57 protein-coding genes (1 of these 57 cut by a window edge) are annotated in these 55369 nt (G+C 72.4%); 34 read left to right on the forward strand and 23 right to left on the reverse strand.

Translation table 11 applies throughout. The features are described from left to right. Positions 1 to 139 precede the first annotated feature (139 nt). Positions 140 to 841, forward strand: a complete 702-nt coding sequence (locus tag KM933_RS20005; protein WP_221354076.1) for an SDR family oxidoreductase — start codon at positions 140 to 142, stop codon at positions 839 to 841. 33 nt (positions 842 to 874) lie between these two features. Beyond that, complete coding sequence (locus KM933_RS20010; protein WP_221354077.1) at positions 875 to 1447, forward strand: TetR/AcrR family transcriptional regulator; 573 nt, start codon at positions 875 to 877, stop codon at positions 1445 to 1447. Positions 1448 to 1543: 96 nt separating this feature from the next. Here the strand turns inward: KM933_RS20010 and KM933_RS20015 are convergent, their stop codons facing one another. Beyond that, positions 1544 to 1882 carry a helix-turn-helix domain-containing protein gene (locus tag KM933_RS20015; protein ID WP_221354078.1) on the reverse strand — a complete coding sequence of 113 codons (339 nt, stop codon included), beginning with the start codon at positions 1880 to 1882 and terminating at the stop codon, positions 1544 to 1546. Positions 1883 to 2405: 523 nt separating this feature from the next. Here KM933_RS20015 and KM933_RS39440 point away from each other — a divergent pair. Both KM933_RS39440 and KM933_RS20020 read left to right on the forward strand, forming a co-directional pair. Beyond that, complete coding sequence (locus KM933_RS39440) at positions 2406 to 2534, forward strand: LPFR motif small protein (RefSeq protein WP_308013467.1); 129 nt, start codon at positions 2406 to 2408, stop codon at positions 2532 to 2534. Between the two features lie 204 nt (positions 2535 to 2738). Beyond that, positions 2739 to 3188, forward strand: a complete 450-nt coding sequence (locus tag KM933_RS20020) for a spore-associated protein (protein WP_221354080.1) — start codon at positions 2739 to 2741, stop codon at positions 3186 to 3188. Positions 3189 to 3255: 67 nt separating this feature from the next. Here KM933_RS20020 and KM933_RS20025 read toward each other — a convergent pair whose 3' ends face one another. Beyond that, positions 3256 to 3732 (reverse strand): Lrp/AsnC family transcriptional regulator, encoded by a 477-nt coding sequence (locus tag KM933_RS20025; protein ID WP_221354082.1) that lies wholly within the window; start codon positions 3730 to 3732, stop codon positions 3256 to 3258. A 330-nt stretch (positions 3733 to 4062) separates the two neighbouring features. Here KM933_RS20025 and KM933_RS20030 point away from each other — a divergent pair, with 330 nt between their 5' ends. Beyond that, a complete protein-coding gene (locus tag KM933_RS20030; RefSeq protein ID WP_221354228.1) occupies positions 4063 to 5571 on the forward strand; it encodes an FUSC family protein in 1509 nt (502 codons plus the stop codon). A 171-nt stretch (positions 5572 to 5742) separates the two neighbouring features. Continuing rightward, positions 5743 to 6786: a lactonase family protein gene (locus tag KM933_RS20035; protein ID WP_221354084.1), complete on the forward strand. Its 1044-nt coding sequence runs from the start codon at positions 5743 to 5745 to the stop codon at positions 6784 to 6786. Between the two features lie 90 nt (positions 6787 to 6876). On the opposite strand, the gene KM933_RS20040 is transcribed toward KM933_RS20035, so the two are convergent. The 4 genes from KM933_RS20040 to KM933_RS20055 form a co-directional block, all read right to left on the reverse strand. Then, on the reverse strand, positions 6877 to 7800 hold the full coding sequence (locus tag KM933_RS20040; protein WP_221354086.1) for a sirohydrochlorin chelatase: 924 nt from the start codon (positions 7798 to 7800) through the stop codon (positions 6877 to 6879). Between the two features lie 161 nt (positions 7801 to 7961). After that, positions 7962 to 9011 (reverse strand): N-acetylglucosamine kinase, encoded by a 1050-nt coding sequence (locus KM933_RS20045; RefSeq protein ID WP_221354088.1) that lies wholly within the window; start codon positions 9009 to 9011, stop codon positions 7962 to 7964. Next, entirely contained in the window at positions 9008 to 9685 is a 678-nt protein-coding gene (locus tag KM933_RS20050; RefSeq protein ID WP_221354090.1) for a uracil-DNA glycosylase, read from the reverse strand. Before KM933_RS20050 ends, KM933_RS20045 begins: the two co-directional genes overlap by 4 nt. A 123-nt stretch (positions 9686 to 9808) precedes the next feature. Further along, the gene (locus KM933_RS20055) at positions 9809 to 10894 is read right to left on the reverse strand and encodes a WD40/YVTN/BNR-like repeat-containing protein (RefSeq protein ID WP_221354092.1); all 1086 of its coding nucleotides are present in this window, start codon (positions 10892 to 10894) and stop codon (positions 9809 to 9811) included. Between the two features lie 230 nt (positions 10895 to 11124). Here KM933_RS20055 and KM933_RS20060 point away from each other — a divergent pair, with 230 nt between their 5' ends. Continuing rightward, a complete protein-coding gene (locus KM933_RS20060) occupies positions 11125 to 11871 on the forward strand; it encodes an SDR family oxidoreductase (RefSeq protein ID WP_221354094.1) in 747 nt (248 codons plus the stop codon). Positions 11872 to 11924: 53 nt separating this feature from the next. Here the strand turns inward: KM933_RS20060 and KM933_RS20065 are convergent, their stop codons facing one another. Further along, positions 11925 to 13004: an NADH:flavin oxidoreductase/NADH oxidase gene (locus tag KM933_RS20065; protein ID WP_221354096.1), complete on the reverse strand. Its 1080-nt coding sequence runs from the start codon at positions 13002 to 13004 to the stop codon at positions 11925 to 11927. A gap of 151 nt (positions 13005 to 13155) precedes the next feature. Between KM933_RS20065 and KM933_RS20070 the strand changes: the two genes are divergently transcribed. Then, entirely contained in the window at positions 13156 to 13515 is a 360-nt protein-coding gene (locus KM933_RS20070; RefSeq protein WP_221354098.1) for an ArsR/SmtB family transcription factor, read from the forward strand. A 60-nt stretch (positions 13516 to 13575) separates the two neighbouring features. On the opposite strand, the gene KM933_RS20075 is transcribed toward KM933_RS20070, so the two are convergent. After that, positions 13576 to 14949 (reverse strand): FAD-dependent oxidoreductase, encoded by a 1374-nt coding sequence (locus tag KM933_RS20075; protein WP_221354099.1) that lies wholly within the window; start codon positions 14947 to 14949, stop codon positions 13576 to 13578. A gap of 198 nt (positions 14950 to 15147) precedes the next feature. Here KM933_RS20075 and KM933_RS20080 point away from each other — a divergent pair, with 198 nt between their 5' ends. Further along, positions 15148 to 15675 carry a DUF6214 family protein gene (locus KM933_RS20080; RefSeq protein ID WP_308013468.1) on the forward strand — a complete coding sequence of 176 codons (528 nt, stop codon included), beginning with the start codon at positions 15148 to 15150 and terminating at the stop codon, positions 15673 to 15675. Between the two features lie 147 nt (positions 15676 to 15822). On the opposite strand, the gene KM933_RS20085 is transcribed toward KM933_RS20080, so the two are convergent. Continuing rightward, positions 15823 to 16479, reverse strand: coding sequence for a DUF305 domain-containing protein (locus KM933_RS20085; protein ID WP_308013469.1), 657 nt, complete (start codon positions 16477 to 16479; stop codon positions 15823 to 15825). A 193-nt stretch (positions 16480 to 16672) separates the two neighbouring features. On the opposite strand from KM933_RS20085, the gene KM933_RS20090 reads away from it, so the two are divergent. Beyond that, positions 16673 to 18175: an LVIVD repeat-containing protein gene (locus KM933_RS20090; RefSeq protein WP_221354104.1), complete on the forward strand. Its 1503-nt coding sequence runs from the start codon at positions 16673 to 16675 to the stop codon at positions 18173 to 18175. On the opposite strand, the gene KM933_RS20095 is transcribed toward KM933_RS20090, so the two are convergent. Further along, positions 18163 to 18906: a TetR/AcrR family transcriptional regulator gene (locus tag KM933_RS20095; protein ID WP_221354106.1), complete on the reverse strand. Its 744-nt coding sequence runs from the start codon at positions 18904 to 18906 to the stop codon at positions 18163 to 18165. The genes KM933_RS20090 and KM933_RS20095 overlap by 13 nt on opposite strands. A 262-nt stretch (positions 18907 to 19168) precedes the next feature. On the opposite strand from KM933_RS20095, the gene KM933_RS20100 reads away from it, so the two are divergent. Continuing rightward, the gene (locus KM933_RS20100; protein WP_221354108.1) at positions 19169 to 19414 is read left to right on the forward strand and encodes a DUF2630 family protein; all 246 of its coding nucleotides are present in this window, start codon (positions 19169 to 19171) and stop codon (positions 19412 to 19414) included. Here KM933_RS20100 and KM933_RS20105 read toward each other — a convergent pair. From KM933_RS20105 to KM933_RS20125, 5 genes are all read right to left on the reverse strand, one after another. Next, positions 19402 to 20169, reverse strand: a complete 768-nt coding sequence (locus tag KM933_RS20105) for an HAD family hydrolase (RefSeq protein ID WP_221354110.1) — start codon at positions 20167 to 20169, stop codon at positions 19402 to 19404. The genes KM933_RS20100 and KM933_RS20105 overlap by 13 nt on opposite strands. A gap of 164 nt (positions 20170 to 20333) precedes the next feature. Further along, positions 20334 to 21641: a GDSL-type esterase/lipase family protein gene (locus tag KM933_RS20110; protein ID WP_221354112.1), complete on the reverse strand. Its 1308-nt coding sequence runs from the start codon at positions 21639 to 21641 to the stop codon at positions 20334 to 20336. A gap of 202 nt (positions 21642 to 21843) precedes the next feature. Continuing rightward, a complete protein-coding gene (locus tag KM933_RS20115; protein ID WP_221354114.1) occupies positions 21844 to 22527 on the reverse strand; it encodes a phosphatase PAP2 family protein in 684 nt (227 codons plus the stop codon). Between the two features lie 67 nt (positions 22528 to 22594). Next, on the reverse strand, positions 22595 to 23527 hold the full coding sequence (locus KM933_RS20120; RefSeq protein WP_221354116.1) for a M56 family metallopeptidase: 933 nt from the start codon (positions 23525 to 23527) through the stop codon (positions 22595 to 22597). A 148-nt stretch (positions 23528 to 23675) separates the two neighbouring features. Further along, entirely contained in the window at positions 23676 to 24227 is a 552-nt protein-coding gene (locus KM933_RS20125; protein ID WP_221354118.1) for a DUF5134 domain-containing protein, read from the reverse strand. A gap of 571 nt (positions 24228 to 24798) precedes the next feature. On the opposite strand from KM933_RS20125, the gene KM933_RS20130 reads away from it, so the two are divergent. The 3 genes from KM933_RS20130 (at position 24799) to KM933_RS20140 (ending at position 27386) form a co-directional block, all read left to right on the forward strand. Next, positions 24799 to 25596 carry an aldolase gene (locus KM933_RS20130; protein ID WP_221354120.1) on the forward strand — a complete coding sequence of 266 codons (798 nt, stop codon included), beginning with the start codon at positions 24799 to 24801 and terminating at the stop codon, positions 25594 to 25596. Further along, the gene (locus KM933_RS20135) at positions 25596 to 26525 is read left to right on the forward strand and encodes a dihydrodipicolinate synthase family protein (protein WP_221354122.1); all 930 of its coding nucleotides are present in this window, start codon (positions 25596 to 25598) and stop codon (positions 26523 to 26525) included. Before KM933_RS20130 ends, KM933_RS20135 begins: the two co-directional genes overlap by 1 nt. Positions 26526 to 26804: 279 nt before the next feature. Beyond that, the gene (locus KM933_RS20140; RefSeq protein ID WP_221354124.1) at positions 26805 to 27386 is read left to right on the forward strand and encodes a helix-turn-helix domain-containing protein; all 582 of its coding nucleotides are present in this window, start codon (positions 26805 to 26807) and stop codon (positions 27384 to 27386) included. Positions 27387 to 27411: 25 nt separating this feature from the next. Here the strand turns inward: KM933_RS20140 and KM933_RS20145 are convergent, their stop codons facing one another. Next, positions 27412 to 28008 carry a MarR family winged helix-turn-helix transcriptional regulator gene (locus tag KM933_RS20145; protein ID WP_221354126.1) on the reverse strand — a complete coding sequence of 199 codons (597 nt, stop codon included), beginning with the start codon at positions 28006 to 28008 and terminating at the stop codon, positions 27412 to 27414. 126 nt (positions 28009 to 28134) lie between these two features. On the opposite strand from KM933_RS20145, the gene KM933_RS20150 reads away from it, so the two are divergent. Continuing rightward, the gene (locus KM933_RS20150; protein WP_221354127.1) at positions 28135 to 28677 is read left to right on the forward strand and encodes a carboxymuconolactone decarboxylase family protein; all 543 of its coding nucleotides are present in this window, start codon (positions 28135 to 28137) and stop codon (positions 28675 to 28677) included. 532 nt (positions 28678 to 29209) lie between these two features. After that, the gene (gene mmsB, locus KM933_RS20155) at positions 29210 to 30175 is read left to right on the forward strand and encodes a 3-hydroxyisobutyrate dehydrogenase (RefSeq protein ID WP_221354129.1); all 966 of its coding nucleotides are present in this window, start codon (positions 29210 to 29212) and stop codon (positions 30173 to 30175) included. A 65-nt stretch (positions 30176 to 30240) separates the two neighbouring features. Here mmsB and KM933_RS20160 read toward each other — a convergent pair whose 3' ends face one another. Further along, entirely contained in the window at positions 30241 to 31308 is a 1068-nt protein-coding gene (locus KM933_RS20160; RefSeq protein ID WP_221354131.1) for a Ppx/GppA family phosphatase, read from the reverse strand. 115 nt (positions 31309 to 31423) lie between these two features. On the opposite strand from KM933_RS20160, the gene KM933_RS20165 reads away from it, so the two are divergent. Beyond that, the gene (locus KM933_RS20165; RefSeq protein ID WP_221354133.1) at positions 31424 to 31807 is read left to right on the forward strand and encodes a DUF6479 family protein; all 384 of its coding nucleotides are present in this window, start codon (positions 31424 to 31426) and stop codon (positions 31805 to 31807) included. Positions 31808 to 31857: 50 nt separating this feature from the next. Here KM933_RS20165 and KM933_RS20170 read toward each other — a convergent pair whose 3' ends face one another. Next, a complete protein-coding gene (locus tag KM933_RS20170) occupies positions 31858 to 32439 on the reverse strand; it encodes a cysteine hydrolase family protein (RefSeq protein WP_221354135.1) in 582 nt (193 codons plus the stop codon). A 160-nt stretch (positions 32440 to 32599) separates the two neighbouring features. On the opposite strand from KM933_RS20170, the gene KM933_RS20175 reads away from it, so the two are divergent. Beyond that, positions 32600 to 33565: an LLM class F420-dependent oxidoreductase gene (locus KM933_RS20175; RefSeq protein WP_221354137.1), complete on the forward strand. Its 966-nt coding sequence runs from the start codon at positions 32600 to 32602 to the stop codon at positions 33563 to 33565. A 72-nt stretch (positions 33566 to 33637) separates the two neighbouring features. Here the strand turns inward: KM933_RS20175 and KM933_RS20180 are convergent, their stop codons facing one another. Continuing rightward, positions 33638 to 34024, reverse strand: coding sequence for a VOC family protein (locus KM933_RS20180; protein WP_221354139.1), 387 nt, complete (start codon positions 34022 to 34024; stop codon positions 33638 to 33640). 71 nt (positions 34025 to 34095) lie between these two features. Between KM933_RS20180 and KM933_RS20185 the strand changes: the two genes are divergently transcribed. Beyond that, positions 34096 to 34635 carry a GNAT family N-acetyltransferase gene (locus tag KM933_RS20185; RefSeq protein ID WP_221354141.1) on the forward strand — a complete coding sequence of 180 codons (540 nt, stop codon included), beginning with the start codon at positions 34096 to 34098 and terminating at the stop codon, positions 34633 to 34635. 32 nt (positions 34636 to 34667) lie between these two features. On the opposite strand, the gene KM933_RS20190 is transcribed toward KM933_RS20185, so the two are convergent. Continuing rightward, the gene (locus KM933_RS20190) at positions 34668 to 35351 is read right to left on the reverse strand and encodes a glycerophosphodiester phosphodiesterase (RefSeq protein WP_221354142.1); all 684 of its coding nucleotides are present in this window, start codon (positions 35349 to 35351) and stop codon (positions 34668 to 34670) included. Positions 35352 to 35750: 399 nt separating this feature from the next. Here KM933_RS20190 and KM933_RS20195 point away from each other — a divergent pair, with 399 nt between their 5' ends. From KM933_RS20195 to KM933_RS20205, 3 genes are read left to right on the forward strand one after another with little or no spacing between them, the layout of a single operon-like run. Further along, positions 35751 to 37148: a DUF6421 family protein gene (locus tag KM933_RS20195; protein ID WP_221354144.1), complete on the forward strand. Its 1398-nt coding sequence runs from the start codon at positions 35751 to 35753 to the stop codon at positions 37146 to 37148. A gap of 38 nt (positions 37149 to 37186) precedes the next feature. Then, positions 37187 to 37951: an SDR family oxidoreductase gene (locus tag KM933_RS20200; RefSeq protein ID WP_221354146.1), complete on the forward strand. Its 765-nt coding sequence runs from the start codon at positions 37187 to 37189 to the stop codon at positions 37949 to 37951. Next, positions 37948 to 39018, forward strand: a complete 1071-nt coding sequence (locus KM933_RS20205; RefSeq protein WP_221354232.1) for a threonine aldolase family protein — start codon at positions 37948 to 37950, stop codon at positions 39016 to 39018. Before KM933_RS20200 ends, KM933_RS20205 begins: the two co-directional genes overlap by 4 nt. Positions 39019 to 39086: 68 nt before the next feature. Here KM933_RS20205 and KM933_RS20210 read toward each other — a convergent pair whose 3' ends face one another. After that, a complete protein-coding gene (locus KM933_RS20210) occupies positions 39087 to 39815 on the reverse strand; it encodes a lysophospholipid acyltransferase family protein (protein WP_221354148.1) in 729 nt (242 codons plus the stop codon). A gap of 332 nt (positions 39816 to 40147) precedes the next feature. On the opposite strand from KM933_RS20210, the gene KM933_RS20215 reads away from it, so the two are divergent. The 4 genes from KM933_RS20215 (at position 40148) to KM933_RS20230 (ending at position 43415) form a co-directional block, all read left to right on the forward strand. Next, on the forward strand, positions 40148 to 40525 hold the full coding sequence (locus KM933_RS20215; RefSeq protein WP_260333857.1) for a TlpA family protein disulfide reductase: 378 nt from the start codon (positions 40148 to 40150) through the stop codon (positions 40523 to 40525). A gap of 280 nt (positions 40526 to 40805) precedes the next feature. After that, a complete protein-coding gene (locus KM933_RS20220; RefSeq protein WP_221354150.1) occupies positions 40806 to 41315 on the forward strand; it encodes a flavin reductase family protein in 510 nt (169 codons plus the stop codon). A gap of 255 nt (positions 41316 to 41570) precedes the next feature. Then, positions 41571 to 42356, forward strand: coding sequence for an electron transfer flavoprotein subunit beta/FixA family protein (locus tag KM933_RS20225; RefSeq protein WP_221354152.1), 786 nt, complete (start codon positions 41571 to 41573; stop codon positions 42354 to 42356). Between the two features lie 96 nt (positions 42357 to 42452). Then, complete coding sequence (locus tag KM933_RS20230) at positions 42453 to 43415, forward strand: electron transfer flavoprotein subunit alpha/FixB family protein (protein ID WP_221354154.1); 963 nt, start codon at positions 42453 to 42455, stop codon at positions 43413 to 43415. A gap of 84 nt (positions 43416 to 43499) precedes the next feature. Here the strand turns inward: KM933_RS20230 and KM933_RS20235 are convergent, their stop codons facing one another. Further along, positions 43500 to 44402, reverse strand: coding sequence for an endonuclease/exonuclease/phosphatase family protein (locus KM933_RS20235; protein ID WP_221354156.1), 903 nt, complete (start codon positions 44400 to 44402; stop codon positions 43500 to 43502). Positions 44403 to 44748: 346 nt separating this feature from the next. On the opposite strand from KM933_RS20235, the gene KM933_RS20240 reads away from it, so the two are divergent. After that, positions 44749 to 46077 carry a DUF6986 family protein gene (locus KM933_RS20240; protein WP_221354158.1) on the forward strand — a complete coding sequence of 443 codons (1329 nt, stop codon included), beginning with the start codon at positions 44749 to 44751 and terminating at the stop codon, positions 46075 to 46077. A gap of 436 nt (positions 46078 to 46513) precedes the next feature. On the opposite strand, the gene KM933_RS20245 is transcribed toward KM933_RS20240, so the two are convergent. Next, positions 46514 to 47551 (reverse strand): LacI family DNA-binding transcriptional regulator, encoded by a 1038-nt coding sequence (locus KM933_RS20245; protein ID WP_221354160.1) that lies wholly within the window; start codon positions 47549 to 47551, stop codon positions 46514 to 46516. Positions 47552 to 47768: 217 nt separating this feature from the next. Between KM933_RS20245 and KM933_RS20250 the strand changes: the two genes are divergently transcribed. The 7 genes from KM933_RS20250 to KM933_RS40600 all read left to right on the forward strand — a co-directional run. Further along, entirely contained in the window at positions 47769 to 48728 is a 960-nt protein-coding gene (locus KM933_RS20250; protein WP_221354162.1) for an ROK family protein, read from the forward strand. A 206-nt stretch (positions 48729 to 48934) separates the two neighbouring features. Beyond that, positions 48935 to 49126: a hypothetical protein gene (locus KM933_RS20255; protein ID WP_221354164.1), complete on the forward strand. Its 192-nt coding sequence runs from the start codon at positions 48935 to 48937 to the stop codon at positions 49124 to 49126. Between the two features lie 285 nt (positions 49127 to 49411). Further along, positions 49412 to 49591 (forward strand): hypothetical protein, encoded by a 180-nt coding sequence (locus KM933_RS39445; protein ID WP_260333840.1) that lies wholly within the window; start codon positions 49412 to 49414, stop codon positions 49589 to 49591. A gap of 264 nt (positions 49592 to 49855) precedes the next feature. Then, a complete protein-coding gene (locus KM933_RS20265; protein WP_260333841.1) occupies positions 49856 to 50821 on the forward strand; it encodes a PaaX family transcriptional regulator in 966 nt (321 codons plus the stop codon). Positions 50822 to 51639: 818 nt separating this feature from the next. Beyond that, complete coding sequence (locus KM933_RS20270; protein ID WP_221354168.1) at positions 51640 to 52524, forward strand: alpha/beta hydrolase family protein; 885 nt, start codon at positions 51640 to 51642, stop codon at positions 52522 to 52524. 467 nt (positions 52525 to 52991) lie between these two features. Next, positions 52992 to 54848, forward strand: a complete 1857-nt coding sequence (locus tag KM933_RS20275) for a rhamnogalacturonan lyase (RefSeq protein ID WP_221354170.1) — start codon at positions 52992 to 52994, stop codon at positions 54846 to 54848. Positions 54849 to 55113: 265 nt separating this feature from the next. After that, positions 55114 to 55369 carry the start of a right-handed parallel beta-helix repeat-containing protein gene (locus KM933_RS40600; protein WP_430727342.1) on the forward strand. Its footprint extends 266 nt past the window's final position, so only the first 256 of its 522 coding nucleotides appear in the window; the start codon lies at positions 55114 to 55116; the stop codon falls past the right edge of the window.

Raw genomic sequence — 55369 nt, forward strand, 5'->3', positions numbered from 1 at the left:
GTGGTCCCGCCGTCACGGCGGGACCACTCCCGTTTTCCGTGGCGACCGGGCTTGCGCTGTAAAACCGATCGGTTTACTCTTCGGAAGAAGGGAAACCGATCGGTTTCCCCGTGCTGAACGGTTGAGTCCGGAGGGTGTCATGACCGCAATCGAGGGTGCCGTCGTCCTGGTCACCGGTGGTGCCAGGGGCATCGGCAAGGCGCTGGTGGAAGGGCTCCTCGACCGGGGGGCGGAGAAGGTGTACGCCACCGCCCGCGACCCGCGGACGGTCACGGACCCCCGGGCCGTACCGCTGGCCCTGGAGGTCACCGACCCCGCGTCCGTCGCGGCGGCAGCCCAACAGGCCGGGGACGTCACCGTTCTGATCAACAACGCGGGTGTCTCCATGCACACGTCGTTCCTGGAATCGCCGGTCGACGACGTGCGCAAGGACTTCGAGACCAACTTCTACGGGCCGCTGTTCACCGCCCGGGCGTTCGTCCCCGTGATCGAGCGCAACGGGGGCGGCCACATCCTGAACGTCCACTCGGTGCTGTCGTGGATCGGCCTGGCCGGCTCGTACAGCGCCTCCAAGGCCGCCCTCTGGTCCCAGACCAACTCCCTGCGGCTCGACCTCGCCCCGCGGGGGATCGGTGTCACCGGACTGCACGTCGGGTACGTCGACACGGACATGACCGCCGCGATCGACGCCCCCAAGTCCCTGCCCGCGGACGTGGCGGCCCAGGCGCTCGACGGCATCGAGAGCGGGGCCTTCGAGGTGCTCGCCGACGACCTGACCAGGCGGGTCAAGTCCGGTCTGGCGGCCGACATCCCGGTGCTGTACCCGCAGCTGGCCGCCTGATCGCCCCCTGTCCCGCGGAGGTAGTCTCGCTCCATGGCCACCAGCACGGACAAGACATCCACGAGGGACCGGCTGCTCGACGCGGCCACGGAGCTCTTCTACCGCGAGGGTGTCTCCATCGGTGTGGAGGCGCTGTGCCGGGCGGCAGGGGTGTCCAAGCGCTCGATGTACCAGCTCTTCGAGAGCAAGGACGACGTGCTGGCGGCGAGCCTGGAGCGGCGTGCGCCCGAGTACGGGCGACGGCTCGGTCTGGGCGACGAGAGCCCCCGGCCGCCCCGGGAGCGGATCCTGCACGTCTTCCGGCAGCTGGAGGAGGTGTCGGCGGAGGACGGCTACCGGGGCTGCCCGTTCCTGTCGGCGCTGGTCGAGCTCAAGGACCCCGGGCACCCGGCCAGCGTCGTCGCCCTGCGGGCCAAGGGCACGCTGCTGGAGGCATTCAGGGCGGAGGCCGAGCGCGGCGGCGCCCGCGACCCCGAACTCCTCGCCCGCCAGCTCGCCCTGGTCTTCGACGGTGCGAGCGCCCGGGCCGGCGCGAAGGCGGAGACCCTGCGGGGCCTGACCACGACGACGGCCGCGGCCCTGCTCGACGCGGCGGGCGTGAAGTGAGGCCGGGACACGGCGCCGGACCGGAAGCCGCCCGGCGCGGCCGGTCCGGGTGCGCCGGTGCGGGTGCAGGCGCCGGCGCCGGTGGGTGCGGACGGTTCAGACCGCTGTCGTGCGGCGGGGGTCGTGCGCGGTGTGCTGGTGGGCGGCGTTGATGCGCCGGGCCTCTTCGAGCTGGTCCTCGAGGATGACGATGCGGCAGGCGGCCTCGATGGGGGTGCCCTGGTCCACGAGTTCACGGGCGCGGGCCGCGACGCGCAACTGGTAACGGGAGTAGCGGCGGTGTCCGCCCTCGGAGCGCAGCGGAGTGATCAGTCGTGCTTCGCCGATGGCGCGCAGGAAGCCGGGGGTGGTGCCGAGCATCTCGGCGGCCCGGCCCATCGTGTAGGCGGGGTAATCGTCGTCGTCGAGACGGCCGAACGCGTCGTCTGCTGTCATCTCGCCTCTCTGTGGGGCACACGTCGAGGGGCCCTGGCGCCGTACGGCACCAAGGCCCCGAAGGAACTGCTGCACCATCCGCACGTCGAACGCCCGGGCGATCCGATGGTGCTCAACTCCTCCGTTCTTCCTCTTGATCCATCACTTGCCGAACTCCCCGGTACGCGCGCCCGCAGCCGACGCCTTTACCGGGGCACCGCTCATCGACCTCGCTGCTGAAATGCGCACTGCTTCATCCTGCGCACCACTTCCCGGCAGTTCGTCTCTGCCGGGCCTGCTCGATCTCGGTTACGGAAGAAACCATAACCACCCCGTACTCCAATGTCTACTCCCGCCAGCATAGATTTTCGCACCTTCGGCGATGGGTTAATCACTCTCGGACGAGACCGGGAGCAGGCGCCGCGGACAAGGGCGGGAAAGGGGTCGGTTTTTGTGGACGATCACCGGGCACACGCCCCAATGACCGGCCGTACAACGGCACATCAGATCCGGCGCCCGCGCCGGAGGCGAATGGAGGCCCACCGTGTTGAAGGCAATCGCAGACGTTCTTCGGTCCATCGGCGGAGCCATCGCGACTGTCGTCACCCTGCCGTTCCGGGCCGTGGCACGGCTGTTCGGCGGCGCGTCCAGCTCCGCCCGCGGCCAGCACTGACCGGCGGGCCGGCGCGTGGCCGCGCCGACACCCCGGCACCCCTGTACCGAAGCCCGGCTGGAACCCCCGTCCAGCCGGGCTTCCTGCTGCCCGGGCGGACCCCCACCCGGGCCGCTTTTCCTCCGGGCACCACACAACCGTTCCGCGGCCCCGCGTGTCACATGGAGCAGGAGCAACCGGCTCCGAGGACCACAAGGGGGAAACATGAGATTCAACCGTTCCGTCCTGACCGCCGCCGCGCTCGCCCCGCTGGCCTTAGGTGCCACGACCGCGCTGGCGGCGCCCGCCTCCGCCGCGCCCAACACCACGCCGCAGAAGGTCTGCGGGAGCGCCTACAAGACCGTGAACTCGGCGCCCGTCGGCTCCCTCGGCACCGTCTACCTGACGTACAACGCCGCCAACGCCGAGAACTGCGTCGTGACCATCCGCAGCACCCCGGGCACCGCGGTGGACATGGGCGCGGGGATCTACGTCCCCGACACGGGGGAGAGCGCTCAGGACAGCGGCCGGTACACGTCGTACGCGGGACCGGGGTACGTGTACGGCAAGGGTCACTGCATCGACTGGGGCGGCAACATCGGCAACGTTTACGTGCAGATGACGGGCTCCAACTGCGCGGCCCTCAAGGAACACCGGGTCACCCGGACCCGCTGATCCGCACTCCTCCCGGCCGTCCTGCTCCCCACGTGCCCCGCGGCCGTGGGGAGCGGTCGCGTCCCGGTCATGCCCGCGCCGTACGGCCGATCGACTCCACCAGCGGCAGCACCCGCTGCGGCACCCGCTCGCGCAACGCCACCTCCGTGCGCGTGCGGACCACCCCCGGCAGGCTGATCAGCTTCTGGATCACGTCCTCCAGGTGCCCGTTGTCCCGCGCCACGACCCGCGTCAGCAGATCCCCGCCGCCGGTGATCGAGAACGCCTCGATGATCTCCGGCACGGCGGCCAGCGCGTCCCCCACGTCGTCGAGATGCCCCTGGGTGACCTCGATGTGCACGAAGGCGAGCACCGGGTGGCCCAGCGCCGCGGGGGAGAGGGAGGGGCCCGTCCCGGTGATCACTCCGTCCCTCTCCAGCCGGTCGAGCCGCGCCTGCAGCGTGCCGCGGGCCACCCCCAGGACGCGGGCGTACTCCCGCACGCTGGTGCGCGGCTGCTCCAGCAGCAGCCGGAGGATCCGGGTGTCGAGCGCGTCCACGGTCATGGTCCGTTGGTCTCCCTGCGGTCTTCGATGATCGTTTCCGACTGTACCAATGGCCCAGCGGATCACGAGCCTGTTGAGCCGGTGCGTCCCTCCTGCTTAACGTGGGGGTACTGATGGCGTCGTGAAGCGCCGGACGGCAAGGAAGCCGTACCGGACCCGCGGCGCCATTCCCATGCGCCGCGTGTGCCGCGAGCGGGCCGGCCGCGCGCGTGTCCGGTCCTGGAGCCGCACGCACGGGCCGCGACGTGCGACCGGCACCGCGACGTGCGACCGGCACGGAACGGGGCGACACAGGAGACGGAACAGGGAGGGCTGCCCACGGTGAAGAAGATGTTCACGGCTCCGGACCCGGGCCTGCTGCGGCTGCGGATCTCGCTGCGGGCGGTCCTCGGCATCGGCCTCGCCGTGACCTTGTCGGAACTCGCCGGGCTCCCGCTGCCGGCCTCGATCGCCGGCGGCCTCACCGCGCTCCTCGCGCTGTTCACGGTCGGCGACCCGACCGTACGCGGCCAGGCCGTCACCACCGCCCTGCTGCCCGTCGTCGGCTTCCCGGCCCTCGCCCTCGCGAGCGTGCTGCACACGGCACCGGCCCTGCGCGACGCGGCCTGGCTGGCCGTGATCTTCTGCGGCGTGTACGCCCGCCGCTGGGGACCCCGCGGCCACGCGCTCGGCATCTTCGCGTTCATGACCTTCTTCGTCACCCAGTTCCTGCACGCGGTCCCGGACCGGCTCCCCCAGCTGTACGCCGCGATGACGCTGGCGCTCGCGGCGTCCTCGGCGGTGCGGTTCGGTGTGTGGTGCGTCGAGCGGCGCACCCCGGCACCGGTCACGCCCGCGGCACCGGCCGGCCGCGGCCTCTCCCGGCCGACCACCCGCCAGGCCTTCCAGGCGACGGCCGCCTGCGCGTTCGCCGTCGCCGCCGGCCCGGTCCTCTCGCACGAGCGGTGGTACTGGGCCGTCGGCACCGCCTGGTGGATCTTCGTCAACACCTCCTCGCGCGGCGAGACCCTCGTACGCGGCTGGCGGCGCGTGGTCGGCACGGTCGCCGGCATCGCGGTGGGACTGCTGGTCGCCGTGCCCCTGGACGGCGCCCCGGCACCCACGGCGGCGATCGTGGCCGTCTGCGTCTGGGGCATCTTCTACACCGCGCCGCTCTCCTACAGCTGGATGATGTTCTTCGTGACCGTGCTGGCGGGCCTGCTGTACGGCCTGCTCGGTGTGCTGGACCCGGCTCTGCTGGGCCTGCGCCTCACCGAGACCGCCGTCGGCGCCCTCGGTGCCGTGCTGGCGGTCGCACTGGTCCTGCCGGTCACCACGCACGCGGTCACCGACCGCTGGGTGGGCCAGGCCGTGCGTGCCGTGCACGGCTGCACCGCGGCGGCGGCCCGGCGCCTCGCCGGCGACCCCGAAGCCGACCCCGCGGCGCGGGCGGCCGAACTGGAGGTCCTGCTCGGCCGGGTCCGGTTCTCCCTCGCACCGCTCGTGCACCCGCTCAACCCGGTGCGGGCCCGCAAGGAGCGCGCCCGTCAGGTGCTCGCCCTCCTGGACGAGTGCGCCCGGGAGGCACGGGGACTCGCGGCCGTCGCCGCCGACCCGGACGCCTCGCACGACGTACGCCTCACCGCTGCCTGCGGACGCGTCGAAGCGGCCGTGGAGGTCCTGGTCGGCGCGGTCCCGGAGCGCGCCGTGACGGCCGCCGCGGACGTGCCCGGCCACCACGCCGGGACCGGGCAGGTCCCTCACTCCGCGGCCGAGCAGGCCCTGGCCCACCTCCACGGCCTGGAACGGGCGCTCGCCGCACTGGCCACCCCGCTGCGCGGCCCGCTCACGGGCACCTGAGGCATCCCGTACGCGCACGAGGCGTGCACCGTCCGGCGGCACACACCCGGACGCGCGGCGGGACGCGCGAGGGTTCCCGGTTGGTCTAGGCCATTCGCTGCTACCGTCGCCACCGAAGGCGTGCGGAAAACGCAGAGAAGACGCTGAGGCGCAGTACCGAGAGGGGACGCAGTGACGGACGGCGACGGACGGCGGCGACGGGCGTACATCGGCTCCTTCACGGCGGCGGGAGGACTGGGCGTGCTCACCGCCGCCGTGGACGGGCGGACCGGCGCCCTGACGCTGCTGAGCGCGGTGAACGGCGTCGCCGACCCCTCCTACCTGGCCCTGTCGCCCGGCGGGGACATGCTCTACGCGGTGAGCGAGACGGCGGAGGGCGCGCTCGCCGCCTACCGCGTGAAGGACGACGAACCCTCCCTGGCCGGCCCGCCGGTGCCGGTCGCCGGCAGCGGGCCCACCCATCTGAGCCTCTTCGACGGGCACGTCCTGACCGCCAACTACGGATCGGGCAGCGTCAGCGCCGTGCCCGTCCGCCACGACGGGAGCCTCGGCGCGGTCGCCGGTGTGCTGCGGCACGAGGGCTCCGGTCCGCACACCCCGCGCCAGCAGGACCCGCACGCCCACCACGTCCAGCCCGACCCGAGCCGCCGCTGGGCCGTGAGCGTCGACCTCGGCACCGACTCGGTGCGGGTGTGCTCGCTGCGCGACGGCACACTCGCGCTGCACCGGGAGGTCGCGCTGCGGCCCGGCTCGGGCCCCCGCCACCTGGCGTTCCACCCCGACGGCGAACGCGCGTACGTCCTCAACGAACTCTCGCCCACCGTCACCGCCTGCCGCTGGGACGCGGTCGGGGGCACGCTCAGACCGGTGGAGGAGACGCCCGTGCTGCCCGACCTGCCGGACGGCGACGCCTACCCGTCCGGCATCGTCGTGTCGCCCGACGGCCGCTTCGTGTGGACCGCCACACGCGGCCAGGACGTCCTCTCGGTGTTCGTGCCCGGCCCGGCCGACGCGGGCCTGCGGCTGGTCGCCACGGTGCCGTGCGGCGGCGTCTGGCCGCGGGCCCTGGCCCTCGACCCGACCGGCCGCTTCCTGTACGTGGCCAACGAGCGCTCCGGGAACGTCACCTGGTTCACGGTGGACCCCGGCACCGGCCTGCCGCAGCGCGGCGGGTCGGTCAGGGCGCCGGCGGCGTCCTGCGTGGTGCTCGACTAGCGGGGCCCGGCGGGGCCGGAACCCCGAAGGGCCCGGCTCCGGGAACGGGAGCGGGCCCTTCGGGGGTGGTGCGGGTGCGCGGACGCCTCGTCAGCGCACCGGCGCGCCCTGCGGCTGCTGCGGCGCGATGCCGAGGGCCGTCGTGTACTTGGCGAGCGCCAGCTTGCCGATCGCCGGGTACGAGCCCAGCGCCTCGGCGGCGGAACAGCCCGCCTCCTTCGCGGCCTCGTCGAGCAGACCCGGGTCGAGCTCGGGGCCGATCAGGTACGGGGCGAGCGCCAGCTGCTGGGAACCCGAGGTGCGCAGCTGCTCGGCGGTGGCCGCGATCGCGCCCTCCTCGTCCAGCGCCGCCGCCATCACGGGCACGGCGAGCCGCGCGGCGAGCAGCATGCCGGTGATCCCGGCCGCCTGCACGGCCTCGTCGCCGCCCACGGACGCCAGGATGATCCCGTCCGCGGCCGTCGCCACGGTGAACAGCCTGGCCCGGTCGGCGCGCGCCAGCCCCGCCTCGGACAGCCGCACGTGCAGCGCCTCCGCGAGCAGCGGGTGCGGGCCGAGCACATCGGTCAGCTCGGCCGCGACACGGCTGTCCATGACGGCCTGGCGGACACGGCGCAGCAGCGCGTGGTCCGGGCCGGCGAGCAGCGGCACGACCACGGCGACGGGGCCGTCGGGCTCCACCGCGTCCACACCGGCCGCGCGGGCCTGCTCGAAGCGCGCGACGCGCTCCTCGGAGGCGCGCGCGAGCACCGACTGGAGGGTGGGGAACTCCGTGTCGTCCCCGTCCAGGTACCCGATCCGGGCGTCGAGACCGGGCAGCTCGGAGCGCGCGATGCTCACGAGCTCCTCGGCGAGGCTGCGGGTGGCGGCGCTGGGCGTGCCCGGCACCGCGAGGACGAGCGCGGGCGCACCCTCGGGAGCCGCCAGCGGTTCCGGTCGGCGGTGCCGGCCGGGCTGGCGGGGTCGCGGCATTCGTACTGGCAGGCCGGACGCGGGCCCAGTGGGGGAGCTCATGGCGCCGAATGTTACTGGTTTCCTGGGCTTCCCTGTTCGGGGAGGGTGCAGGTGAGCGGTATCCGTCCGCTTTTGTCTGATGAGTTACGTACGGATTGATCTTCCTGGTTACCTGCCGATGTTTATCCGCTGATCACAACGGACGGTTCACGTCGGACGGTTCACAACGGACGGTCCCGCGATCGGACGCCGGGGGGTTCGGCATCCCGCACGACGTACAGCATGCTGTCGTCGGGCGGCAGCGTCAGACGGCCGTCGGCCAGCTCGACGGCGATATGCACGGCACCGTCGAGCGGGTCGCCCGCGGCCGGGACCTGCCGCGCGTACGGCAACCGGTCCGCGAGGGCGGCCCGCAGCGGTACGAGGAGGGGCTCGCCCATCCTCAACAGCCCACCGGTCAGGGCGAGCGGGACCTCCTCCGGGCACGCGCCGCCGGTCGCGCCGTCCGCCGGCGCGGGGCACACGGCGGCGGCCGTGTCGGCGATGTGCCGGGCCGCGGCGGCCAGGATGCCGGTCGCCACCGGGTCGCCGTCGTCGGCGCAGGCGGCCACCTCGGGTGCGAAGGAGGCCAGCACGGCCGGCCGGTCGGGCCGCGGATAGAGCCGTCCCGGCAGCGCGGAGGCGGATCCGAACACCGCGTCGACGCGTGCGAGGAGCGCGGCCGAGCCGTCGGGCCGCCCGTCGTGGCGGCGCAGCGCCGCGTCGAGGCCCGCCCGGCCGATCCACGCCCCGCTGCCGCTGTCGCCCAGCAGATGGCCCCAGCCGTCCGCCCGGCGCCACACGCGCAGGTCCGTGCCGATCGCGATCATCCCGGTGCCGGCCGCGACGACCGCGCCCGCCCGCTGCCCGAGCGCCCCGGTGTACGCCGTGACGGCGTCGGCGACCAGGGCCAGCCGCCGCACTCCCAGCTCACGGGCCAGCGCCGGGGGCAGCTCGGCGCGCAGGTCGTCGCCCAGGGTGGTGAGACCGGCGGCTCCGACGGTGACGGCCCGCAGCGTGCTCACCCCGGCGTCGGCCATCAACCGCCGCGCCGTCGGTACCAGTTGTGCCAGCAGGTGCCCGGCGTCGATGCCGCGCGGTCCGGTGCGCACCGGCTCCCCGGACACCGGCGGCGCCGTGGCCCGGCCCCCGTCGGCCACCAGGACGATCCGCAGCCCCGACCCGCCGGAGTCCACCCCCAGCACCCCCGGCCGGCCGCCGGGGCCGGTCACGGCAGCCGCCAGTCCACGGGGTCACTTCCCTGCCGGACCAGCAGCTCGTTGGCCCGGCTGAAGGGCCGCGAGCCGAAGAAGCCGCGGTCCGCCGACATGGGCGAAGGGTGCGCCGACTCCACCGAGGGCAGGTCGCCCAGCAGCGGCCGGGCATTGCGGGCGTCACGTCCCCACAGGATCGACACCAGCGGCTTCCCGCGCGCGGCCAGGGCCCGGATCGCCTGCTCGGTGACCTCTTCCCAGCCCTTGCCGCGGTGGGCGGCCGGCCGGCGCGGAGCCGTGGTGAGCGCCCTGTTGAGCAGCAGTACGCCCTGCCGGGTCCACGGGGTCAGATCCCCGTCGGACGGCGGGGGCAGACCGAGGTCGGTGCTCAGCTCCCGGTAGATGTTCAGGAGGCTGCCCGGCAGCGGCCGCACCTCGGGCGCGACCGAGAACGACAGCCCCACCGCGTGCCCCGGTGTCGGATAGGGGTCCTGGCCGACGATCAGGACTCGGACGTCGTCGAAGGGCTGCTGGAAGGCGCGGAGCACGTTCGGGCCCGCCGGGAGGTAGGTGCGTCCCGCGGCGATCTCCGCGCGCAGGAAGTCCCCCATCCCGGCGATCCGCCCGGCCACCGGTTCGAGGGCCCTGGCCCAGCCGGGTTCGACGATCTCATGCAAGGGTCGTGGTGCCACGGCGTCACCCTACTGCCGCGGAAGGGCTGTTGATCAACTCGACGCCGCCGTACGGCCCGCGGTGGTATGTGCCCCGTCCTCGGGGGGCGTTGACCCCGGGGCGGGCACGGCGGCCGGCGGCGCTCAACCGATCACCGCGGCCCGTACGCAGAGCACGTCCGGCAGATGGGACGCGAGCTGCTGCCAGCTGTCGCCGTCGTCGGCCGACGCGAACACCTCGCCGTTGCGGTTGCCGAAGTAGACGCCCGCCGGGTCGGCGCCGTCCGTGCACATGGCGTCGCGCAGCACCGTGCCGTAGTGGTCCTCCTGCGGCAGCCCCGCCGAGAGCGGCTCCCAGCTCCCGCCCGCGTCCGCCGTACGGAACACGCGGCACCGGCGGTCCGCCGGGACCCGGTCCGAGTCGGCGTTGATCGGGAACACATAGGCGGTGCCGCCGCGGCGGGGATGGGCGACGGCGGCGAAGCCGAACGTGGACGGCAGGCCCTCGCCGATGTCCGTCCAGTGCGTCCCCGCGTCGTCGCTGCGGTACACACCCCAGTGGTTCTGCAGATAGAGACGGTCCGGTGCCGCCGCGTCCCGCGCGACCTTGTGGACGCACTGGCCGAACTCGGGGTCCGGGTCGGGCAGGAAGACCGCCGAGATCCCGGAGTTGGACGGCTCCCAGCTCTCCCCGCCGTCGCGCGTGCGGAAGACGCCCGCCGTGGAGACCGCGACCGTCACCGCTCCCGGGTCGCGGGCGTCGGTCAGGATCGTGTGCAGGCCCTCACCGCCGCCGCCCGGTACCCACCGCGAGCGCGTGGGGTGCTCCCAGAGGGGACGGACCAGCTCGAAGGACTCGCCGCGGTCCGCCGAGCGGTACAGCGCCGCGGGCTCCGTGCCCGCGTACACCACGTCCGGCTCGGCCTCCGACGGGTGCAGCTGCCACACCCGCTCCAGTGAGGCACCCGTGTCCTGCGGGAACCTGACGGCGGGCCTGGCCGGCTCGGTCCAGGTGCGCCCCAGGTCGTCGGAGTGGAACACCGAGGGCCCCCAGTGGGCGCTGTCGCCGCCGACGAGCAGCCGCGGCACTTCGGTACGGGTGTCGATCGCGATCGAACAGACCGCCTGCGCGTTGAAGCAGGGGCTCTCGTCGAACTCCCAGGTCCCGCCGCGCCGCCGTGCGACGAACAGTCCCTTGCGCGTGCCCACCGTGAGCAGTACTTCGGTCATGCCGACCACCTCCGGACGTCGTTGTCTCAAGTGCCGGTCAGTCTGCACCCCGGCACTGACAGTCACCCTCGGACGGAATGTCGCCGCAGGTGAGGGCACGGGACGGAGAAGGCTGTCACAAGTACGGACCCTGTGCGGTCCACAGGGCGAGCGGATCCGATCCCCTCGCGCACGTCCCTCGTGCACGTCTCTCGCGCACAACCCTCGTACACAACCGGAAAGGTCGCCCCATGAAGATCGTAGTGATCGGTGGTACCGGACTCATCGGGTCGAAGCTGGTGGACAGGCTCCGGGCGGACGGCCACGAGGCCCTCCCGGCCTCCCCGGGCACGGGCGTCGACAGCGTCACGGGCAAGGGCCTCGACGACGCGCTGAAGGGCGCCTCCGTCGTCGTCGACGTCTCCAACTCGCCCTCCTTCGAGGACGGCGCGGTACTGGAGTTCTTCCGCACGTCCACGGGCAACCTCCTCACGGCCGGGGCCGCGGCGGGCGTGGGGCACCACGTCGCCCTGTCGGTCGTCGGCAGCGAGCGGCTGCCCGACTCGGGCTACCTGCGCGCCAAAGCCGTCCAGGAAGAGCTGATCAGGAAGTCCGGGATCCCGTATTCCATCGTGCGCGCCACGCAGTTCTTCGAGTTCGCGAAGGGCATCGCGGCCGGTGCCACCCGGGGCGGGACCGTGCGGCTGCCCTCCTCGCTCCTCCGGCCCCTCGCCTCCGACGACGTGGTGGAGGCGGTCGGCCGGGTCGCCGTGGCGGCCCCGCTGAACGCCGTCACCGAGGTGGCGGGCCCCGAGGAGCTGCGCCTCGACGAGTTCGTCCGCACGGGCCTGGCGGCGGAGAAGGACCCGCGGGAGGTGGTCACCGACGAGTCGGTCGGCTACTTCGGGGCGCACGTCCGGGGGCGCGAACTCCTCCCCGGTCCCGGCGCCCACCTGGCCGGAACCCGCTTCACCGAGTGGCTCGACCGCCGGAAGTAGAGCGCGCCCGCGGCGGACCCCACCGGAGCGGGGTCCGCCGCGGACGGGTCCCGTCAGACCGAGCGGTGGTACTGGTCCGGCACGTGCACGGCCGCCCCGAGCTCGCGGGCCGCGTGCCGGGCCCACGAGGGGTTGCGCAGCAGTTCCCGGCCGAGCAGCACGGCGTCCGCCTCACCGTTGGCGAGTATCTTCTCGGCCTGCCCGACATCGGTGATGAGGCCGACGGCGGCGACCGCCATGGACGTCTCGTCCTTGACCCGCGCGGCGAAGGGGACCTGGTAGCCGGGCCCGGTGGGGATGCGTACCCCGGCCGCGTTGCCGCCCGTGGACACGTCGAGCAGGTCGACGCCGTGGGCGGTCAGCCCGGCGGCGAAGCGGACCGTGTCGTCGGCGGTCCAGCCGTTCTCCTCCAGCCAGTCGGTGGCCGAGATGCGGAAGAAGAGCGGCTTGTCGTCGGGCCACACCTCGCGCACGGCGTCGACCACTTCGAGGGCGAAGCGCACACGGTTCTCGTACGAGCCGCCGTACGCGTCGGTGCGCCGGTTGGAGTGCGGGGAGAGGAACTCGCCGATCAGGTAACCGTGCGCGCCGTGGATCTCGGCGATCTCGAACCCGGCGTCCAGGGCCCGCCGCGCGGCGTCGGCGAACTGGCCGACGACCTCCCGGATCCCCTCCACCGTCAGCTCGGTCGGCACGGGGTGGTTCTCGTCGAAGGCGAGCGGGCTCGGTCCGAGCGGCTGCCAGCCGTGGGCGTCGGGCCCGACGGGCGCGCCGCCCTTCCAGGGACGCTCGGTCGAGGCCTTGCGGCCGGCGTGCGCGAGCTGGATGGCGGGGACCGTGCCCTGGGACGCCAGGAAGCGCGTGATCCGCCGGAACGCCTCGACCTGGGTGTCGTTCCAGATGCCCAGGTCGTACGGCGAGATCCGGCCCTCGGGGCTGACCGCGGTGGCCTCGACGATGATCAGGCCGGTGCCGCCGGCGGCACGCGCGGCGTAGTGCGCGAAGTGCCAGTCGTCGGGGGCGCCCGCCGAGGGCCCGTCCGGCGCGGCCGAGTACTGGCACATCGGCGGCATCCAGACCCGGTTCGGGACGGTCAGCTCGCGCAGGGTGTAGGGCTCGAAGAGCGCGCTCACGGCGGACTCCAATCGTGGGGCGGGGCCGGTTGACAACTCGTACGATAGACATCGTAGTACGGGAGATGTCAAACTACGAGAGTCCTCGTACAATCTCTCGTACGATGAGGGCCTCCGGAGGGACCTCCGGACCCGACGGACTGGAGTCGCCGTGACCACCGCCGCCCCGACCGGCAGCAGCCGCGACCTGCCGCACCCCCACCGCGGGGAGATCCGGCTGGAAGCCGTGCTGCACGCACTCTCCGACCCGCTGCGGCTGCAGGTGGTGCGTGAGCTCGCCGCCGACGGCGGCGAGCTCTCCTGCTCCCACTTCGACCTGCCCGTCACCAAGTCCACGACCACGCACCACTTCCGGGTGCTGCGCGAGGCCGGGGTGATCCGGCAGATCTACCGGGGCACCGCCAAGATGAACGGACTGCGGCGGGACGATCTCGACGACCTGTTCCCCGGCCTTCTCGACAGCGTGCTCGCGGCGGCGGCGCGGCAGGCCGCCCGGCTCGGGAACCGCTGACCGCCTTCGGCGGGAAGCGGGGGCGGAGGAAGCGGGGGAGCCGGGGGAGCCGAGGAGCCCTCAGGCGGTGCCCTGCCCCCTGGCCGCCCGCATCAGTGACTGCCAGTCGGGAAGTTTGACCACGCCCCTGCCGAGCGAGGCGCCCAGTTCCGCCTCCGCCCGTTCGATGGCCTGCCAGCCCGACCAGTCGACCGGGTGCAGTCCCTGGGCGCGCAGGGCGGCGAGCGGGTCCGGTGGCACCTCGCGCCGTGCGAGGGCGGGGGCGTCCGCCAGGAGCGAGGCCACCGTCTCCTTCGCGCAGGGGCGGTTGGTGCCGATGACGCCCGTGGGACCGCGCTTGATCCAGCCGGCCACGTACTCGCCGGACGCGACCGAGCCGTCCCGCAGGACACGGCCCGCGAGGTGCGGGACGGTGCCCCGGTCCGCGTCGAACGGCAGGCCCTCCAGGGGCACCCCCCGGTAGCCGACCGAGCGCAGCACCAGCTGGGCCTCGATGTCCTCGTACCGTCCCGTGCCCGTCACGCCCCCGCGGCCGTCGGGGAGCGTCCGCTCGAAGCGGACCGCGCCCACACGGTCCCCTCCCGCGTCCGGGAGCAGCTCGACCGGCCGCAGGAAGAAGCGGAGCCGGATCCGCCGGGAGCCCGCGGCCTGCGGCCGCTCGGCCCACCCGCGCAGCACCTCGACGTTGCGCCGCTGCACGCCGGGCAGGGCGGACGGATCCGCGTACGCGGGATCGAGCGCCAGCTCCGCCGGGTCCACGACGACCCCGGTGTCGGGCAGGCCGCCCAGTTCCCGCAGCTCCTTGGTGGTGAAGCGGGCCTGCGAGGGGCCGCGCCGCCCCACCATCCGGATCTCCCGCACCCGGCTGCCGGCCAGCGCGGCGAGGGCCGCCTGGGGAATGTCGGTCGGACTCAGTTCCGCGGCGCCGCGGGCCAGTATCCGGGTCACGTCCACCGCCACGTTCCCCACGCCGATGACGACCGCCGCCCGCGCGCCGGCCACGAAACCGCCCGTCGCGAAACCGTCGGGCACGGTGTCAGGGTGCGCGCTGTACCAGGACACGAAGTCGGTCGCCGACCAGCTGCCCGGCAGGTCCTCCCCGGGCACTCCGAGGTGCCGGTCGGTGGCGGCGCCCACGCAGTACACGACCGCGTGGTACAGCTCCCTCAGCCGGGCGGCCGGCAGCCCGTCCGGGCCGACCCGGACCCCGCCGAGGAACCGCACCCGCTCGTGCTCCAGGACCGTGCGCAGCGTGCCCTGCAACGACTTGATCTTCTTGTGGTCGGGTGCCACGCCGTAGCGCACCAGTCCGTACGGGCACGGCAGCCGGTCCAGGACGTCCACCCTGACTCCCGGCACCTGCTCCTGCTGGACGAGGCCCTGGGCGGCGTACACCCCACTCGGCCCCGAGCCGACGACGGCGACCTGCAGCACGGTACGACCCCTTCCCCGTGGCGAACGGCGAACGAGGAGTTCACTGGTGTCTCCCAGCATCGCACCGCACCGCGCGCCGGGGGAGGGGCGGGACGGTGTGCCGCGGGCGGAGCGGAGCGCTGCGCCGACGGTGTGCCGCGTGTGCCGCACGCGCGTGCCGGTTCACCACTGGTGTGATCGCGCGGTTACGTTGCGTCTGTGCTGGAAACATCCTTTCTTAATCTTTCCGATCGTGATGAGCCGGACGGGGCGGTGTCCGTACGGCGCGCCTGGGAAGTACGGGAGAACGACACCGCCACGACGTGGTGCGACGTCCGGCTGAGCTTCGGCGACGGCGCCGGGGTGGACCTGCTCGCGGCGGTGTGCGAGGGGTGCGTCTCCGTCGAGGACGTACGTGCCCGGCCCGCGCTCTCGCTCGACGACCTGGCGGTGCTCTCCGACTGGATCGAGGGGCCGCTGCTGGAGGCGTGCGGGGGTGCGGCCGCGGCGCCGGGCACCCAGGACGGCGCCGGGGGCTCCGAGAAGCGGCACGCGCGCCCGGCCCGGCCGCGCGGCGTCGAGAGCCGTCGCCTCGTCGCCGGGGAGTACCTGGCGGCCCAGCGGGCGGGCCGGGATCCGGTGCTCGCGGTGATGTCCGCGACGGGGCACGGGCGGCGCCGCGCGCTCAGGCTGATCGCGGGGGCGCGGGACGCGGGACTCCTCACGCCGCGCCACGTGCGCCGCTGACCCGCTCACCGCCGACCCGCTCGCCGGGGCCCACCGGTGCCCGCCGGGGCAGTTGCGTTTCGGGTGCGGGTGCGGGTGCGGGTGCGCGGGGCCGGCCGCGCGGTTCCCCGCGCCCCTTCGGGACGGGTCCCGGGGACGGGTCCTCCGTCACATCTCGCGCATCCGGCTGATCTCCGTCGTCTGCTGGGCTATCACGTCGTCGGCCATCTCGCCTATCTGGATGTTGTTGCCCTGCGACAGGACATCCGTGGCCATGGTGATCGCCCCGTTGTGGTGCGTGATCATCAGCTTCAGGAAGAGCTCGTCGAACGCCTTGCCCCTCGCCGCGCGCAACGTCTTCAGCTGCGGCCCGGTCGCCATGCCCGGCATCACGTCGTGGTGGTGCTTCCCGCTCTTCCCGCTCTGCCTGTCGCCGCCGTTGTTCTTGAGCCATGCCTCCATCGCCTCGATCTCCGGGCCCTGCGAGGCCGAGATCCGCTCGGCGAGCCGCTTGACCCGCGCCGAAGACGCCTGCTTCGGGGCGAGTTCGGTCATCTCGACGGCCTGGGTGTGGTGCTCGATCATCATCCGGGCGTAGTCGAAGTCGGCGGAGTTGGGCCTGTCGTCGTCGGAGCGCTGCTCCGCGGCCTCCTCGGCCGAGAGCGTCTCGGCGGCCTCGCCCGGTTTGCCCGGGGCGATCACCGAAGGGCCCGTGCCGGACGCGGACTTCGTGTCGTCGTCCGACCCCGTGCAGCCGCCGAGCGCGAGGGCGACGGCCGTCACGGACACCGTGACCAGACGGCGGGACGTACGGCGAGCGAGCACAGTGACCTCCTGTGGCACCTGAATTGGCAGACATCTTGTGAGTGTTGATGACCGTCCTAGCACGCTTCCGGACGCCATTGATCAAAAACATTCATTACGAATACGTTGCCGCCTGTTGATCTGTGCATGCTGAAGACGATACTGCGGAGGTACCTGAACCGTTCGACTTCGAACGGCGACAAGGGAGGACGCAGTGACCCTGTTGAACAACCACCGAACGCGGCGCAGACGTCTGGGCGTCGCCGCCACCGCGGCGGGCCTGCTGGCCGCACTGCTCACGGCAGGCCCCGCGGTCGCGACCCCCGACCCCGGGGACGCTCCGGTGACTCCGGAGAAGGTCTCCAAGAGCCAGGCGGCCGAGGCCCGGGCGGCGATAGCCGACGGCGAGATCCCCGGCCAGGACGAGGTCGTCCACTCGGACAACATCCGGCACCTCGCCAACATCCCCAAGGACGCCCTGCCGGGCACCAACTCGGACCTCGCCTTCCAGGGCAGGTACGCGTTCGCCGGCAACTACGACGGCTTCCGCATCTTCGACATCAGCAACCCGAAGGCCCCGAAGACGGTCTCCCAGGTGCTCTGCCCGGGTTCGCAGAACGACATCACCGTCTCCGGCGACCTGCTGTTCCTGTCGACGGACTCCTCGCGCAGCGACAACTCCTGCAGCAGCACCACGCAGCCCGCGACGGAGAAGTCCTCGTGGGAGGGCATGAAGATCTTCGACATCAGCGACAAGCGGAACCCGAAGTACGTCGCGGCCGTCGAGACCGCCTGCGGCTCGCACACGCACACGCTGGTGCCGGAGCGCAAGAACGTCTACGTGTACGTCTCCTCGTACTCGCCGAGCGCCACGTTCCCCGACTGCCAGCCGCCGCACGACGGCATCTCCATCATCAAGGTGCCGCGCAAGGCCCCGCAGAAGGCGGCGGTCGTCGGCTTCCCCGTCCTCTTCCCCGGTGAGGGCGCGGACGGTGGCGGCAACCCGGGCGGGCCCACCAACCCGGGCGTCTCCAAGACCACCGGCTGCCACGACATCACCGTGCTGCCCTCCAAGGACCTCGCGGCGGGCGCCTGCATGGGCGACGGCATCCTGTTCTCCATCAAGGACCCGGAGAACCCGAAGATCATCGACCAGGTCCAGGACAACGTGAACTTCGCGTTCTGGCACTCGGCGACCTTCAACCAGAAGGCGGACAAGGTCGTCTTCACGGACGAACTGGGCGGCGGCGGCGCGGCCACCTGCAACGAGGCCGTGGGCCCGAACCGCGGCGCGGACGGCATCTACGACATCGTCGGCAAGGGCGACAAGCGCAAGCTCGTCTTCAAGAGCTACTTCAAGATCCCGCGCCACCAGGCCGACACCGAGAACTGCGTGGCCCACAACGGCTCGCTGATCCCGGTCAAGGGCAAGGACATCATGGTCCAGGCCTGGTACCAGGGCGGCATCTCGGTCTGGGACTTCACCAACTCCTCCAAGCCGAAGGAGATCGCCTACTTCGAGCGCGGCCCGCTGAGCACCACGACGCTGGCCACCGGCGGCTCGTGGTCCGCGTACTACTACAACGGCCACATCTACTCGAACGACATCGCCAAGGGCTTCGACGTCCTGCGGATCGACGACCGCCGTACGGACCCGGCCAAGTGGAACCGGCAGAGCGAGCTGAACGTCCAGACGCAGCCGGACTACTTCGACTGACCGGCCGCGTCCGGCTCCTGGGTCCGGCCGTCATCGCGGCCGTGACCACCGGTCCGCCCGCGGGTGCGCTCCGCCTCGCGGCTCCCGGGGGCGAAGAACCGTGAGAGGTCTTCGCGGTACGCCCCGCCGGGCGCTTCGGCGCCCGGCGGGGCACCCCGCTCCCACTCCAGCCCGTAGCGCCGGAACAGCTCGGCCCGCAGCACCGGCACCGGCATCGGGACCCCGGGCACCAGGGCCGCGAACACGGCGCCCATCAGCAGGGCCCGCAGCATGGGGTAGTCGGCGGCGGTGTCCCGCGAGCCGTAGCGGACCACCGTGTCGCTGAGCAGCTCCGCCAGCCGGCGCTGTTCCGGGCACTGCTTGAAACCCTCGCCCTGCAGGATGCCCGCCATGTGCTGGCGCATCAGCACGGGGTGCTCCCGCGCGAGGCCCAGGACCGCGTCGATGGCCCGCGCCATCCGCTCCCGGCCGTCCTCGGTACGCGGCTCGCGCTCCAGCGCCTCCTCCAGCGTGCGGTGCATCAGCCGGTGCACGGCGGACTGGACGAGCAGACGCTTGCCGGGGAAGTAGTACGAGACGAGACCCCGGGCCGAGCCCGCGCGGTCCGCGATGTCGCCCAGCGTCGTGGCCTCGTACCCCCGCTCGCTGACCAGCTCCAACGCCGCCTGCAGAAGCCTCTCGCGGGAACGCCGCCGCAACTCTTCATTGACCGATGCGCTGCGAGGGGACATCCTGTGTACTCCTGCGTTGACTGGCTGCCAGCCAACTATACTCAGCGCATCCGGACCGGTCCCTCCGGGGACCTCGTCCGGGCTGCCGTCCGTCCGGGGCGACGCGGGGGATCGTCCCGGACGGACGGGCAGGGCACGGCACGGCCCTCCTGCCGCCGCTCCCGCCGCTTCCGTTGCGGGCACTTCCGCTGTCGCCGAGCCGCCGTCCGCTCCTTACAGTGGGCTGGACAGCGGGGGGCGGTTCCCAGGAAGGCGTACGCGCATGGACCAAGAGCAGATCCTGGCCAGGATCACGGCGATGGTGGACGACGAACGCAAGCTCCGGGACGCCCTCGCCTCCGGACAGATCGACAGCGCGACCGAACAGCAACGGCTCGGGCAGCTGGAACGCGATCTCGACCAGTGCTGGGACCTCCTGCGCCAGCGGCGCGCGAAGTCCGAGTTCGGCGAGAACCCGGACGACGCACGGGTGCGGCCGTCCTCGCAGGTGGAGAACTACCGGAACTGACGGGACAGGAGCCGTCGGCGGCCGGGCGAGCGGGGCTCGGGCCGTACGGGGGACGAGGCCGGGCGGGGGACCAGATCCAGCACGGGCCGCAGCCCGTTCGGCCGCTCGACGACCGGCAGATGGTCGACGAAGTGCACCCTGCACCCCACAGCCGCCGCCCCGCCGTCGGCCCGCCGGTCGTCCCCGACCATCAGCGTGTCGCGCGGATCGGCCCCGAGGGCGGCGCACGCGGTCACGAAGAGCCGGGCGTCCGGTTTCTGCACACCGTGCTCGTACGACAGGACGTAGGCGTCGATGTACGCGTCGAGGCCGTGCGCCCGGAACACGGGGCGCAGGTCCCAGCCGATGTTGCTGACCACCCCGACGGCGACCCCGCGCTCGCACAGCGTGTGCAGTACCTGGGCCGCGTCGGTGTACGGGCGCCAGGCGGCCGGAGTCCTGTGCCGGTCGTACAACGCGTCGTACAGCTGCGGAAGGGGCAGCTCCACCTGGCGGCAGAGACCGGTGTACGCGGCCCGGTGCAGTTCGGCGCTCTGGTCGCGGACCTCCCACAACGAGGTCAGCTCGTCGGGCAGCGGCCTCGACCGGGGCGCCCCGCCGGGCAGGGCGCCCACCGCCTCCAGTTCCTTCGCCGTGCGGATCAGCTCCTCGTCGGGCAGCCGTACGTCGGCCTCCGCCAGAACGGCACGCAGCCACGATCTGGTGGACTCGATACGGAAGAGGGTCCCGGAGAAGTCGAACAACACGGCAGCCATGGGGGGTCCTTACCCAAGCCGCGTACTCATCAGTCACTTCCGTGTCGTCACCCGCCGAACAGGCCGGATACCGCCTCCGTCACCCCGCCCGGGACGCCGCCGGCAGGTGTCTCAGCGCGGGAGGGACCGGCCGGGGACGCCGTGATGACGCACGGAGAGCAGGTTCAGCGGCGCGCGGCCGACGCGAGGAGCATCGGCAGCGACACGAAGTCGCCGAGTGCGCGCTGTCCGGCGATGTTGACGTGCACCCCGTCGCCGGTGTCGTAGGCCGGATCGATGCTGTTGGGCTTCAGCGGGTCCTTGAGCACCTGGTCGAAGTCCATCACGCCGTCACAGGTGTGGTCGCAGCTGTTCCGCTTCTTGACGAAGGTGCCGACGGCGTGGCGGTCGAGGTTGTTCCGGTCGGAGTAGCCGGGACGTGGGGTGACGGGCGTGACGTAGACCTCGACCCCGGCGGCGCGCAGGCGCTGGAACACCTCGCGGTAGCTGTGCAGGATCCGGTCGGCGTCACAGCCGTTGGCGAGGTCGTTCGTGCCGTAGTAGTACAGGACCCCGGTCACCCCGTGCAGGGCGAGCACGTCGCGCTCCAGGCGGGCCGCCGCGTCGAGGCCCTGGACCCCGGCGGGAGTGCGCGGGCAGGCGTCGGAGCTGGTCGTGCCGCCGATGCCCGCGTTGGCGACCGCCAACTGGCGGGTGCGCGGGAGTTCGGCCGTGATGCGGCGGGCGAGGTGGTCCGTCCACCGCTGGTCGGTGCCGTCCGGCGTGCACCCGGGGCCGCAGTCGGTGCTGCCGGTCCCGTCGACGACCGAGCTGCCGAACGCGACGATCGTGCCCTTGAGCGCCGGGTTGCGGACGTCGACGGCGCTGACCAGGTACGTGGAGCCGGTCGTCTGCGTGTAGGCGGAGCCGCTCGCCTCGCCCGTGTGGTCGCCCGAGCCGGGCGGGGTCAGGTAGTTGGTGCGGAACGCGCTGCTGTGTCTTCCCGGCGTGACCGTGCCGGACACGGACAGGGAGACCGCGACGTCGTCCTGCGCACGGGTCCTCAGCGACGTGGCGTCGCTCCACACCTCCCCGCCGGGCGGCACGACGACCCCGCGCCGGCCGTCGAAGGTGACGGTACGGACGGCACCGCTGACCGACGCGTCCCCCGCGCCGCTCCGGCCGACGGTGGCGGCGCCGACGGTCAACGGGTCCTTGCCGAAGGTGTTCTGGATCCGGACCCGCAGTGCGCCCCCGCCCTGGCTGAGCCGCGCGATCATGCGAACGGACTGGTCGCGCAGGGGGGCCGGGGCGAGTTCCTGCTGGGACTGCGCCCAGGACGTGAACCACGCGCGCCCGGACGGTCCGGTCGAGGACCGGTCGCCCGGGGCAGACGCCGCGGTGGCGGAGACCGCCGACCCGGACACCGCGAGCGTCAGGGCCAGGGCCGCCGCGGCGTGCCGCAGCGAGGGGGTACGGAGGAAACGGTGCATGGAGGTCCCTTCGGCGTGGTGCGGCCCCGGCGCGGGGGTACGGCCGCCGGAACCGCGGAGCTCGGTCCCGTAGGGCCTGCCCATGGGACTCCTGCGTCAGACGTGTCCGCCGGTGCCGATCGGGACTCCCGGGACGGACACGGCCGCCGGTTCGGACCGGCCGGACGGGTCCCCGGGCGGCGGCCGCCCGCCCGCCGCCCCGTCAGCGCGGCTCGCCGGCGCCCCGGAACCGGGCGTACGCGGCCATCGCGAGCGCCACCGACAACGCGCCCAGGAGCCAGCCGCCGAGCACGTCCGACGACCAGTGCACGCCCAGCCAGATCCGGGTGAGTCCCACGCCGACGACGGAGACGACGGACACGGTCAGCGCGGTACGCCACAGGAGGCGTCCGGCACCGTACAGGCGCAGGACCCACAGCAGCAGGCCGCACACCACCGTCGCCGTCATGGCGTGCCCGGAGGGGAAGGCGGCGAAGTGGGCGGAGTCCACGGGGTCGGGCCAGACCGGGCGCTCACGGCCGACGGCGGCCTTGAGTCCCTGCTGGAGCAACGTGCCGAGGAGGCAGGTGGCCGCCAGCCACAGGGCGAGCCACCACGCGCCGTGGTGCAGGCCGAGCCAGAGGACGGCGACGGCGACGAGGGCGCGCATCGTCCACGGGTCCCACACCCAGTCGGTGAGGATGCGGAACGCCTGGGTCAGATCCGGATCGTCGACCGCCCAGCGGTGCGTGGTGCGGGCGATGTCGCCGTCGAGGGCCATGAGCGGGTCCCAGGAGAGGGCGACCAGGACGAGCAGCAGCGCGGTGGGCAGGGCGAGGGCGGCGGCGACGCGCAGGGCGATCCCGGGGCCTGTCGCGTGGGGCGGCGAGTCGACGGGAGAGTGCATGGACAGATCCTCGCCGACCGGGGGGTCCGGAGGCGAACCCGGGGTTCCCCCGCGGGTGGTCCCCCGTTCACCCGAGCGCCCGCAGACCGGGCCCGAAGGCCACCAGGACCGGGACCACCGGCACCAGCGCGGCGACCGCGGTGAGCTTCAGCCGGCGGACGGGCGGGAGGCGGTCCGGGGGAGTGAGCAACCGGTCGACCCGCTGGGGGACATGGGCCCGGGGGGTGGGGCAGGGGCCGAACACACCGCTGTCCTCGTTGAGTTCCACCAGGGCGAGGGCGGTCGTCAGCCGGCCGAACCGGCGCGAGGCCATGTCGTCGGCGGCGAGTTCGACCAGCCGGTGCATCTCGTCGCGGAACGCCGCGAACACCGGGACCCGGGGGAAAGCGGTGGCCAGCGCGGCCGAGGAGTGCAGCAGCCAGTCGTGCCGGGCCCGCGCGTGCCCCTGCTCATGGGCGAGCACCGCGTCCAGCTGCTGTCCCTTGAGGCGGCGCAACGCGGCCGTGGTGACGACGAGCCGGGGTGTGGCACCGGGCAGCCACCGGGCGTCGGGGCGGTCGCCCTCGATGACGACCAGCCGCTCGCCGTCCGGCTTCTCGCCGGGCAGCAGCGGGGCGCGCAGCAGGAGTTCGCCGCGCCGGCGACGGCGCTCGGCCCTGGCCCCGGCGACCTCCCGGGCCAGCACGGTCGCGGTCCACACGCCACCGAGCGCGAGCGCCACGGCCGTCGCCGCGGCCCAGGGGCCTCCGGTGAACGCGTACGCCTCCACCACGGAGTGCGGGGCGGGGGCGAAGACATGACCGCGTACCGCCTGCCAGGCGGCGGCCGCGCTGAGCGCCATCGACAGCACGCAGCAGAGGAGCACGGCCACCACCACGCACTGCCACGCCCACAGGGCGACCACCGGTTCGCGGTCCTGCCAGTCCGTCCGGGCGAGCAGCCGCGGAGCGAGGACGGCGGCCAGGGCGCCGAGCAGCAGCAGTGCCGCGGGGACCATCATGGAGGCAGCCTATGAGCGGGGCGCGCCGCGGGATACGGCTCGCGCCCCCAAGTGACGCAGACCACGGTTTCGTACAGCCGGACAGGGCGGGCGGGGTGGACGGGGCCGCGTCCGGGGCGAGTACGGCCGGCCCGCGGCGCAGCGCACCTCAGAACGCGAGAAGCATCGCGAGCATGGCGATGCCCATGGAGAGTCTGCAGGCCCGGGCCAGCTCCAGCCGGTCGCCCCACCGGGCCGTACGCATCCCTCCGGCGGGCCCGGTGCCCCCCGGGGGCGCGGCGACCGCGACCGGGACGAGCCGGGCTCCGGCCCACAGCACGTACGCCGTGAAGTACGCGAGCAGCACCCCGGTGAGGGCGGGCACCCCCGAGTGCGCTCCGCTCGCCATCGCCGCGGCCATGTAGACCATGGCGAGCGCGCCCACCAGGTGGTGCAGGTGGCAGGCACCGCTCCGCGCCGCCCACAGGGCGTGCAGCGCGGCGGCCCCGAACACCGCCGCGTAGGCGGCCCACGCCCAGCGCGGCGGCGCCAGCACCGCCGCGGGCACCGCCATCGCGGCCATGCCGAATCCCATCAGCGCCTCGCCGCCCGCGGTGCGGCGCTGCTCCTCGATCCCGCTGCGCATCCGCAACAGGCAGTACGCCCCGGTCGCCGCGCACAGCGCGACGAGCGGCCAGCCGGCCGGTCCCGGTCCGTGCACCGCGCACCTCCCCGTTCGACGGTGTCGGACAGTCAGGTCGGGAAGATGCCCCGGTCGGCCGGAGCGCAAGCGAGCGCAAGGGAGTACGCGGGGGAGCGTGCGGCCATTCGCGTACTCCCTTTTCAAGTGCGGTGAGGACCGGTCGGGCGGGACGACGCGACACCCCGGCGGCGGCTCGGCGAGACGGTGTGCGCCCCCTCCCGCCGGCGGGCGGCACCCCCGGGCGCGGGCCGTCCCGGAGCGCGCGGCCAGGAACTGCGCACGGCTCGGCGCGGACCGCTCGAGGCGCTTGCCCGGCGGAGGGACGCCCGCTCCGGTCCGGTCGGGCCGGTCGCCCGACGTGGACGCTGCCGCCGCCCTCCGGGCAGAGCAGGACACCGCGGTGCGGGACGCCCGGACGTGCCGCCGCGGCCGCCCGTGCGCCGGCCGCGCGGCGGGCGTCCACCCTTGCGCAAGGACACAAGGTGTCCTATGGTCAACCTTGTTTCCTCCACGTGCCGTCCGGGTGCTGTCCCGGACGGCACCCGGACGCGAGGCCCGCGACGGACGGGCCTCGGAACTGGAGCAGAGAATGGCAAGCACCTTGCGGGAGTCGAAGGACGTCCTCGTCGACCACGCCAAGCGGCAGATGGACGACCACTTCGGCGACTCGGAGCTGACCACGCGCCAGAAGCTGGCCCTGACGTGCCGCATCGCCTTCGACGGCGGACACGACTCAGGTCTGGCCGGGCAGATCAGCGCCCGCGGACAGAACCCCGGCACCTACTACACCCAGCGGCTGGGACTCGGCTTCGACGAGATCACCGAGGGCAACCTGCTGCTGGTCGACGAGGACCTGCGGGTCCTGGAAGGGGAGGGGATGCCGAACCCCGCGAACCGCTTCCACAGCTGGATCTACCGCGTCAGGGAGGACGTCGGCTGCATCGCCCACACCCACTCCCTGCACACCGCGGCCCTCGCGATGCTGGAGATCCCCCTCCAGGTCTCCCAGATGGACACCACTCCCCTGTACGACGACTGCGCCTTCCTCAAGGAGTGGCCGGGCATCCCCGTGGGCAACGAGGAGGGCGAGATCATCGCCGGCGCCCTCGGCGACAAACGGGCCGTCATCCTGGCCCACCACGGCCAGCTCGTGACCGGAGCCACCGTGGAAGAGGCGTGCAACCTGGCGCTGCTGATCGAGCGCGCCGCACGCCTCCAGCTCCTCGCCATGTCGGCGGGGACCATCCGGCCCCTCGACCCGGAGCTCGCCCGTGAGGCCCACGACTGGACCTCCACCGACCGCCGCAGCAAGGCGAACTTCGCCTACTACGCACGCAGGGCGCTGCGCAACCACCCCGACTGCCTCTCGGGCCGGGTGGAACTCTGATGGTGAACCCGCCCCTGAGAGGCATCGTCTCCTACCCCGTCACTCCCTTCGACACGGCCACCGGCGGAGTCGACCTCGCCGCCCTGGCCCGGCTCACCGAAGACCTGGTGGCCGCGGGCAGCCACGCCGTCGCCCCGCTGGGCAGCACCGGTGAGGCCGCGTACCTGCGCGAGGTGGAATGGGACGCCGTCTGCGAGACCACGGTGCAGACCGTCGCGAAGAGGGTTCCCACCCTGGTGGGTGTCTCGCACTGGAGCACGGAGGGCGCGGTGCGCCGGGCCCGGGTGGCCGCGCGCAACGGGGCCACCGCGATCATGGTGCTCCCGCAGGTGTACTGGAAGCTGACGGACACGGAACTGGAGCGGCACTACGCCGCGGTGGCGGCCGCCACCGACCTTCCGATGATGCTCTACAACAACCCCGGCACCAGCGGTGTCGACCTGCTGCCGAAGACCGTGGCCGCGCTCGCGCGCAGAATACCGAACCTCACCATGGTCAAGGAGAGCTCCGGCGACGTCGCCCGCTTCCGCGCCATCCGTGAACTGTCCGACGGGGCGCTGTCCGTCTACAACGGGAACAATCCGGTCGCGCTGGAAGCCTTCCGCTCCGGCGCCGTCGGCTGGTGCACCGCCTCGCCCTGTCTGGTGCCGCAGTGGGCCCTGGCGCTGTACGACGCGGCGACCGGCGGGGACGACGAACGGGCCGACGCCGTCCTCGCGGAGCTGCTGCCGTTCCTGCGGTTCATCGTCGGCGAGGGCCTGCCGAGGGCCGTCAAGGCGGGCCTGCGGCTCCAGGGCCGTGGGGCCGGTGACCCGCGCATGCCGTTGCTGCCCCTGCCGGACCGGGAGACAGGGCGGCTCCGGGAGATGCTGGGGCACCTGGCGCGGCACCCGCTCGTGGACGGTACGGCGGCGGACTCCACCCCCTGAGACCCGCCCTTCGCGCACTCCGTTCGCGAGGAACCCGGACCAGGGACCGGCAGTCGCCACCCATGAGCCCATGAGCCCATGAGCCCATGAGCCCATGAGCCCATGAGCCCATGAGCCCATGAGCGGTCATGGTCCCTCCCGTGGGTGGCTCCGCCCCGCCGCGGCGTCCTGAAGCACCCCCTGGGAAACGTGGTTTATGATAGGAAACCGTGTTTCCCGCGCGGAAGCGGCCCCGCCGGCCGGGGTCCGGCCGCAGGGCTGCTGAGGGGAGAGCCGGCAGTGATCAACCGTGTACGGCAGCTGCGCAAGGAACGGCTCATGACGCTGGAGGCGCTGGCCGAGCGTTCCGGTGTCACCAAGAGCTACCTCTCGAAGGTCGAGCGCGGTCGCAGTGTCCCCTCGATCGCCGTCTGCGCCTCACTGGCCAAAGCTCTGCACGTCCCGCTGGACAGTCTCTTCGCCGATGCCCAGGAACTCGACGACGTGACGGTCACCCGGGCGGGGGAGCGGCAGGAGCTGACCTCCAGTGAGGAACCCGGTACCCGTTACGAGGGGATAGCGCTCCAGGCCGGCACCAAGAGCATGGCCCCCTTCATGCTCCACCCCCCGCACGACGCCGACCACGTGCCGTTCCGTGACCACCCCGGCGAAGAATTCGTCTTCGTCCACGAGGGGCGGGTCGAACTCGTCCTGCCCTCGCACGCCATCACCCTCGAACCGGGGGACTCCGCCTACTTCAAGGGCACCACACCCCACAAGGTCCGCTCGCTCGGCACCCGGCGGGCGGCCCTCCTCCTCCTCGTGACCGGCGATCCCGCCGGTCCGGACGCCCCCCAGGTGCCGCACTCCCGCCTGCCCTGACCCCGGTCCCGCCCCGGACGCGGGTTCAGGGGGCCAGGTGGTCGGGGCACTCCAGGCGCAGTTCGGCATCGCCGAAGGCGTTGTCGACGAACGCGCAGTGGTGCGGTTTGTCGCTGTCCGGGTGGACCCGGGGGCGGAAGTGGGAGCACGTCAGGCACATACGGGTGACCGGGACGGCCCGCTGGTCCTGCAGTGACCTGATCATGCTGCTCATGCCGCGCAGCATGGCCGCGAGGTCTTCCTGTCCGAGGGCCGACATGGCTTCGGTGAACTCCGCGGGCAGCCGGGCGAGACGCTCGGCCTCCGCCCCGCCGGCCTGTGTGAGGGTCAGTGACACGGCGCGCGCGTCGGACACGTCGCGCCGCCGCTCGACGAGCCCTTTGGCGGTGAGGGTCTTCACCGCGTCGCTGATCGTCGGAGGGGTCGACGCGAGCGAGACGGCCAGCTCGCTGAGCCGGCGGGGCCGGGGATCCCCGGCCAGCAGCACGATGATGTCCGCCTGCAGCGGGGAGAGGCGGTGGGGCCCCGTGTTGCGGTAGCTGCTGATGCGCAGCGCCTGCCCGAGGCGCGTGATGCCCACCATCAGCTGCTCGTGGGGCGGTGTGCCCGGCACGTCTTTCATGACACTCCCCGATGACGAGTTCGTACTTGCCATAGTAGGCACTGCCAAGTTATGTTGGCAGTGCCAAACAACATTGGCACTGCCAAGCAATATTGGTGCGAAGAACCTTCCAGAGAGGACCCGTCCATGTCCCGCCTTTCCGCCGTCGACCCGGCGACCGCTGAGCCCACGGCCAAGTCACTGCTGAACAAGGTCGAGCGCGCGCTCGGCACGACACCGAACATGATGCGTGCCATGGCCGTGTCGCCCGCCGTCCTCGACGCCTACCTCTCCCAGAGCGGCGCCCTCTCCAAGGGCGCCCTGCCCGCGGCCGTCCGTGAGCAGATCGCCCTCGTCGCCGCGGTGGAGAACTCCTGCGAGTACTGCTACGCCGCCCACCACGTCCTCGGCGAGCGCGCCGGCGTGAGCGGCGACGACCTCAAGACCGCCGGACAGGGCCAGGCGGCCGACCACAAGACGCAGGCCGCCCTGAAGTTCGCCAAGGCCGTCATCGAGACCCGCGGCTTCGTCTCCGACCAGGACCTCGAAGAGGTCCGTGCCGCAGGTCACGGCGACGGCGAGATCGGCGAGATCGTCGCCAACGTCGCGCTGAACGTCTTCACCAACTACTTCAACTCCGTGGCCCGCACGGACGTCGACTTCCCCGTCGTCGCCCTGCCCGGCAAGTAGCCCCGGGCGGTCCCGGCGGCCCGTGGCCCGTCCCGGGGGTGCGTACCCCACCGTGCCCCCGGGACGGCCCGTCGGCCGGCACACGGCTGCGGAGCGTGCCGCGGGGACACCCTCCCCGTGCCTGCCGCCCACCACGGCCGCACCGGCACGGTGCGGACCCCGACCCGCCGCACGCCGCACGCCGGACGCCGGACGACGGACGACGGACGAACGAGAGGACCAGATGCCGGAATTACCGCAACGCGCGGCCCGCGATGTCATCAACGACGGCTACCGGGCCGACGCGCTGCGCCGGGAGACAGCCGCCGGCCTCACGGACGCCTCCCGGCTGAACGAAGGACTCGGCACCGTCGTCGTGGCCCGCCGCGCGGACCCCTCGCAGCTGCCACGCGTCGTCCAGTGCGGTCCTGGTCGGCCTGCTGACGGCGGCCGGTTACGACTGCCGGGTGGAGAGCGTGCCGGCGCTGCGCGGCACCGGATACCGCAACGTGTACGCGATCCGGCGGGACGACCCCGTGGAACCGTCCGACGGATGACCTCCCGTGTGCGGCCGTCAGCCACGAGACAAGGAGAAGGCATGTCCGACACATGGGTGGCCTTCATGGGCCTCGGCACCATGGGCCGTCCGATGGCGGAGCGGCTCGTCGCCGCGGGGTACCGCCTGGCGGTGTACGACCCGCTGCCCGAGGCGCTGGACGCCCTCGCGGCCGTGGGCGCGCAGGCCGCCCCGTCCGCCCGGAAGGCGGTGACCGGCGCCCGGGTGGTGATCACGATGCTGCCGGACGGTCCGCACGTCCGGGAGGCCCTCACCGGCCCCGAAGGCGTTCTGCAGGAGATGTCCCCCGGCAGCACCCTGATCGACATGAGCACCATCGACCCGCCGACCAGCAAGGAGCTGGCCGGTCTGGCCCGGCGGCACGGTGTGCGCATGCTGGACGCCCCGGTGAGCGGTTCCAGCGCCGGAGCCGTGGACGGCACCCTCACGGTGATGGTGGGCGGCGACGCCGGTGTCCTGGCCGAACTCCGGCCGCTGCTCTCGGTGCTGGGACGGAACGTCGTGCACTGCGGCGACCACGGCGCGGGAGTGTCCGTGAAGCTGGCCAACCAGATCGTCGCGGGTACCTCGATGGTGGCCGTCGCCGAGAGCTACGCGCTGGCCCAGAGCCTCGGCATCGACCCCAGGCTGCTCTTCGACGTCGTGTCGGCGAGCTCCGGCGACTGCTGGGCGCTGCGCACCCGGCCGCCGGTACCGGGGGTCCTGGGGACCAGCCCCGCGGACGACGGCTTCCGTCCCGGCTTCAGGGGCGCGCTGATGCGCAAGGACCTCGACCTCGCACTCGCCACGGCCGAGGCGCACGCGGTGAACCTGCCGGTCACCTCCCGGGCCCGGGAGCTGTACGCGCAGCTGACCGGGAAAGGGCTGGACGACCGGGACTTCTCGGCGGTCTTCACCCTGCTCGCCGGGGAAGGGCCCGGGACACGGCCGCCGCGCCGCTGACCACATCGATCACGGGCATCGGGACCGTACCCGGGGCCGGGCCCCGGTGGGACGAACAGCCCCCGTCAGCCCGGGTGCTGCACCGAGGCCGCGGTGGCGGCCACGGGCGTCTCCTCGCTCCCGCGCAGAGGGCGGAGCATCAGCGGCGTCGCGCCCTCCGCGGTCTCCGTGACGTCCGCGGTCTGCCGGCCGTACACGTCCCACCAGTCGGAGCTGCCGTCCTCGATGCAGCGCAGCAGCACCCCTTCGCGCAGCGCCCAGGGGCAGATGGTCACCTCGTCGATGCCCATCAGCTTCATCGTCGTGTGCGCGACGACCGCTCCGGCCAGCGACTGGCCGGAGCGCGCGAGGGAGATCCCCGGCAGGAGGGCACGTTCGGCGGCCGGCAGCACCGCGAGCTGCTGCACGGCCCTGCCGAGGTCGGAACGGGTCATGCTGCGGGGCGTGAAGGGCCCGAAGCGGCCGGGGGGCGCCCCGCAGAGCCGGCCCAGCTGCTGGAACGTCCGGGAGGTGACGACCGCAGTCCGGGGGGCCTCCCACCGGATGCGGGCCGCGACGTCGCGCAGCTGGTGGCGTACGTGCCGACGCAGCAGTTTGGTCCGGTGCGGCGACGGCGGGTCCTGGCCGCGGAAGAACTCGCGGGTCAGCCGGTTGGCGCCCAGCGGCAGTGAGATCGCGAAGTCGGGCAGCCGGCTCCGGCCGAAGGCCACCTCCAGCGTGCCGCCCCCGATGTCGAGCAGGGCCAGTGGCCCCGCGCGCCAGCCCATCCAGCGACGGGCGGCCAGGAAGGTCAGTTCGGCCTCCACCTCGCCGGGCAGCACGTGCAGGGGCACTCCGGCCTCCGCGGCGACCCGTCCGAGGACCTCCTGGCGGTTCGGCGCGTCCCGCACGATCGCGGTGGCGAAGGCGAAGGGCCGGGGCACCCCCCAGCGCCGCCCTTCGGCGCGGACGTCCCGCACCGCCTCCACCAGGCGGTCCACCTGCTCGGACGGCAGCCGGCCGCCCGGTTCCACATGGGCGGAGAGCCGCAGGGGACGCTTGGCGGTGTGCACGGGAAGCGGAACCGCCCCGTCCGTCTCCGCGATCACGAGTCGCACCGTGTTCGAGCCGACGTCGAGGACACCCATTCGCATCCCCTCCCCGTACCCTCCGCCGCCCCCGGCACACCACCCGAATGGGTTTGGCGGTACATGTGTGGGAAACCCTTTGTGGCCCGTTTGCGCCATTCTGCGGGGGTACTCATATGTCATGGAGAGCTTCGGCAGGGCCGTAGTGATCCCGCACGAAGTCGTGGCCGGCCCGGAACCCTTCGTCGTGGGACCCCTCGTGGTGGGACTTCTGGTCGCGGCGGTACTGGTCACGGCGGTGTGGTGGGGCATCCGCGTGCGCGGCCGGGAGCCCTGCCCGCCGCGACCCGAGGAGCAGCCCCGGCTCCCCGAGACCGGCGCGGTCCGCGAGATCAGGGAGGCGCGCGAACCGGACGAGATGCCGCACGACGGCAGCGTCCTCACCACGCACGAGCTGCGGTCGCCGGGCAACATGTCCACACGGCGCGCCAGGGACCAGAAGCGGCGCCGGTGGAACCAGAACAGCGGTGGCGGGTTCGACAGCGGCGGCCTGGGCCACCACTGAGGCGCCGGGGCCGGCCGCGGGCCCCGGCGCGGTGCGTGCGAATCCGAGGATCAGAGACGTGCCGTCTCGGCCGTGCGGATCTGCGCCGACATGTTCCGCTCCATCATCCGCAGCGCCGCGTCCGCGAGGTCGTCGTGGATGTGGGCGACCGCGTCCGAGGGGATCGTCACCTCCAGGTGCCGGATGTGGGCGTCGAGCGCGGAGTACAGCACGCACTGCTCGGTCAGCTGGCCGCACAGCACGACGTGGCCGACACCGAGCTGGCTCAGCAGATAGTGCAGCGGTGTCTCGAAGAAGATCGAGTGACGTGCCTTCACGACGAACAGCGACCTGTCGTCGGGGCGTATCGGTTCGACGAGATCCGCGTGGGGCCCCGCGAGCGCGGTCTCCAGCATCTCCCCGTGGTGCGAACGCCACTCGCCGAAGTTGTCGTTGACGTAGATCACCGGCACGTCCCGTTCGCGGGCCCGCTCCAGCAGGCGTACGACCGCGGGCACCGCCTTGCGCGCCGCCGGGAGCAGGTGCTCGGCGTCCTCGTGGTCGTACGTGCTGATCATGTCGATGACGATGAGCGCGGTCCTCTCCGCCCCGTCCGTCGTTTCGGTCCGGTCGGTCCGGTCGGTCCGGTTCATCTGCCCTGTCTGATGCGTCTGGGATTCAGGCTTGTCCATGGTTTCCGTGATTCCGCTCGGTGGGGGTGGAAGCGGGTGACTGGATCGTCTGTGTACGGGCACTCGGGTGCCGCTCGCGGGAAGGACGTTTCGGGTACCCCCGACAGGCTATGAGGAACATATGGTGCAAATCGGCTATACGATGATGACCGAGCAGGCCGGACCGCGTGAACTCGTACAGCACGTGGTGGCCGCCGAGAAGGCCGGGTTCGACTTCTCGGTCACCTCCGACCACTACTTCCCCTGGCTCGCGGAGCAGGGACACGCGCCCTACGCGTGGAGCGTCCTGGGCGCCGCCGCGCAGGCCACCTCCACGATCCCCCTCATGACGTACGTGACCTGTCCGACGACCCGTTACCACCCCGCGGTCGTCGCCCAGAAGGCCGCCACCCTGCAGTTGCTCGCGGAGGGCCGCTTCCGGCTCGGGCTCGGTTCCGGCGAGAACCTCAACGAGCACGTGGTGGGCGCCGGCTGGCCCGCGGCGCACGTACGCCTGGAGATGCTGGAAGAGGCTGTCGAGATCATCCGCGCGCTCTTGGAGGGCGGGAACGTCAACCACCACGGCACGCACTTCGACGTGGAGAACGCCCGGCTCTTCGACCTGCCGGACGAGCCGCCGGCCATCGGTGTCGCCGTCTCCGGCGAGCGCTCCTGCGCGCTGGCCGGCCGCCTCGCCGACCTGGTGATCGCCACCGAGCCGAAGGCCGAGCTGATCGACTCCTTCGACCGGCACGGCGGCAACGGCAAGCCCCGGGTGGGCCAGCTGCCCATCTGCTTCGACACCGACAAGGACGCCGCGGTGGCCCGGGCGCACGAGCAGTTCCGCTGGTCGCTCGGCGGCTGGCCGGTCAACTCCGAGCTCCCCGGCCCGGCGAGCTTCGACACGGCCACGCAGTACGTCCGTCCCGAGGACGTCGCCGAGGGCATCCCGTGCGGCGACGACGTCGACGCCGTCGTCGAGGCCGTCCGCCCCTACGCCGACGCGGGCTTCACCGAGGTCGCCCTGGTCCAGATCGGCGGCGACCAGCAGTACCCCTTCCTGGACTGGGCCGAGAAGGAGCTGCTGCCCGCGCTCAGGGAGCTCTGAACCCGGGGACCGGCCGGGGGCGGACGGCGGCTCCCGGCGGCCGCCCCGACCGGCGGCCGCCCCCGGGACCGCTCACGGCCGGTACCGCAGCGGATGGTCCGACGGCACCTCCACCACCGCGATCCGCGTCCCGTCCGGATCCGCGAGCCACATCTCGACGAGTCCCCACGGCTCCTTCACCGGCGGTCGGAGCACCTCGACCCCCGCGGCCACGAGCTCCTCGTACGCCGCTGTCACGTCGGCCACCTGGAGCCACAGCCGGACGGCGGGGGAGGGCGGTTCCCCGCCGCGGCCCGAGACCTCCAGGAAACCGCCGCCCAGGAAGTAGACGGTGCCCCGCTCGGGGCCCGTACCGAACTCGCGGTAGACGGGCAGCCCCAGCTTCCCGCCGTAGAACTCGCGGGAACGCTCGGGGTCGGCGGGGCGGAGCAAGGTCCGGCTGCTCAATACATGCACCATGTCTCCCGAGCCTAGGGGGAGCGTTACGCTCTCCGGTGCCCGAGCCGCGCCCGAGATCGGAGAACCGCCCCATGCGCACCGCCCGCGACGGACTGACCTTCCGTGACGCCGTCGACGCAGACGTGGACGCCCTCGTCGCCCTGGTCGAGTCGGCGTACCGGGGAGATTCGAGCCGGGCCGGCTGGACCACCGAGGCGGACATCCTGGAAGGGCAGCGGACGGACCCGGAAGGCGTCCGCGCGGTCGTCAAGGCGCCCGACAGCCGGCTGCTGACGGTCGAGCGCGAGGGCACGCCGATCGCCTGCTGCCAGGTCGAACACCGCGGTACGTACGCCTACTTCGGCATGTTCGCGGTCAGTCCGGCCCTCCAGGGGGCGGGCCTCGGCAAGGTGATCATCGCCGAGGCCGAGCGACTGGCCCGTGAGACGTGGGGGGTCACGGAGATGCACATGACCGTGATCTCCGTGCGCGAGGACCTCATCGCCTGGTACGAGCGGCGCGGCTACCGCCGTACGGGAGAGACGACCCCCTTCCCGTACGGCGACGAGCGGTTCGGCATCCCGCTCCGCGAGGACCTGCGGTTCGAGCTCCTGGTGAAGCCGCTCGCATAATCGTTACGCCGTGTCGTCACACCGCCGTGTCGTCACGCCGTGAAGCGGCCGGTGCGTTTGATCTCGGGGTAGTCGGTGGTCGCGCCGTCCAGCTCCAGCGCGCGCACCAGCCGCAGCTGGTCCTGGGTGTTCACGACCCAGCCGATGATCCGCAGGTCCGCCTTGCGCGCCCGCTCGACGATCTCCAGGGTCAGCCGCCGGATGTTGAGCACGAGACAGGCGGCACCGGCCGAGGTCGCCCGCTCCACGACGTCGGTGCCGTAGCGGCTCGCCACCAGTGCCGTGCGGACGCCGGGCACGAGCCGCGCGATCTCGGCGATCGCCCCGTCGTGGAAGGACAGGACCTCGACCCGGCCGACCAGGTCGCGCCGGTTCATGACCTCGGCCAGTGCCCGGGCCGCGGCCACGTCCTTGATCTCGGCCTGGAGCGGGGCCGTGACGGCGTCCAGGACCTCCTCGAACACCGGGACGCGCTCGCCGCGTCCCGCGTCCAGCGTGCGCAGCTCGGCCAGGGTCTTCTCGGCGATCGGCCCCGACCCGTCGGTCGTACGGTCCACGTCGGCGTCGTGCATGACGACGAGCGCGCCGTCCTTGCTCAGGTGCAGGTCCAGCTCGATCAGGTCGAGACCCGCCTGCTGGGCGGCGATGAAGGAACGAAGGGTGTTCTCGGGTTCGACACCCATGATCCCGCGGTGACCGATGGTGAGGAAGTTCAAGGGGTGACTCCGCTTCCGTCGACGGCGGCTCGGCTGCCGCGCTGCGGTCCCGTGCCCACGCGGCCAGGCCGCAGCCTAGTGGTCCCGCCGGACGGCGCACCCGCTCCGGTGGCGGGGAAGCGCCCCTGCCCGCCCCGCCCGTGAGCCCCGGCGCGCCCTTTTCGCCTCACTCCCGCGTGGGCGAGTCCTCAGCGGGTTGACAGGACCCCGGAGCCGAGCCGGCCGAACCTCGGAAGCTCCCCGGCGGGCAAGTGAAGTATTCGCCCTCCGGATGTTTCACAGGAAAAACAACTGCGAAGTTGCTGGCGGGCAGGATAATCTCTCGCAGCTCCACTTGTGGCGAAGACTCTCGGACACATACGGTGTCCATACGCGAGGTTCTCCCGTGGAGGATGGGTCATGACGGAAATTCTTGTGCAAGTGGGCGCGGAGGAGCGGATTCCTCCCCGGAGCAGGGTAGTGAGCCACCCGGCCTGGCCCGTGCTCAAGGATGCCGTGGAGCGGATCCGGCCATGGCAGTCCAAGGACGGGTCGATCGACTTCGAGGCCGAGACCGCCCCCGACCCCTCCGACGTGGACCTGGCCGTGCGCCACGTCATGGACGCCGTCCAGGAGCTGTCGCCGCTCCTCCCGCACGACGCGGAGTACCACGCGGCGCTCGTCGAGGACCTCCGGCGCTGGGCCGACGGCGGCTTCCGGGTGCCCGACTTCCTCGACTCGCTGCTGGCCTTCCGGCCCGCGGCGCACCGCGAGGACGGCCTCGAACACCTCGTCCTCTTCCCGATGTACACGCAGAACGGCAACCCGGACCGCAACTTCGAGGCGGTCGTGCTGCGCATGGTCTGGCCCGACTGGCTGGCCGAGCTGGAGCGCACCCGCTACGACAACCCGCTCTTCTGCGGCATCACCTTCGTGGACTTCACGGCCGGTTACGACACCAACTCGGCCGTCCTCTTCCCGGAGACCATCGCCGTGCGCGAGGCCCCGGAGCGGTTCAGCTGGGGCGGCATCTTCTGCGACCGCGAGGCCGCACGCTTCCGCAGGGTCACCGAGGCCGCCGTCGACACGCTCGGCCTCGAACTGCCCGACGACATCCGGGAGATGGTCGGCGACCAGGCACGCTGCGAGCAGGCGTTCGTCCTGTGGGACATGGTCCACGACCGCACCCACAGCCACGGCGACCTGCCCTTCGACCCCTTCATGATCAAGCAGCGCCAGCCGTTCTGGATGTACGGCCTGGAGGAGCTGCGCTGCGACCTCACCGCCTTCAAGGAGGCCGTGCGCCTGGAGGCCGACGGCGTCCCGCAGGGCCGTGACGTCCAGTACGCGGTGCTGTTCGACCGCATGTTCCGCTTCCCGGTGACCGGCGACCGCGTCCGCAACTACGACGGCCTCGGCGGCCAGCTGCTCTTCGCCTACCTGCACAAGCACGACGTCGTCCGCTGGACCGACAACAGGCTGTCCATCGACTGGCAGCGCGCCCCGCAGGTCACCAACCAGCTGTGCGCCGAGATCGAGAAGCTGTACCGCGACGGCATCGACCGCCCGAAACTGGTCCACTGGTTCGCCGCCTACGACCTGGTGTCCCGCTACCTCGCGCCGCACCCCGGCTCCCGCTGGGCCAAGGGCCCCGACGCCCTCGACCTGACGCTGCCGCCGCGGAAACTGGTGGACGACGTGCTTCCGGACGAGTTTCCCCTGAGCATGTTCTATGAGGCGCTTGCCAAGAAGCTGAAGAACGTGATCGCCTCGACCCGGGGCATCACGGCGGCGAGCGCCGAGCGGGTGGCCGCGTGAGCGACCGCGTCCGGAACACTGCTCAGGAGGCGAGGACCATGGGGAACGGGAACGGCGGGGCACTGGGCGGAGCGGTGATCGCGGTGGCCGGCGCGGGCGGGCCCGTGGGCAGGGCGACCCTGCTGCGGCTGGCCGAGGCGGGCGCCGTGGTGGTCGGCTCCGACAACGATCCGGAGCGGCTGGCCGAGGCGGTGGACGCGGCCCGCTACGCCCACGGCGGCGCCACCGTCGTCGGTGACACGGTGGACCTGCTCGACCGGGAGTCGGCCAGGGAGTGGGCCGGCCGCGTCGAGAAGGACTTCGGGCGCGTCGACGGCCTGGTCCACCTCGTCGGCGGCTGGCGCGGCAGCGAGACCTTCACCAAGACCAGTCTCGACGACTGGGACCTCCTGGAGATGCTGCTCATCCGCACCGTGCAGCACACCTCCCTCGCCTTCCACGAGGCACTGCAGCGCAGCGACCGCGGCCGGTACGTCCTGATCAGCGCCGCGGGCGCGACCAGGCCCACCGCGGGCAACGCCGCGTACGCGGCCGCCAAGGCCGCCGCCGAGGCGTGGACGCTGGCCATGGCCGACTACTTCCGCAAGGCGGGGAAGTCGGAGGGGGCCGAAGGCCCGACGTCCGCGGCCGCCATTCTCGTCGTGAAGGCACTGGTGCACGACGCGATGCGCGCCGAGCGCCCGAACGCGAAGTTCGCGGGCTTCACGGACGTCAAGGACCTGGCCGAGGCCATCGTCGGCGTCTGGGAGCAGCCCGCCCCCGAAGTGAACGGAAAGCGTCTGTGGCTGACCGAGAAGCCCTGAACCCGCCGAGGACGGACGCCCGGCGGCGCCATGACCCGCGGGTGCGCGGTTTCGCCAGCGACAACTACGCGGGTGCCCACCCCGAGGTGCTCGCCGCCCTGGCGCTGGCCAACGGCGGGCACCAGATCGCGTACGGCGAGGACGACTACACCGGACACCTCCAGCAGGTGATGCGCGGGCACTTCGGTGCGGGCGCCGAGGCGTTCCCCGTCTTCAACGGCACGGGTGCCAACGTCGTGGCCCTGCAGGCGCTCACCGACCGCTGGGGCGCGGTGATCTGCGCGGAGAGCGCGCACATCCACGTCGACGAGGGCGGCGCCCCCGAGCGCATGGGCGGACTCAAACTGCTCACCGTGCCCACGCCCGACGGAAAGCTGACGCCCGAGCTGATCGACCGGCAGGCGTACGGCTGGGACGACGAGCACCGGGCGATGCCCCAGGTCGTGTCGATCACCCAGAACACCGAACTGGGCACGGTCTACACGCCCGACGAGGTCCGCGCGATCTGCGACCACGCCCACGGGCACGGTATGAAGGTGCACCTCGACGGCGCCCGGATGGCCAACGCGGCCGCCTCCCTGGACGTACCGATGCGGGCGTTCACCAACGCGGCCGGCGTGGACGTCCTGTCCTTCGGCGGCACGAAGAACGGTGCGCTGTTCGGCGAGGCCGTCGTCGTCCTGAACAGGGACGCCGTCAGCCACCTGAAGCACCTGCGCAAGCTGTCGATGCAGCTCGCCTCGAAGATGCGCTTCGTCTCGGTGCAGCTGGAGGCCCTGCTCGCCAAGGACCTGTGGCTGCGCAACGCCCGCCACGCCAACGAGATGGCCCAGCGCCTCGCCGAGGGCGTGCGCGCGGTGCACGGCGTCGAGATCCTGCACCCGGTGCAGGCCAACGCGGTCTTCGCCCGGCTGCCCCGCGACGTGAGCGAGCGCCTGCAGAAGCGGTACCGCTTCTACTTCTGGGACGAGGCCGCGGGGGACGTCCGCTGGATGTGCTCCTTCGACACGACCGAGGACGACGTCGACGGCTTCGTGGCGGCGCTCAAGGAGGAGATGGCCCACTGACGGCCCGGATCGCGGGCGGGCACGGTTCCTTCCACGCGCCCGGCCCGGGCCGCCCCGTCCGGTGCGGCTCAGCGGGCCTCGGCGGCCTTCACCTCTTCGGGGGTGGGGGCCGTCCCGCCGAGGTGTGCCGGCATCCACCAGGTGTCGTCCGGGCCCTTGGGGTGTACGGGGTAGGCGCGCTGCGCGGCTTCCAGGAGCTCCTGCACGCGCTCGCGCACCTGCCGGGTGACCGCGCCCGCGTACTTGTCGGGGGAGGCGTCGATCGTCTCGCCGACGCGGATGGTGATCGGGGTGTGGCTGCGTCTGAAGTTCTTCGCGTGGCCCTTGGTCCACAGCCGCTGCGTACCCCACAGGGCCATCGGGATCAGCGGGACGCCCGCCTCCTGGGCCATGCGCGCGGCGCCCGACTTGAAGCTCTTCAGCGTGAACGACTGGGAGATCGTGGCCTCGGGGAAGACCCCGACGATCTCGCCGGAGCGCAGCGACTCCAGTGCGTGCGCGTACGCCGTCTCGCCCTGCTTGCGGTCCACGGGGATGTGCTTCATGTTGCGCATCAGGGGACCGGAGACCTTGTGCCGGAACACCGACTCCTTCGCCATGAAGCGGACCAGGCGCTTCTGGGGCAGGGCGGCGAGACCGTCGAAGATGAAGTCGAGATAGCTGATGTGGTTGCTCACCAGCACGGCACCGCCCGTGCGCGGGATGTTCTCCGAACCCTTCAGGTCGATCTTCAGGTCCCAGGCCTTGAACAACGTCCGGGCGAGACCGATGACGGGACGGTAGACAAGCTCAGCCATGAACGGCGTGGACCCTTCTCTGTTCTGCCTGGGGAGGGGCTCCCCGCGGGGAACTTACGCTGCCGTAGGTTTACGGCGTTGCGCAGATCGTGCCCGAAGAACGGACGAGTGACCAGCCCTGGCGCCATGGATCGGCGAGATCCTCGTCACGTCATCCATTGATCCACCTCGGCGTTTTACGTCTTTTTTGCTCCACACGAGCCCCGCCCGCCGTACGGGCGGGTGCGTCCCGTGACCGGCGCAGTACCCGGGCACCGGGGTGGAGGACACGGCCGGGCACTGCCGATGCCCGACCGGTACGGCCGCCGGGAATCTTTGCGGGCCCGTGGACGCTGGAGCAGGGGAGGACCGGTGTCGGAGCGGGGAGGGTCGCGGTGCGCGGGCGGGACGGCGGAAGACGGCTGGATGCGGCCGAACTGGGGGCGGACCTCGGTGAGCGGGCCACCCTCGTCCAGTTCTCCAGTGCCTTCTGCGCACCCTGCAGGGCCACCCGCAGGGTGCTCCGCGAGGTGGCCGGGATGGTCCCGGGCGTACGGCACGTCGAGATCGACGCCGAGGACCGGCTCGCCCTCGTGCGCGAGCTCGGCATCCTGAAGACCCCGACCGTCCTCGTCCTCGACGCCGGGGGACACGTCGTGCGCCGCGCGACCGGGCAGCCGCGCAGGGCGGACGTGATCGCCGCGCTCGGCGAAGCGGTCGGCACCCCCTGACCGACGAGACCGGAGGCCACGGTGACGCTTCTCCCAGATGCCGGGACGCACTTGACTGCATCAACCACCCGTCGTCAGCCTGGCCGTATGTCCATGGAACTCCTCTTCCCCGGGCTCTCCGGGTTCTTCGGGCTCTCCGGGCCCTTTGCGCCCCCGGTGCCCGCCGGGCGTGACCGCACGCGTGCCTCCGCGGTCGTCCGCGGCGCGGGCGGCGGGCGCTGTCCGGGGTGCTGAACAGCTCAGGCCCCCCGCTCCCGGACGCGCGCAGAAGGACGATTCCATGACGGCCACACCCGATCTCCGTACCGCCCGGCCCGCCTCCGCCGAACTGCTCCGCTCCGTCTTCCGGCGGCACGCGGCCGGTGTCGCCGTGATCACCGCACGGGACGACGAGGGTCCCGTCGGCTTCACCGCCACCTCGCTCGCCTCCGTGTCCGCCGAGCCTCCGATGATCTCCTTCGGGATCGGTACCGGTGCCTCCAGCTGGCCCGCGGTCTCGCGGACGGACCACGTCGGCGTCCATGTGCTCGGCGAGCACCAGCAGGACCTGGCCGCCACCTTCGCCCGCAGCGGCGCCGACCGCTTCGGCAGGCCCACCGCCTGGCGGGAGGGTCCCGAGGGGGTGCCCGTGCTGGGCGGTGTCCTCGCCTGGCTGGTGTGCCGGATCGTGGCCCGTGTCCCCGCGGGCGACCACCGCGTCGTGCTGGCCGAGGTGGTCCTCGGGGACCCCGCCGGGGCCGGCCGTCCCCTCCTCTACCACCAGGGACGGTTCAGCGGTCTGCGGGAGTGATCCCGCCGGGCGGCCCGTGTGCCGGCGCGGCCGTCCCACCCGCGGGCGGGACAGGTTCCGATTACGCTGCGTTGCGAAGGTCACAGTTCAAAGCGCTTGCTTAGAGGGAATGACCTGCGGGAGCGTAGGAGTGCGTACTGGCGAGTAATATTTCGTCCGGAGCGTGGGCAGCCCCCACCGGGAACAGCCGCTTCAGGCGCCTATGCTGCCCGTAAGCAGGCAGCCCAGAAAAGACGATGCAGTAGGAGAGCCGGCGTGAGCTTGAGGATCGTTGTCACCGTGAAGTACGTGCCCGACGCCACCGGCGACCGGCACTTCGCCGAGGACCTGACCGTCGACCGCGACGACGTGGACGGCCTGCTGTCGGAGCTCGACGAGTACGCGGTCGAGCAGGCCCTGCAGATCGCCGACGAGGCGGACGACGCGGAGATCACCGTGCTGACCGTCGGCCCCGAGGACGCCAAGGACGCCCTGCGCAAGGCGCTGTCCATGGGCGCCGACAAGGCGATCCACGTCGAGGACGACGACCTCCACGGCACCGACGCCATCGGCACCTCGCTCGTGCTGGCCAAGGCGATCGAGAAGGCCGGCTACGACCTGGTCGTCTCCGGCATGGCCTCCACCGACGGCACCATGGGCATCGTGCCCGCGCTGCTGGCCGAACGTCTGGGCGTCCCGCAGGTCACGCTGCTCTCCGAGGTCTCCGTCGAGGACGGGGTCGTGAAGGGCCGCCGTGACGGCGACAGCGCCTCCGAGCAGCTGGAGGCGTCCCTGCCGGCGGTCGTGTCGGTCACCGACCAGTCGGGCGAGGCCCGCTACCCGTCCTTCAAGGGCATCATGGCGGCCAAGAAGAAGCCGGTGGAGTCCTGGGACCTGTCCGACCTAGGTCTGGAGGCGGACGAGGTCGGCCTGGAGGGTTCCTGGACCAAGGTCGACTCCGCCACCGAGCGCCCCGCGCGCACCGCAGGCACGATCGTCAAGGACGAGGGCGAGGGCGGCAAGCAGCTCGCCGCCTTCCTCGCGGAGCGCAAGTTCGTCTGACGCGGCCTCGCGGGCCGGAAGCTCCTCCGGGACGCGCACCCGCCGCAGGCTCCCCGACCGCCCATCGTCTTCCGCAAGCAGGAGAGAAGAAGTCCCATGGCTGAAGTTCTCGTCTACGTCGACCACGTGGACGGCGCCGTCCGCAAGCCCACCCTGGAGCTGCTGACGCTCGCCCGCCGCATCGGTGACCCCGTCGCCGTCGCGCTCGGCAACGGCGCCGCGGACACCGCCGCCGCGCTCGCCGAGCACGGCGCGGTCAAGGTCCTCACCGACGACGCCGCCGAGTACGCCGACTACCTCGTCGTACCGAAGGTGGACGCCCTCCAGGCCGCCGTCGAAGCCGTGTCCCCGGCCGCCGTACTGGTGCCCTCCTCGGCCGAGGCCAAGGAGATCGCCGCCCGTCTCGCGCTGCGCATCGGCTCCGGCATCATCACCGACGCCGTCGACCTGGAGGCCGGCGACGAGGGCCCGGTGGCCACGCAGTCCGTGTTCGCCGCCTCGTACACCACCAGGACCCGTGTCTCCAAGGGCACCCCGGTCATCACCGTCAAGCCGAACTCGGCCGCCGTGGAGGCCGCCCCGGCCGCCGGCAGCGTCGAGGCGCTGTCCGTCACCTTCTCGGACAAGGCGACCGGCACCAAGGTCACCGGCCGTACCGAGCGCGAGTCGACGGGCCGCCCGGAGCTGACCGAGGCCGCGATCGTGGTCTCCGGCGGCCGCGGTGTCAACGGCGCCGAGAACTTCGGGCTCATCGAGGCCCTCGCCGACTCCCTCGGCGCGGCCGTCGGCGCCTCGCGCGCCGCGGTGGACGCCGGCTGGTACCCGCACACCAGCCAGGTCGGCCAGACCGGCAAGAGCGTGTCCCCGCAGCTGTACATCGCCTCCGGCATCTCCGGCGCGATCCAGCACCGCGCCGGCATGCAGACCTCCAAGACGATCGTGGCGGTCAACAAGGACGCCGAGGCCCCGATCTTCGACCTGGTCGACTACGGCGTGGTCGGCGACCTCTTCGAGGTCGTCCCGCAGCTCACCGAGGAGATCAGGACCCGCAAGGGCTGAGCACCTCCCCGAAGAGCCGGCCGAAGGGGCCCCGGTGACCGTCACGGTCACCGGGGCCCCGCCCCGTTCCGGACGCAGGCCGCCTCACGCCAGGGTCAAGGACGCCTGTACGGGCAGGTGGTCGCTCGGGAACTGCCCGTTCACGGAGAAGGTGTTGACGGACGCCCGGTGCGTGCGCACACCGGGCGAGGTGAGGATCCAGTCGATGCGGTCGCCGTCCGGCACCAGCGGCCGGTACCCGTGGAACGTGCCGTACAGCCTGCTGCGCCCGGCCGCCGTCTCCCAGGTGTCGACGAGTCCGGCGCCGAGCATCGTGTCGTGGACCGGGTTCCCGCGGGCGGGGACGTTGAAGTCGCCCGTCACCACGAGCGGCAGGGAGCGGTCGAGCCGCGTGATCCGTTCGGCGATCAGGGCCGCGGCACGCGCGCGTGCGTGCTGACTGGCGTTGTCCAGGTGGGTGTTGAGGAGGTAGAACTCCCGCCGCCCGTCCCGCAGGTCCCGGAAGCGGACCCAGGTCACCATGCGGACGGACCCGCCGCCCCAGGTGTTCGAGCCGATCACGCCGGGGGTGTCGGAGAGCCAGAAGTGGTCGTACTCGACCGGGGCGAGTCTGCGGGTGTCGTAGAAGACCGCCATGAACTCGTCCCGGCTGCCGCCCGCACGGCCCGTGCCGATCCAGTCGTAGGCTCCGCCGAGGTCCGTCGCGATGTCGCGCACCTGCTGGTACAGGCCCTCCTGGGTGCCGATCACATGGAGCCGCTCCCGGCGGAGCAGTTCACGGGTGACGGGACGCCGGACGGTCCAGCTGTTGGGCTCCGTGGTGCTCGCGTACCGCAGGTTGAACGACATGACCTCCAGTTGTCCACGGCGGTCCGCCGCCGAGGCGGACGAGTGGGAGAGCGCTGTGCCGGACAGGGGCAGGGCGACCGCTGCGCCGAGAGCGGTCTTGAGTCCCAGACGGCGCGTGACTCGGCTGTGACGGGGCACGGAGGGCTCCTTCTGTGGCGGGTGCCGGTTGTACGGCGGATGCCGGTCGAGTCGTGCGCCTCGCAGTCTCGAAGTTCGGCGTGAACATGTCGAGATGCCGGGGTGGACCCCGCGGGAAGCCCGCGCGTGCTGCGGGAGGCCCGGGCGGAGCGGGGTGCCGCGGGCCCGGTGTGCGGTGCGCGGTGCCCGTCGGCGGTGCGGCGGGAACACGGGTGTTGACCGGCTGCGGGGGCACGGATAACTTCGCTCCACGGATTGCTGATTCCGCTTCCCGGAAGCCGGAAGCCGGAAGCCGGAAGCCGGAAGCCGGAAGCCGGAAGCCGGACGCGGAAGCGGGAGGTCGTGCATGGGCCGAGAGCGGCGGGACCGGCGGGACCGACGGGAAAAGGTGGCGACGACCCTCGCGGGTGCCGTCGGCGAGGAGATCGGCACCTTCCTCGCCCCGGTCGACGCCGAGTTGGAGCGTGGCTACCCCGGAGACCCCGGCACCCGCCAGCCCGTCCACACCGTGTACGTGCCCGGTGACGCCTTCGCCGCCGGCACCGTCCGCTCCTGGGGCGACCGGGCCCTCGCCGCCCTCGACCGGCACGCGCCCGACGCCGCCTCCTTCGCCGCCGTGCTCGGCCTCCCCGACCACCTCGCGGAGCCGGTGTACGACCGGGTGCGCGCCAAGCTGGAGCGCGAGCCCGTCGAAGACCTGCGGATCGACTTCGAGGACGGCTACGGAACCCGCCCCGACGCCGAGGAGGACGAGGCGGCGGCCCGCGCGGCCCGGCTGGTCGCGGAGGCCCACGCCCGCCGGGACGGCACGGCGGCCCCGTACACGGGCATCCGGGCGAAGTGCATGGAGGCGCCGGTCCGCGACCGGGGCATCCGCACGCTCGACATCTTCCTCACCGGGCTGATGGAGGCGGGCGGACTGCCCGGCGGACTGGTGCTGACGCTGCCGAAGGTGACGTACGCGGAGCAGGTCACCGCGATGGTGCGCCTCCTGGAGGAGTTCGAGGAGGCGCACGGGCTGGATCCGGGCCGGATCGGGTTCGAGATCCAGATCGAGACCAGCCAGGCCGTCCTCGCCTCCGACGGCACGGCGACCGTGGCCCGTATGATCCGGGCCGCCCGGGGCCGCGCCACCGGACTGCACTACGGGACCTTCGACTACAGCGCCTGCCTCGGCGTCCCGGCCGCGTACCAGGCGAGCGACCACCCGGCCGCCGACCACGCCAAGGCGGTCATGCAGGTCGCGGCCGCCGGTACCGGTGTGCGCGTCTCGGACGGTTCCACCAACGTGCTGCCGGTCGGCCCGACGCCCAAGGTCCACGACGCCTGGCGCCTGCACCACGCACTCGTCCGCCGCGCGCTCGCCCGCGCCTACTACCAGGGCTGGGACATGCACCCCGGACACCTGCCGACCCGGTACGCGGCCGTGTTCGCCTTCCACCGCGAGGGGTTCGAGCAGGCCGCGGCACGGCTCGTCGCGTACGCCGGCCGCGTCGGCGGCGACGTGCTGGACGAGCCCGCCACCGCCGGGGCCCTCGGCGGGTATCTGCTGCGCGGCCTGGACTGCGGGGCCCTCGACACCGCGGAGGTGACGCGGGCGACCGGCCTCACACGCGCCGACCTGGAGGGTTTCGCGGTGCCGCGGCGCGGCTACCCGGCGGCCCCGGCCACGTAGTGGCCCCGCCCCAACTGCTCCCACCCGCCCGCCCGTCCTTCCGTGCCGTCACCGGCGCCCCGTGGCCGTGATACGGGCGCTGCTTCACCGACGTCGTACTCCCCAGGGGCGGGGACCGTCATGCGTCGTGCGGCCTTCGTCGTGCGGCCTTCCCGGACGAAGAGCCGTGCGCCTCGCCACGGAGCCGCGGATCGCCGCGCGCCCGGGACCCGGGACCCGGGACCCGGGAAGGGAATCCCTTCGGCGCGGTCCGGACGGCTCTCCCGACCGCGGTGCCCGGCCGGGAATCCGGTGCGCGACGGCCGGTCCCCGTCGACCGGCGCCGCGGGCGGGAAGCCGGACACGCGGCGTCACGGCCGGTCCGAGGGCTTCGCGCGTGCCTGGCGGCTGCGGGGTCGGAGGGGTGCCGGGAGGTGCCCTCCCCGGGGGCCGTCCGTCAGGCGGAGGGCGGCAGTTCGCCCGAGCCGCGGGTGATGAGGCGGGTCGGGAGCTCGATGCGTTCGGGCGCGAGCAGGGAGCCGTCGAGCTGGCGGAAGAGGCGGTCGGCGGCGGTGCGGCCGAGTTGGGCGGCGTCCTGGGCGACGACGGTGACGCCGGGCCGCAGGAGGTCGGCGAGTTCGATGTCGTCGAAGCCGACCAGGGCGACCGGGCGGGCGCGCTCGGAGATGACGCGTACGACCGTGACCGTCACGCGGTTGTTGCCCGCGAATACGGCGGTCACGGGGGAGGGGCCCGAGAGCATGGTCTCGGCCGCCCGGCGGACCCGCTGCGGGTCGGTGACGCCCAGGGACATCCACGCGTCCTCCACCGGGATGCCGGCGTCCTCCATCGCGGTGCGGTAGCCGCGCAGCCGCTCGGCCGCGGTGTGGATGCGGGGCATGTCCCCGATGAACCCGATCCGGCGGTGGCCGTGCGCGATGAGGTGGGCGACGCCGTCGCGCGCACCGCCGAAGCTGTCGGAGAGCACGACGTCCGCGTCGATCTGCCCCGCGGGGCGGTCCACGAACACCGTGGCGACGCCCGCCTTCATCTCGGGCTCCAGGTAGCGGTGGTCGTCACCGGCCGGGATGACCACCAGCCCGTCCACGCGGCGCGCGCACAGCGCGAGGACGAGTTCCTGCTCGCGCTCCGGGTCCTCGGCGCTGGACCCGTTGATCAGCAGGGCGCCGTGGGCGCGCGCCACCTCCTCCACCGCCCGGCTCAGCGGACCGTAGAACGGGTCCGCGAGGTCCTCCAGGACGAGACCGATGCTCGCGGTGCGTCCCTTGCGGAGCACCCGCGCGCTGTCGTTGCGCCGGAAGCCCAGCGCTTCGATCGCCTCCTGCACCCGGCGCTCGGTGTCGGGGGTGACCCCGGGCTCGCCGTTGACTACGCGCGACACCGTCTTCAGACCGACCCCGGCACGCGCGGCGACGTCCTTCATGGTCGGACGGTTGCCGTAGCGGCTCTCGGTTCGGCGGGCGGTCTCGGCCACGATGCGCTGTCCTGTCCTGTAGTCCGTGTGGCTGCGCCGGTCCTGACGGACTCGGCGGACAGCCGGATCGGGATGTGCGGTCGAGCATAGAGCCTGGACAACGTTGTCAGATGCGAGAGAGACTGTGCAACGCATTCTCCGGCCCGCTCTCCACCGCGTGACCGGCCCTGCTCCTTCCTCATGTCCCACCGGGCTCCGATCGGGAGAACTGACACTGATGCACACCGACCTCGTGGCCGCGCTCGACATCGGCGGCACCAAGATCGCCGGAGCGCTGGTGGACGGCCACGGCCGGATCCTGCTGCGCGCCCAGCGGCCGACGCCCGCGCAGGAGCACGGCGACACCGTCATGCGGGCCGTCGAGGCCGTGCTCGGCGAGCTGACCGCCTCCCCGCTGTGGAGCGGGGTCACGGCGGTCGGTATCGGCAGCGCCGGTCCCGTGGACGCCTCGGCGGGCACGGTGAGCCCGGTGAACGTCCCCGGCTGGCGCGGCTATCCCCTCGTCGAGCGGGTCCGCGCCGTGGCGGACGGGCTGCCCGTCGAACTGATCGGCGACGGTGTGGCCATCACGGCGGCCGAGCACTGGCAGGGGGCCGCCCGCGGCCACGACAACGCGCTCTGCATGGTGGTCTCGACGGGCGTCGGCGGCGGCCTGGTGCTGGGCGGACAGCTGCACCCGGGGCCCACGGGCAATTCCGGTCACATCGGTCACATCAGCGTGGACCTCGACGGCGACCGGTGCCCGTGCGGGGCCCGCGGCTGCGTCGAACGCATCGCGAGCGGCCCGAACATCGCGCGCCGCGCCGTCGAGGGCGGCTGGCGGCCGGGTCCCGGGGGCGACACCTCCGCCGCCGCCGTGGCCGCCGCGGCCCGGGCGGGCGACCCCGTCGCGACGGCCTCCTTCGAACGTGCCGCGCGGGCGCTGGCGGCGGGCATCGCGGCGACCGCGACCCTGGTGGAGATCGACATCGCGGTGATCGGCGGGGGGGTGGGCAAGGCGGGCGAGGTCCTGTTCGCGCCGCTGCGGGCCGCCCTGCGCGACTACGCCACGCTGTCGTTCGTGCAGCGGCTCACCGTGACGCCGGCCCGGATGGGCACGGACGCCGGGCTGGTGGGGGCCGCGGCGGCCGCGCTCAGCCGGAGGCCGAGCGCCACCGTCGCGGGGGTCGGCGGCTGAGCCGCGCGCTGTTCTCCGGGGCGGCCTGCTGAAGGGCGGGCCGGCTGAGGGGCGAGCCGGTCGGGGGCGAGCCGGTCGGGGGCGGCGGTCGGTCGCCGGGACGTGCGGGCCGGTGGGGGCTTGTCGCGCAGTTCCCCGCGCCCCTTGGAGGATGCGGGTGGAAAGTCCGACCGTGACCCATGGGCGGGTCGGCAGTTGAACCGGGCATGAAGAAGCGCAGCATGCTGGCCATCGCCTCCCTCGCCACCGGCTTCGTCGTGGCGGCCGTCACCCCCTCCCACTCCCAGGGCGCCGACGCCCTCGGCAACCTCGACCTCCAGGACACCGTCACCACCGTCGACCGGACGGTCAGTCAGGGCAGCATGGCCCTGGACGACGGCTCCCCGGAGGAGGACTGACCGGCCCTTCCGACCCCTTCCGTCCCGAGCCCGGCCCGGTGGGGCCGGGCTTTCGGCTGCGTTCGGCCCGTCGGACGCGACCTCATCAGGACCTGGTTTCCATGGCAGGGGGGAGCGGGCAAGCCTCAGGGGGCCACACAGCAGAGGGGGAACCGTGATCGTCTGGATCAACGGTTGCGCCGACGCAAGGCCCGGTCAGCATTCCTACCTGCTTCTATCCGGTCCCGCTCCTCGCCTTACTTAGGGCCCGCCGGAGAATAAACCGATGCCCTGCGACCTGGGCGTATGCACGACGCCACGGCCACGCGCAACGAAGGCGGCGCCCCCAGGTGCTTCGCCACCCTGGGGCAGGCTGACGAGTACGCCTGCGCCGCCTCCGTGCGGGTGGCGAGGTTCCACGACTGGGCCAACCACGACCCAGCAGGCGCGACTCACGATGTCCGCGGCTCCGGGGACGGTGAGTGAGGCGTGGTTCCAGCCGCCGGGGACGGCGAACGGATCGAGGATGATCCGCCTCACGGCCTGAAACTGTGAACGTTCCCACAAAAGATATCATTAATTTCCCGATCGGGCGCGTGCCTGTCAACCGACCGATGGAGCGACCGGCGGGGACCGGGCTCTCGGAGCGGGGGCACCGAACGGATGAGAGGTACTGCTGCGGAAGCTCCGGCCGGAGGATCGCGCAGTCGTTACAGTGGTGGCACCGTTTCGATCACGCCGGAGCTGACCTTGGCGAACCTGTCCGACCTCGAGGACATCTTCTCCGCCGAGGGTGACGGCGCCGGTCCCGTGCGGGCGACCGGCTGGCAGAACGCCGTGTCACCGCAGGGACTGGCGATCACCTTGATCGCCGACTACACCTTCCCGGTCCGGGCGTGGTTGCCGTCGGCGGCGATCGTGGCGTTGCTCGGCGAGTTCCACGTGGCCGACGGCGCCGCCCGTACGACGATCAGCAGGCTGGCGCGCCGAGGGGTGCTGGAAGGCAGCCGGCAGGGGCGCTACAGCTCTTACCGACTGACACCGGAGGCCGCCACCGACCTGTGGAGCGGCGCCAGTTCGATCGCCACGTTCACCACGCAACCCGACGCATGGGACGGATGGTGGACACTGATCGCCTTCTCCTTTCCGGAAACGGAGAGCACGCGGCGGCGCGCATTGCGCACCGCACTGCGGTGGCGGGGGTTCGCACCGCTGTACGACGCACTCTGGGTGTCGCCGTACCCCTTGACCCCCAAAGGGCGGATCGAGGTGGCCGACCTGGTGCGGGGAGCGGTGAGCGTGTTCCGCGCACGGCAGGAGGATCTGGAGACGGAGGCCAACCGCAACCCGGTCGAGGCGTGGGACCTGCCCGGCATCGCCGAGCACTATCGAACGTTCACCCGGCGTTGGAGCGACCTGCTTCCCCGTATCGGCGCCGGCAGCGTCACCGGCGCCGAGGCGGTTCGCGCCAGGACCGAGGTGATGCAAACCTACCGGCACTTCCCCATCCTGGACCCCTTGCTCCCGATCGGGCTGCTGCCTCCCGACTGGCCCCGGTCCCGGGCTCGGGAAACCTGCGTCGCAGTGTATGACGGTCTGCTCCAGCCGGCCCAGGACCACGTCCGCGCGGTGGTGACCCGTTTCGCCGAAGGGCCGCGCCTCGACATCAGGGCCCACACGATCGCCGGCATGAGTGCGGGTATCGGCCACGGCTGACAGCCGCCTGCCGCGGGCGCGAGCCTCGCCACCCGCATGGACTGCATGGCCCCAGCGGAGCCTGACGCCCGGCACCCTTCGTTGCGAGGGCCGACGGCTGACGGATCGGCCCACGGTGAAGCCTCGGCGGCAGCAGTGCCGCTCGCGCGCCCCTTCGGCGTGCGCTCCAGGCGCAAACGGGTTTGGTGTCAACGATTGACAGAACAATGCCCGATCGGGACTCTGTTTGTTGCTTGAGGAAGCTGGGAACGTTCCCAGGGCGCATCTACGGTGTATGGATCGAAGAGGTCCTCGCTGTCGTCGCATCCGCACGTCTCCGTCTCCTGTCCGTGAGCGCGCCCGACAGCAACGACGGGCCGGGAGGTGGCGCACCATCGCTGCTACAGGAGGGTTCTTCCATGCACCACGGACGGCAGCACGAACCGGTGGGCCGCAGGGGGCGAGGGCACCAGGGCGACGAGCGGGCAGACCGTCATCGGCGCAAACGTCCCCCTCCCGTCCTACGCGCGTCCCGGCTTCAACGGCCCGCACATGCCGGCGATCGGCCGCCCCGGCCTGACGGACACCGAGCGGCGCAGCTACTCCGCCCTGGGCCATGAGACCGCGGCCCTCCTCCCGGTCACCGGCGTCCGCAGCGCGTCGCCGGTGCCCCGAGCATCCGCGGCGCAGGTGGTGAGCCGAAGCAGGAACGCGCGACCACGACCGGGCCACCACCTGGAAGCCATGTGCAGCGTGACCGGCGTACCAGCGTCGATGCCTCACCCGATGGTCCGACCGAGCCGCACCGCCCCCACAAGCCCTCCGCACAGGAGTCATTCATGAGCATGCAACGGCGTACGTTCCTGGCACTGAGCGCGGCCGGAGCAGCGGGCGTGGGCGCGTCACTGCTCGGCACCGGGCAGGCAGGCGCCGCCGTGCGGCCGTCGGGTACGGCGCCGACCACGCCGTTCGCGGTCGGCGTGCGCAGGTACGACTGGACTCGCGGCAGCCGCCCGTGCACCACCTACGTCTACTACCCCGCCACCGGCGCCGCCGGCGGCAACCCGGTGACGGACGCCCCGGTCGCAGGCGGGATCTTCCCCGTCCACAACATGACCCACGGCTACGGAAGCAGCCCCCAGAACTCCCTGTTCATCATCCGGGCCCTGGCCTCGGCGGGCTTTATCGTCCCCGCGCCGCACTTCAACCACAACTTCATCGACGTCAACAACGGCAACACGTCCAAGGACGTCTCGCAGATCCTCACCAACACTCTCGCGCTCAACGCGAGCGGTCCGCTGGCCGGGCACATCAACACCGGGATCGGCGTCGGCGTCTCGGGCCACTCCCTGGGCGGCATGGTCACCCACGGCCTGCTGACCTCCTGGCCCGACAGCCGGATCATCTCCGCCAACCCGCAGTCCTGCGTGGACATGGGCAACCCGTCCCGTTCGGTCTCGGCCAAGGTCCTGTTCGTGCACGGAGACCGGGACTCGACCACGTCGTACTCCTCGGCCCGGCAGGCGTACGCGGAGATGGCCTGGCCCAAGGCGTTCCTCACCTTCGTCGGCGGCAGCCACACCAGCTTCTGGAGCGACCAGCGCTTCCCGAGGACCGTCGTCGACTGGGCGCGCTGGACCATGTACGGCGACACCGCCGCCCGGGACCGCCTCCCGGCCGACGCATCCGGGTCCAACACCAAATGGGAAGCCGCCCTGAGCTGAGGAGCAACCGCTCCGCGCACCCGGCGTGACGTTCCCGCCTATGAGGATCGTCAGAACAATACTGTCATGTCCGCGTCACTCACATGCGTGGTGGCACCTCCTTGATCATCCACGAACGCGGACAGCGAGGCGTGAGGTGTTCGGTCGCCGGCTCCACGACGGACGTTTCGCTGCTCGCGCCACCCCCGAGCAGATGCCGGCACGGGCAATCTTCCAGGAGGTCCTGACGCCCGGGCCGGTCCGGCACCGTCCACCACGGCACAGGCATCGCCGCTGTGCTGCCGGACACGGCGGTACAGCGGCACTGAACCTGCCGGCGCAGAACATCACCACCTGCGTCTTCCGCGAGGGCGGTACCGCGCTCGGCCACGACCCGCGATCCACCGACAGGTACGCACATCCCCACCCCGGAGGTCACTGTGACCGATATATCCCGGCGCCCCCGTCCGGCGCCGCGTCAACGGAGAATGCGCCGATTCCCAGGCGGCCGGGCTGCGGCCGTTCTTACCGCCGCCGTCGCACTGGCAGCCTCCGCGCTCACCGTGCTGCCGCAGACCGCACACGCCGCGACCGCACGGCAGGTGGAGCGCCTCGACCGAGGTCTGACCAGCGTCCACACGGGCAGTGGGAACCTCGTGTCATGGCGCTGGCTGGCCACCGACCCCAACGACGTGGCCTTCAACGTCTACCGCGGCGGCACCAGGCTCAACTCCTCGCCGATCACCGGCTCCACGAACTACTTGGACGCAGGCGCCGCGAACTCCGCCGATTACACGGTGCGCCCGGTCGTGAACGGCACCGAGCAGGCCCCCTCCGAGCACGCGCTGCAGTTCCGGTCGGGATACCTGGACGTGCCGATCTCGCCGCCGGCCGGCGGCAGGACCCCGGACGGGGTGTCGTACACCTACGAGGCCAACGACGCCAGTGTCGGCGACCTGGACGGCGACGGCAGGCTCGACCTGGTCCTGAAGTGGTATCCCACCAATGCCAAGGACAACGCACAAGACGGGTACACCGGCAACACGATCGTCGACGGCCTCAAGCTGGACGGCACCCGGCTGTGGCGCGTCGACCTGGGCCGCAACATCCGCTCCGGCGCGCACTACACGCAGTTCCAGGTGTACGACTACGACGGCGACGGCAAGGCCGAGGTCGCCATGAAGACCGCGGACGGCACCCGGGACGGCACCGGTGCCGTGATCGGCAACGCGTCCGCCGACCACCGCAACTCCAGCGGCTACGTCCTGTCCGGCCCGGAGTTCCTCACGATGTTCAACGGTCAGACCGGCAGGGCGATGGGGACCGTCGACTATGCCCCGGCCCGCGGCAACGTGTCCTCCTGGGGCGACAACTACGGCAACCGTGTCGACCGCTTCCTGGCCGGAACGGCCTACCTCGACGGCTCCCGCCCCTCGCTGATCATGGCACGCGGCTATTACACACGTTCCGTGATCGCAGCCTGGGACTGGCGGAACGGCCAGTTCACCCGACGATGGACCTTCGACACCTCCTCCTCCACCAACAGCGGCAGGGGCTACGACGGCCAGGGCAACCACAGCCTGTCCGTCGCGGACGTCGACACGGACGGCAAGGACGAGATCGTCTACGGCGCAATGACCGTGGACGACAACGGCAACGGGCTGTGGACCACCCGGCTCGGCCACGGCGACGCGGGGCACGTCAGCGACCTCAACCCCTCCCGCGCGGGCCTGGAGTACTTCAAGGTCTCCGAGGACAAGAGCAAGCCGGGCTCGTGGATGGCGGACGCGCGCACCGGCCAGATCCTGTGGCAGACGGCCTCCGGTTCGGACAACGGCCGAGGCGTCGCCGCCGACGTTCACGCCGGCAGTCCGGGCGCCGAGGCGTGGTCGGCATCCGACACCACCCTGCGCTCGGCGACCGGCGCCTCCCTCGGTCGGGAGCCCTCCAGCATGAACTTCCTCAGCTGGTGGGACGGGGACCCCGTCCGCGAACTCCTCGACGGCACCCGTGTCGACAAGTACGGCACCTCCGGCGACACCCGCCTGCTCACCGCTTCCGGCGTCCACTCCAACAACGGCACCAAGTCCACGCCGTCCCTGTCCGGTGACCTCCTCGGCGACTGGCGTGAGGAGGTCGTCTGGCCGACGGCCGGGAACACGGCTCTGCGGATCTACTCCACGCCGCACCAGACGACCACTCGGATCACGACCCTCCTCCACGACTCGATGTACCGTACGGCCCTGGCCTGGCAGAACACCGCGTACAACCAGCCGCCGCACCCGAGCTTCTTCATCGGCAACGGGATGCCGACGGCCCCACGGCCCACCGTCCACACCCCCTGAACCCCGCCGCACGGCCGCCCCTGCTCCACCGCACGGGCGGCCGACCGGGGAGAGGGCCGATCGGCAACGACCCACCGCTTCGCCCACCCCCCACCGGGGCCGGGCGACACCCACCCCCACGACCAGCCGCCCGCCACGACACACACGCGGCCGGCGCGGGAAGGAGCGGCCATTCGAATTCGACCGTGTACATCCACCTGACCCAGCCACAGAAGTACGACGTGATGACGACGTTCTTCAGCCACTTCGCCGCGAACGACGGCATGTGGGGCATGTCGATGTTCTCCTCCCACGGCAGCGCAGACGTCGCCGCCGGGATCGTGGAGAACACGAATCGGACTCGCATGACAACCACGACCTGCACAGCGACGACGGTCCCGGCGAGAACGCCGACGGGTTCGGTTCGCACTGCACGCCGGCCGACCGCGCCGCGAACGTGTTCCGGGGCTGTCGGGCGTGGTGGAACGCCGATGGCGGGTTCGACCTCATCTCCGCCTGCCCGCCCGCGATCATCGAGAACT

This window comes from Streptomyces beigongshangae, from assembly GCF_019710745.1.
Taxonomy (GTDB): domain Bacteria; phylum Actinomycetota; class Actinomycetes; order Streptomycetales; family Streptomycetaceae; genus Streptomyces; species Streptomyces beigongshangae.

Excerpts from the sequence above, each read along its gene's own strand:
- KM933_RS20160 (WP_221354131.1), bottom strand. The coding sequence starts at position 31,308 with ATGCGAATGGGTGTCCTCGACGTCGGCTCGAACACGGTGCGACTCGTG.
- KM933_RS20135 (WP_221354122.1), top strand. The coding sequence starts at position 25,596 with ATGGTGAACCCGCCCCTGAGAGGCATCGTCTCCTACCCCGTCACTCCC.
- KM933_RS20010 (WP_221354077.1), top strand. The coding sequence starts at position 875 with ATGGCCACCAGCACGGACAAGACATCCACGAGGGACCGGCTGCTCGAC.
- KM933_RS20195 (WP_221354144.1), top strand. The coding sequence starts at position 35,751 with ATGACGGAAATTCTTGTGCAAGTGGGCGCGGAGGAGCGGATTCCTCCC.
- KM933_RS20150 (WP_221354127.1), top strand. The coding sequence starts at position 28,135 with ATGTCCCGCCTTTCCGCCGTCGACCCGGCGACCGCTGAGCCCACGGCC.
- KM933_RS20110 (WP_221354112.1), bottom strand. The coding sequence starts at position 21,641 with ATGCACCGTTTCCTCCGTACCCCCTCGCTGCGGCACGCCGCGGCGGCC.
- mmsB (WP_221354129.1), top strand. The coding sequence starts at position 29,210 with ATGACCTCCCGTGTGCGGCCGTCAGCCACGAGACAAGGAGAAGGCATG.
- KM933_RS20105 (WP_221354110.1), bottom strand. The coding sequence starts at position 20,169 with ATGGCTGCCGTGTTGTTCGACTTCTCCGGGACCCTCTTCCGTATCGAG.
- KM933_RS20180 (WP_221354139.1), bottom strand. The coding sequence starts at position 34,024 with ATGGTGCATGTATTGAGCAGCCGGACCTTGCTCCGCCCCGCCGACCCC.
- KM933_RS20275 (WP_221354170.1), top strand. The coding sequence starts at position 52,992 with ATGCGCCGATTCCCAGGCGGCCGGGCTGCGGCCGTTCTTACCGCCGCC.
- KM933_RS20170 (WP_221354135.1), bottom strand. The coding sequence starts at position 32,439 with ATGAACCGGACCGACCGGACCGACCGGACCGAAACGACGGACGGGGCG.
- KM933_RS20030 (WP_221354228.1), top strand. The coding sequence starts at position 4,063 with ATGTTCACGGCTCCGGACCCGGGCCTGCTGCGGCTGCGGATCTCGCTG.
- KM933_RS20020 (WP_221354080.1), top strand. The coding sequence starts at position 2,739 with ATGAGATTCAACCGTTCCGTCCTGACCGCCGCCGCGCTCGCCCCGCTG.
- KM933_RS20115 (WP_221354114.1), bottom strand. The coding sequence starts at position 22,527 with ATGCACTCTCCCGTCGACTCGCCGCCCCACGCGACAGGCCCCGGGATC.
- KM933_RS20025 (WP_221354082.1), bottom strand. The coding sequence starts at position 3,732 with ATGACCGTGGACGCGCTCGACACCCGGATCCTCCGGCTGCTGCTGGAG.
- KM933_RS20055 (WP_221354092.1), bottom strand. The coding sequence starts at position 10,894 with ATGACCGAAGTACTGCTCACGGTGGGCACGCGCAAGGGACTGTTCGTC.
- KM933_RS39445 (WP_260333840.1), top strand. The coding sequence starts at position 49,412 with ATGCACGACGCCACGGCCACGCGCAACGAAGGCGGCGCCCCCAGGTGC.
- KM933_RS20015 (WP_221354078.1), bottom strand. The coding sequence starts at position 1,882 with ATGACAGCAGACGACGCGTTCGGCCGTCTCGACGACGACGATTACCCC.
- KM933_RS20130 (WP_221354120.1), top strand. The coding sequence starts at position 24,799 with ATGGCAAGCACCTTGCGGGAGTCGAAGGACGTCCTCGTCGACCACGCC.
- KM933_RS20100 (WP_221354108.1), top strand. The coding sequence starts at position 19,169 with ATGGACCAAGAGCAGATCCTGGCCAGGATCACGGCGATGGTGGACGAC.
- KM933_RS20210 (WP_221354148.1), bottom strand. The coding sequence starts at position 39,815 with ATGGCTGAGCTTGTCTACCGTCCCGTCATCGGTCTCGCCCGGACGTTG.
- KM933_RS20240 (WP_221354158.1), top strand. The coding sequence starts at position 44,749 with ATGGGCCGAGAGCGGCGGGACCGGCGGGACCGACGGGAAAAGGTGGCG.
- KM933_RS20200 (WP_221354146.1), top strand. The coding sequence starts at position 37,187 with ATGGGGAACGGGAACGGCGGGGCACTGGGCGGAGCGGTGATCGCGGTG.
- KM933_RS20145 (WP_221354126.1), bottom strand. The coding sequence starts at position 28,008 with ATGAAAGACGTGCCGGGCACACCGCCCCACGAGCAGCTGATGGTGGGC.
- KM933_RS20005 (WP_221354076.1), top strand. The coding sequence starts at position 140 with ATGACCGCAATCGAGGGTGCCGTCGTCCTGGTCACCGGTGGTGCCAGG.
- KM933_RS20270 (WP_221354168.1), top strand. The coding sequence starts at position 51,640 with ATGAGCATGCAACGGCGTACGTTCCTGGCACTGAGCGCGGCCGGAGCA.
- KM933_RS20230 (WP_221354154.1), top strand. The coding sequence starts at position 42,453 with ATGGCTGAAGTTCTCGTCTACGTCGACCACGTGGACGGCGCCGTCCGC.
- KM933_RS20095 (WP_221354106.1), bottom strand. The coding sequence starts at position 18,906 with ATGTCCCCTCGCAGCGCATCGGTCAATGAAGAGTTGCGGCGGCGTTCC.
- KM933_RS20250 (WP_221354162.1), top strand. The coding sequence starts at position 47,769 with ATGCACACCGACCTCGTGGCCGCGCTCGACATCGGCGGCACCAAGATC.
- KM933_RS20255 (WP_221354164.1), top strand. The coding sequence starts at position 48,935 with ATGAAGAAGCGCAGCATGCTGGCCATCGCCTCCCTCGCCACCGGCTTC.
- KM933_RS20040 (WP_221354086.1), bottom strand. The coding sequence starts at position 7,800 with ATGAGCTCCCCCACTGGGCCCGCGTCCGGCCTGCCAGTACGAATGCCG.
- KM933_RS20185 (WP_221354141.1), top strand. The coding sequence starts at position 34,096 with ATGCGCACCGCCCGCGACGGACTGACCTTCCGTGACGCCGTCGACGCA.
- KM933_RS20175 (WP_221354137.1), top strand. The coding sequence starts at position 32,600 with ATGGTGCAAATCGGCTATACGATGATGACCGAGCAGGCCGGACCGCGT.
- KM933_RS20165 (WP_221354133.1), top strand. The coding sequence starts at position 31,424 with ATGGAGAGCTTCGGCAGGGCCGTAGTGATCCCGCACGAAGTCGTGGCC.
- KM933_RS20220 (WP_221354150.1), top strand. The coding sequence starts at position 40,806 with ATGACGGCCACACCCGATCTCCGTACCGCCCGGCCCGCCTCCGCCGAA.
- KM933_RS20120 (WP_221354116.1), bottom strand. The coding sequence starts at position 23,527 with ATGATGGTCCCCGCGGCACTGCTGCTGCTCGGCGCCCTGGCCGCCGTC.
- KM933_RS20060 (WP_221354094.1), top strand. The coding sequence starts at position 11,125 with ATGAAGATCGTAGTGATCGGTGGTACCGGACTCATCGGGTCGAAGCTG.